51 protein-coding genes, 1 other RNA gene and 2 pseudogenes (2 of these 54 running past the window's edge) are annotated in these 56,967 nt (G+C 72.4%); 29 read left to right on the top strand and 25 right to left on the bottom strand.

The window, feature by feature from the left end:
* On the bottom strand, window positions 1-632 hold the 5' portion of the coding sequence (locus HF526_RS03645) for a dienelactone hydrolase family protein (protein WP_169379779.1). It extends 73 nt beyond the left edge of the window; 632 of the gene's 705 nt are visible here — the first part of the coding sequence; it begins with the start codon at window positions 630-632; its stop codon lies beyond the left edge, outside the window.
* A gap of 89 nt (window positions 633-721) precedes the next feature.
* Here HF526_RS03645 and HF526_RS03640 point away from each other — a divergent pair, with 89 nt between their 5' ends.
* Genes HF526_RS03640 through HF526_RS03630 form a run of 3 tightly spaced genes read left to right on the top strand, consistent with a single transcriptional unit; the run spans window position 722 to window position 4,828 of the window.
* Window positions 722-2,110 (top strand): FAD-binding oxidoreductase, encoded by a 1,389-nt coding sequence (locus HF526_RS03640; RefSeq protein WP_169379778.1) that lies wholly within the window; start codon window positions 722-724, stop codon window positions 2,108-2,110.
* Window positions 2,107-3,351: an SAM-dependent methyltransferase gene (locus tag HF526_RS03635; protein ID WP_169379777.1), complete on the top strand. Its 1,245-nt coding sequence runs from the start codon at window positions 2,107-2,109 to the stop codon at window positions 3,349-3,351. Before HF526_RS03640 ends, HF526_RS03635 begins: the two co-directional genes overlap by 4 nt.
* Before the next feature lie 58 nt (window positions 3,352-3,409).
* Window positions 3,410-4,828: a wax ester/triacylglycerol synthase family O-acyltransferase gene (locus tag HF526_RS03630; RefSeq protein WP_169379776.1), complete on the top strand. Its 1,419-nt coding sequence runs from the start codon at window positions 3,410-3,412 to the stop codon at window positions 4,826-4,828.
* An 11-nt stretch (window positions 4,829-4,839) separates the two neighbouring features.
* On the opposite strand, the gene HF526_RS03625 is transcribed toward HF526_RS03630, so the two are convergent.
* Together HF526_RS03625 and HF526_RS03620 are read right to left on the bottom strand one after the other, a co-directional pair.
* Entirely contained in the window at window positions 4,840-5,457 is a 618-nt protein-coding gene (locus tag HF526_RS03625; RefSeq protein ID WP_169379775.1) for a maleylpyruvate isomerase family mycothiol-dependent enzyme, read from the bottom strand.
* A gap of 97 nt (window positions 5,458-5,554) precedes the next feature.
* Window positions 5,555-7,147: a thiamine pyrophosphate-binding protein gene (locus tag HF526_RS03620; RefSeq protein ID WP_169379774.1), complete on the bottom strand. Its 1,593-nt coding sequence runs from the start codon at window positions 7,145-7,147 to the stop codon at window positions 5,555-5,557.
* A 19-nt stretch (window positions 7,148-7,166) separates the two neighbouring features.
* Between HF526_RS03620 and HF526_RS03615 the strand changes: the two genes are divergently transcribed.
* From HF526_RS03615 to HF526_RS03605, 3 genes are all read left to right on the top strand, one after another.
* Window positions 7,167-7,688 (top strand): pyridoxamine 5'-phosphate oxidase family protein, encoded by a 522-nt coding sequence (locus HF526_RS03615; RefSeq protein WP_169379773.1) that lies wholly within the window; start codon window positions 7,167-7,169, stop codon window positions 7,686-7,688.
* A gap of 23 nt (window positions 7,689-7,711) precedes the next feature.
* Complete coding sequence (locus HF526_RS03610; protein ID WP_169379857.1) at window positions 7,712-8,890, top strand: FAD binding domain-containing protein; 1,179 nt, start codon at window positions 7,712-7,714, stop codon at window positions 8,888-8,890.
* A 71-nt stretch (window positions 8,891-8,961) separates the two neighbouring features.
* Window positions 8,962-9,891, top strand: coding sequence for a GNAT family N-acetyltransferase (locus tag HF526_RS03605; protein WP_211176723.1), 930 nt, complete (start codon window positions 8,962-8,964; stop codon window positions 9,889-9,891).
* 105 nt (window positions 9,892-9,996) lie between these two features.
* Here the strand turns inward: HF526_RS03605 and HF526_RS03600 are convergent, their stop codons facing one another.
* Window positions 9,997-10,662, bottom strand: a complete 666-nt coding sequence (locus HF526_RS03600; protein WP_169379772.1) for a fructosamine kinase family protein — start codon at window positions 10,660-10,662, stop codon at window positions 9,997-9,999.
* Window positions 10,659-11,072 carry a low molecular weight protein-tyrosine-phosphatase gene (locus HF526_RS03595; RefSeq protein ID WP_169379855.1) on the bottom strand — a complete coding sequence of 138 codons (414 nt, stop codon included), beginning with the start codon at window positions 11,070-11,072 and terminating at the stop codon, window positions 10,659-10,661. Before HF526_RS03595 ends, HF526_RS03600 begins: the two co-directional genes overlap by 4 nt.
* Before the next feature lie 69 nt (window positions 11,073-11,141).
* Here HF526_RS03595 and cobC point away from each other — a divergent pair, with 69 nt between their 5' ends.
* From cobC to HF526_RS03570, 5 genes and pseudogenes are all read left to right on the top strand, one after another.
* Window positions 11,142-12,242 (top strand): Rv2231c family histidinol phosphate aminotransferase CobC, encoded by a 1,101-nt coding sequence (cobC, locus tag HF526_RS03590; RefSeq protein ID WP_211176722.1) that lies wholly within the window; start codon window positions 11,142-11,144, stop codon window positions 12,240-12,242.
* Entirely contained in the window at window positions 12,239-13,417 is a 1,179-nt protein-coding gene (locus HF526_RS03585; protein ID WP_169379770.1) for a Nif3-like dinuclear metal center hexameric protein, read from the top strand. Before cobC ends, HF526_RS03585 begins: the two co-directional genes overlap by 4 nt.
* On the top strand, window positions 13,414-14,151 hold the full coding sequence (locus tag HF526_RS03580) for a zinc ribbon domain-containing protein (protein WP_169379769.1): 738 nt from the start codon (window positions 13,414-13,416) through the stop codon (window positions 14,149-14,151). The genes HF526_RS03585 and HF526_RS03580 overlap by 4 nt, the downstream gene beginning before the upstream one ends.
* A 10-nt stretch (window positions 14,152-14,161) precedes the next feature.
* A pseudogene (locus tag HF526_RS03575) lies at window positions 14,162-15,246 on the top strand (bifunctional RNase H/acid phosphatase).
* 46 nt (window positions 15,247-15,292) lie between these two features.
* Window positions 15,293-16,252 (top strand): ribonuclease Z, encoded by a 960-nt coding sequence (locus HF526_RS03570; RefSeq protein ID WP_169379768.1) that lies wholly within the window; start codon window positions 15,293-15,295, stop codon window positions 16,250-16,252.
* Window positions 16,253-16,274: 22 nt separating this feature from the next.
* Here the strand turns inward: HF526_RS03570 and HF526_RS03565 are convergent, their stop codons facing one another.
* The 3 genes from HF526_RS03565 to HF526_RS03555 form a co-directional block, all read right to left on the bottom strand.
* Window positions 16,275-16,766, bottom strand: coding sequence for a L,D-transpeptidase (locus tag HF526_RS03565; protein WP_211176721.1), 492 nt, complete (start codon window positions 16,764-16,766; stop codon window positions 16,275-16,277).
* Between the two features lie 163 nt (window positions 16,767-16,929).
* Entirely contained in the window at window positions 16,930-18,189 is a 1,260-nt protein-coding gene (locus tag HF526_RS03560) for an ArsB/NhaD family transporter (protein ID WP_169379852.1), read from the bottom strand.
* A gap of 16 nt (window positions 18,190-18,205) precedes the next feature.
* Complete coding sequence (locus HF526_RS03555) at window positions 18,206-18,967, bottom strand: TSUP family transporter (RefSeq protein WP_169379767.1); 762 nt, start codon at window positions 18,965-18,967, stop codon at window positions 18,206-18,208.
* Window positions 18,968-19,041: 74 nt separating this feature from the next.
* On the opposite strand from HF526_RS03555, the gene rnpB reads away from it, so the two are divergent.
* Window positions 19,042-19,450, top strand: an RNA gene (rnpB, locus tag HF526_RS03550) — RNase P RNA component class A.
* A gap of 52 nt (window positions 19,451-19,502) precedes the next feature.
* On the opposite strand, the gene HF526_RS03545 is transcribed toward rnpB, so the two are convergent.
* The gene (locus tag HF526_RS03545; RefSeq protein ID WP_169379766.1) at window positions 19,503-20,978 is read right to left on the bottom strand and encodes a penicillin-binding transpeptidase domain-containing protein; all 1,476 of its coding nucleotides are present in this window, start codon (window positions 20,976-20,978) and stop codon (window positions 19,503-19,505) included.
* 712 nt (window positions 20,979-21,690) lie between these two features.
* On the opposite strand from HF526_RS03545, the gene pstS reads away from it, so the two are divergent.
* From pstS to HF526_RS03520, 5 genes are all read left to right on the top strand, one after another.
* Window positions 21,691-22,752, top strand: a complete 1,062-nt coding sequence (gene pstS / locus HF526_RS03540) for a phosphate ABC transporter substrate-binding protein PstS (RefSeq protein WP_211176719.1) — start codon at window positions 21,691-21,693, stop codon at window positions 22,750-22,752.
* A gap of 65 nt (window positions 22,753-22,817) precedes the next feature.
* The gene (pstC, locus tag HF526_RS03535) at window positions 22,818-23,864 is read left to right on the top strand and encodes a phosphate ABC transporter permease subunit PstC (protein WP_211176718.1); all 1,047 of its coding nucleotides are present in this window, start codon (window positions 22,818-22,820) and stop codon (window positions 23,862-23,864) included.
* Window positions 23,861-24,910 carry a phosphate ABC transporter permease PstA gene (gene pstA / locus HF526_RS03530; RefSeq protein ID WP_169379763.1) on the top strand — a complete coding sequence of 350 codons (1,050 nt, stop codon included), beginning with the start codon at window positions 23,861-23,863 and terminating at the stop codon, window positions 24,908-24,910. The genes pstC and pstA overlap by 4 nt, the downstream gene beginning before the upstream one ends.
* A 16-nt stretch (window positions 24,911-24,926) precedes the next feature.
* Window positions 24,927-25,703 (top strand): phosphate ABC transporter ATP-binding protein PstB, encoded by a 777-nt coding sequence (pstB, locus tag HF526_RS03525; RefSeq protein WP_169379762.1) that lies wholly within the window; start codon window positions 24,927-24,929, stop codon window positions 25,701-25,703.
* Window positions 25,703-26,098: a winged helix-turn-helix domain-containing protein gene (locus tag HF526_RS03520; protein ID WP_169379761.1), complete on the top strand. Its 396-nt coding sequence runs from the start codon at window positions 25,703-25,705 to the stop codon at window positions 26,096-26,098. Before pstB ends, HF526_RS03520 begins: the two co-directional genes overlap by 1 nt.
* A gap of 67 nt (window positions 26,099-26,165) precedes the next feature.
* Here HF526_RS03520 and HF526_RS03515 read toward each other — a convergent pair whose 3' ends face one another.
* Window positions 26,166-26,816 (bottom strand): phosphatase PAP2 family protein, encoded by a 651-nt coding sequence (locus HF526_RS03515; RefSeq protein WP_338051269.1) that lies wholly within the window; start codon window positions 26,814-26,816, stop codon window positions 26,166-26,168.
* A gap of 686 nt (window positions 26,817-27,502) precedes the next feature.
* Here HF526_RS03515 and lgt point away from each other — a divergent pair.
* The gene (gene lgt / locus HF526_RS03510; RefSeq protein ID WP_169379759.1) at window positions 27,503-28,333 is read left to right on the top strand and encodes a prolipoprotein diacylglyceryl transferase; all 831 of its coding nucleotides are present in this window, start codon (window positions 27,503-27,505) and stop codon (window positions 28,331-28,333) included.
* Window positions 28,334-28,491: 158 nt separating this feature from the next.
* A complete protein-coding gene (locus HF526_RS03505; protein WP_169379758.1) occupies window positions 28,492-28,842 on the top strand; it encodes an STAS domain-containing protein in 351 nt (116 codons plus the stop codon).
* On the opposite strand, the gene HF526_RS03500 is transcribed toward HF526_RS03505, so the two are convergent.
* The gene (locus HF526_RS03500) at window positions 28,839-30,938 is read right to left on the bottom strand and encodes a SpoIIE family protein phosphatase (protein ID WP_169379757.1); all 2,100 of its coding nucleotides are present in this window, start codon (window positions 30,936-30,938) and stop codon (window positions 28,839-28,841) included. The two genes, HF526_RS03505 and HF526_RS03500, sit on opposite strands and share 4 nt — an antisense overlap.
* 197 nt (window positions 30,939-31,135) lie before the next feature.
* Here HF526_RS03500 and HF526_RS03495 point away from each other — a divergent pair, with 197 nt between their 5' ends.
* The 3 genes from HF526_RS03495 (at window position 31,136) to HF526_RS03485 (ending at window position 36,668) form a co-directional block, all read left to right on the top strand.
* Window positions 31,136-35,518, top strand: coding sequence for a HAMP domain-containing protein (locus tag HF526_RS03495; protein WP_420821583.1), 4,383 nt, complete (start codon window positions 31,136-31,138; stop codon window positions 35,516-35,518).
* Window positions 35,515-36,072, top strand: coding sequence for a response regulator (locus HF526_RS03490; RefSeq protein ID WP_169379755.1), 558 nt, complete (start codon window positions 35,515-35,517; stop codon window positions 36,070-36,072). Before HF526_RS03495 ends, HF526_RS03490 begins: the two co-directional genes overlap by 4 nt.
* 107 nt (window positions 36,073-36,179) lie before the next feature.
* Window positions 36,180-36,668, top strand: a complete 489-nt coding sequence (locus HF526_RS03485; RefSeq protein WP_169379754.1) for a VOC family protein — start codon at window positions 36,180-36,182, stop codon at window positions 36,666-36,668.
* Here the strand turns inward: HF526_RS03485 and HF526_RS03480 are convergent.
* Window positions 36,632-36,922, bottom strand: coding sequence for a hypothetical protein (locus HF526_RS03480; RefSeq protein WP_169379753.1), 291 nt, complete (start codon window positions 36,920-36,922; stop codon window positions 36,632-36,634). The two genes, HF526_RS03485 and HF526_RS03480, sit on opposite strands and share 37 nt — an antisense overlap.
* Window positions 36,923-36,987: 65 nt before the next feature.
* Between HF526_RS03480 and HF526_RS03475 the strand changes: the two genes are divergently transcribed.
* Window positions 36,988-37,845: an SDR family oxidoreductase gene (locus HF526_RS03475; RefSeq protein ID WP_169379752.1), complete on the top strand. Its 858-nt coding sequence runs from the start codon at window positions 36,988-36,990 to the stop codon at window positions 37,843-37,845.
* 6 nt (window positions 37,846-37,851) lie between these two features.
* Here the strand turns inward: HF526_RS03475 and HF526_RS03470 are convergent, their stop codons facing one another.
* The 4 genes from HF526_RS03470 to HF526_RS35045 all read right to left on the bottom strand — a co-directional run bounded on the left by HF526_RS03470 (window position 37,852) and on the right by HF526_RS35045 (window position 40,206).
* A complete protein-coding gene (locus tag HF526_RS03470) occupies window positions 37,852-39,120 on the bottom strand; it encodes a hypothetical protein (RefSeq protein WP_169379751.1) in 1,269 nt (422 codons plus the stop codon).
* 93 nt (window positions 39,121-39,213) lie between these two features.
* Window positions 39,214-39,687 carry a phosphate-starvation-inducible PsiE family protein gene (locus HF526_RS03465; RefSeq protein WP_338051268.1) on the bottom strand — a complete coding sequence of 158 codons (474 nt, stop codon included), beginning with the start codon at window positions 39,685-39,687 and terminating at the stop codon, window positions 39,214-39,216.
* Window positions 39,688-39,776: 89 nt separating this feature from the next.
* The gene (locus HF526_RS03460; RefSeq protein ID WP_169379749.1) at window positions 39,777-39,992 is read right to left on the bottom strand and encodes a hypothetical protein; all 216 of its coding nucleotides are present in this window, start codon (window positions 39,990-39,992) and stop codon (window positions 39,777-39,779) included.
* Window positions 39,993-40,128: 136 nt separating this feature from the next.
* Window positions 40,129-40,206: a 2OG-Fe(II) oxygenase gene (locus HF526_RS35045; RefSeq protein WP_338051279.1), complete on the bottom strand. Its 78-nt coding sequence runs from the start codon at window positions 40,204-40,206 to the stop codon at window positions 40,129-40,131.
* 100 nt (window positions 40,207-40,306) lie between these two features.
* On the opposite strand from HF526_RS35045, the pseudogene HF526_RS37270 reads away from it, so the two are divergent.
* Window positions 40,307-40,576, top strand: a pseudogene (locus HF526_RS37270) (PEP-utilizing enzyme); the annotation flags it as partial.
* 45 nt (window positions 40,577-40,621) lie between these two features.
* Here the strand turns inward: HF526_RS37270 and HF526_RS03445 are convergent.
* Window positions 40,622-42,142: an aldehyde dehydrogenase family protein gene (locus HF526_RS03445; protein WP_169379748.1), complete on the bottom strand. Its 1,521-nt coding sequence runs from the start codon at window positions 42,140-42,142 to the stop codon at window positions 40,622-40,624.
* Between the two features lie 459 nt (window positions 42,143-42,601).
* Between HF526_RS03445 and HF526_RS35040 the strand changes: the two genes are divergently transcribed.
* From HF526_RS35040 to HF526_RS03420, 5 genes are all read left to right on the top strand, one after another.
* Window positions 42,602-43,327, top strand: a complete 726-nt coding sequence (locus tag HF526_RS35040) for a trypsin-like peptidase domain-containing protein (protein WP_169379747.1) — start codon at window positions 42,602-42,604, stop codon at window positions 43,325-43,327.
* A gap of 131 nt (window positions 43,328-43,458) precedes the next feature.
* On the top strand, window positions 43,459-44,421 hold the full coding sequence (locus tag HF526_RS03435) for an undecaprenyl-diphosphate phosphatase (RefSeq protein ID WP_169379746.1): 963 nt from the start codon (window positions 43,459-43,461) through the stop codon (window positions 44,419-44,421).
* A gap of 1,338 nt (window positions 44,422-45,759) precedes the next feature.
* Complete coding sequence (locus tag HF526_RS03430) at window positions 45,760-46,236, top strand: MarR family transcriptional regulator (RefSeq protein WP_169379745.1); 477 nt, start codon at window positions 45,760-45,762, stop codon at window positions 46,234-46,236.
* 176 nt (window positions 46,237-46,412) lie between these two features.
* Window positions 46,413-48,047 carry a peptide chain release factor 3 gene (locus HF526_RS03425; RefSeq protein ID WP_338051266.1) on the top strand — a complete coding sequence of 545 codons (1,635 nt, stop codon included), beginning with the start codon at window positions 46,413-46,415 and terminating at the stop codon, window positions 48,045-48,047.
* A gap of 118 nt (window positions 48,048-48,165) precedes the next feature.
* Window positions 48,166-49,659 carry a SulP family inorganic anion transporter gene (locus HF526_RS03420; protein ID WP_169379744.1) on the top strand — a complete coding sequence of 498 codons (1,494 nt, stop codon included), beginning with the start codon at window positions 48,166-48,168 and terminating at the stop codon, window positions 49,657-49,659.
* A 46-nt stretch (window positions 49,660-49,705) separates the two neighbouring features.
* Here the strand turns inward: HF526_RS03420 and HF526_RS03415 are convergent, their stop codons facing one another.
* The 8 genes from HF526_RS03415 to HF526_RS03380 all read right to left on the bottom strand — a co-directional run.
* The gene (locus HF526_RS03415) at window positions 49,706-51,241 is read right to left on the bottom strand and encodes a GDSL-type esterase/lipase family protein (RefSeq protein WP_239028235.1); all 1,536 of its coding nucleotides are present in this window, start codon (window positions 51,239-51,241) and stop codon (window positions 49,706-49,708) included.
* Between the two features lie 169 nt (window positions 51,242-51,410).
* The gene (locus HF526_RS03410) at window positions 51,411-52,856 is read right to left on the bottom strand and encodes an MFS transporter (protein WP_211176716.1); all 1,446 of its coding nucleotides are present in this window, start codon (window positions 52,854-52,856) and stop codon (window positions 51,411-51,413) included.
* Window positions 52,857-53,055: 199 nt separating this feature from the next.
* A complete protein-coding gene (ligD, locus tag HF526_RS03405) occupies window positions 53,056-53,934 on the bottom strand; it encodes a non-homologous end-joining DNA ligase (RefSeq protein ID WP_169379742.1) in 879 nt (292 codons plus the stop codon).
* Entirely contained in the window at window positions 53,931-54,938 is a 1,008-nt protein-coding gene (gene ligD, locus HF526_RS03400; RefSeq protein ID WP_476705393.1) for a non-homologous end-joining DNA ligase, read from the bottom strand. Before ligD (HF526_RS03400) ends, ligD (HF526_RS03405) begins: the two co-directional genes overlap by 4 nt.
* A complete protein-coding gene (locus tag HF526_RS03395) occupies window positions 54,935-55,240 on the bottom strand; it encodes a DUF3099 domain-containing protein (protein ID WP_338051265.1) in 306 nt (101 codons plus the stop codon). Before HF526_RS03395 ends, ligD (HF526_RS03400) begins: the two co-directional genes overlap by 4 nt.
* 37 nt (window positions 55,241-55,277) lie before the next feature.
* Window positions 55,278-55,703, bottom strand: a complete 426-nt coding sequence (locus HF526_RS03390) for a VOC family protein (protein ID WP_169379741.1) — start codon at window positions 55,701-55,703, stop codon at window positions 55,278-55,280.
* Window positions 55,700-56,809, bottom strand: a complete 1,110-nt coding sequence (locus HF526_RS03385) for an amidohydrolase family protein (RefSeq protein WP_169379740.1) — start codon at window positions 56,807-56,809, stop codon at window positions 55,700-55,702. Before HF526_RS03385 ends, HF526_RS03390 begins: the two co-directional genes overlap by 4 nt.
* On the bottom strand, window positions 56,806-56,967 hold the final stretch of the coding sequence (locus tag HF526_RS03380; protein ID WP_169379739.1) for an amidohydrolase family protein. The gene runs 909 nt beyond the window's last position; the window shows 162 of its 1,071 coding nt (coding positions 910-1,071); its start codon lies beyond the right edge, outside the window; the stop codon is at window positions 56,806-56,808. Before HF526_RS03380 ends, HF526_RS03385 begins: the two co-directional genes overlap by 4 nt.

The following is a 56,967-nucleotide window of genomic DNA, read 5'->3' as shown; positions in this document are numbered from 1 at the left end:
CCCATGTGGTTCTCGTCGTTGAAGAACGCGTGCCCGGCCGGGTAGATGTGGAACTCCGGCGTCACGCCCGACTCGCGCTCGATCCGCTCGGCCAGCGCCCGCACGGCCTGCGGGTCGGCCATCTGGTCGGTCTCGCCGAAGTGGCCCAGCAGCGGCGCGGTGAGGTTCGCGAAGCTCGGGTAGTCCTCCTTGAGCACGCCGTAGAACGGCACCGCAGCGCCGATCTTGTCACCCTGTTGCGCGGCGAGCACGAGGACGAAACCGCCGCCCATGCAGAATCCGACCGCGCCGACCTTCGACGAGGTCACCGCATCGTGCGCGAGCAGGAAGTCGACCGCGCCGGCCAGGTCGGTGGCCGCGTCGTTGACGGGCAGCTTGGCCATCAGCTCGCCGGCCTCGTCGGAGTCGTGCGTGGTGCGCCCCCCGTACAGGTCGGGGGCCAGCGCGACGAAACCCTCGGCGGCGAAGCGGTTGGTGACGTCGGCGACATGGTCGGTCAGGCCCCACCACTCCTGGATGACGACCAGGCCCGGTCCGCTGCCCGACTCGGGCAGGGCGAGGTAGCCGTGCGCGGTGCTGCCGTTGCTGGGGAATGTGACGTTCTGCAGGGGGTTCCCCTGCGCGGATTCCATTGGGGACACACCTGGATCAGACCATGAGTGAGAATGATCCGCTCGTCGGGCCCTGGGCAGCCAGGCCGCGGAGGTTTAGCGTCGGAGGAATGAGCACAATGGTTGCACCCGTCTCGCCGGCCCAGCATGCGGACGTGGTGGCGGACCTGGTGCGACGCTATCGTTCGGTTCCGCCCGGAACGCCCGTGCGCCTCGGGAAGCGAACGTCCAATTTGTTCCGTTTCGGTGCCGGGTCGGCCGACGCCTGCCGCCTGGACACCACCGGGCTCACCGGCGTGATCGCCGTCGACCCGGTCGCGCGCACCGCCGAGGTCCAGGGCATGACGACCTATGAGGACCTCGTCGACGCGACCCTCGCGCACGGGCTGATGCCGCTGGTCGTCCCGCAGCTCAAGACCATCACCCTGGGCGGCGCGGTGGCCGGGCTGGGCATCGAGTCGACGTCGTTCCGGCACGGCCTGCCGCACGAGTCGGTGCTGGAGATGGACATCCTGACCGGCTCGGGTGAGCTGGTCACCGCGACGCCGGACGGGGAGCACGCCGACCTGTTCGCCGCGTTCCCGAACTCCTACGGGACGCTGGGCTACGCGTTGCGGCTGGTCATCGAGCTGCAGCCGGTGGCACCGTACGTGAAGCTGACCCACCGCCGGTTCCCCGACGCGGCCACGGCGACCGCGGAGATCGAGCGGCTGTGCGCGCCGGGGGCCGGCCCGGACTTCCTGGACGGCACCGTCTTCGACCCGCGCGAGCAGTACCTGACCATCGGCGAGTTCGTCGACGCCCCGATGCCCGGCGCGCAGGTCTCGGACTACACCGGGCAGCAGATCTTCTACCGGTCCCTGCGGCTGCGCCCCGTCGACCATCTGCGCGTCCGCGACTACATCTGGCGCTGGGACACCGACTGGTTCTGGTGCTCGCGCGCGTTCGGTGTGCAGAACCCGCTGCTGCGCCCGCTCTGGCCGCGCCGCTACCGGCGCTCCGACGTCTACCGGCGCCTGGTCGCGCTCGACCGGCGCTTCGGCGGGAGCGACCGCATCCGGGCGCTGACCGGTGCGCCGTCCGAGGAACCGGTGGTCCAGGACGTGGAGATCCCGGTCGACCGGCTGCCGGACTTCCTCGAGGTGTTCCACCGCGACGTCGGGATCTCCCCGGTGTGGCTGTGCCCGCTGCGGCTGCGCAGCGATCGGGGCTGGCCGCTGTACCCGATGCGGCCGGGGGAGCTGTACGTCAACGTCGGGTTCTGGTCCTCGGTCCCGCGCCGGCCCGGACAGCCCCCGGACGCGCACAACCGGCTGATCGAGGAGCTCGTCGCCGCGCTCGGCGGACACAAGTCCCTGTACTCGACGGTGCACTACGACGAGGCTGAGTTCTGGGAGCACTACAACGGGGCCGCCTATGCGGCGGTGAAGGGCCGATACGACCCGGCTGGCCGGCTGCCGGGCCTGTTTTCCAAGGTTGGCGAAGCGGGGGAACGATGAGTGGGATTCGTGTTGCGGACATCTTCTCGGGCGTCATCGGGGCGGACGCACCGGTCCGCCTGATCGGCTACGACGGCAGCAAGGCCGGGCCCGACGGGGCCGAGGTCGCGCTGCGGATCGAATCGCCGCGGGCGCTCGCCCGGCTGGCGTCGGCGCCCGGCTCGCTGGGCCTGGCCCGGGCCTACGTGACCGGCGACATCGAGGTGGAGGGCGAGCTGTACACGGCGCTGTCCGCACTCGCCGACGTCACGCTGCACTCGATCCCGCGCCGGGAGCAGCTGCGGCTGGCCCGCCAGCTGCTGCCGGTCTGGTTGACCCACCGCGTGCCGCCGCCCGACCTGGAGGCCCGCCCGCGCGGCCGGCTGCACTCCCGGCGCCGTGACAGCCAGGCGATCTCGCACCACTACGACGTGTCGAACCGGTTCTACGAGTGGGTGCTCGGGCCGTCGATGGCGTACACCTGTGCGTGCTTCCCGACCCCGGACGCCACGCTCGAACAGGCCCAGACCGCCAAGCACGAGCTCGTCGCGCAGAAGCTCGCGCTGGCGCCCGGGATGCGGCTGCTCGACGTGGGCTGCGGCTGGGGCGGCATGGTCATGCACGCCGCGGCCGAGCACGGCGTGCGCGCGCTGGGCGTGACGCTGTCGCGCAAGCAGGCGGAATGGGCGCAGGCCGAGATCGAACGCCGGGGCCTGGGTGATCTCGCGGAGGTCCGGTACCTCGACTACCGCGACGTCACCGAGACGGGCTTCGACGCCGTCAGCTCGATCGGGCTGACCGAGCACATCGGCAAGGCGCAGCTGCCGTCGTACTTCCGGTTCCTGCACAGCCGGCTGCGCCCCGAGGGCCGGCTGCTCAACCACTGCATCACCCAGCCGCACAAGCCGGCCCACCTCCGGACCGACCCGTTCATCGCCCGCTACGTCTTCCCCGACGGCCAGCTGGAGCCGATCGGGCACCTGGTGTCGGTGATGAACGAGGCGGGCTTCGAGATCCGGCACGAGGAGAACCTGCGCGAGCACTACGCCCGCACCCTGGCCGCCTGGGGGGACAACCTGGAGGCGAACTGGGACGCCGCGGTGGCCGAGGTCGGGCTGGGTCGGGCCCGGGTCTGGCGGTTGTACATGGCGGCCAGCCGGCTGGGCTTCGAGCGCAACAACATCCAGCTGCACCAGGTGCTCGGGGTCACACTCGGCGAGCACGGCCATTCGGGTTTCCCGCTGCGTGGCTGGCGGGCCTGAACGGCGGACGAGGCTATAGCGTTGACGGGCATCCACAGGTCGAACCGGAGGACGTCACGTGCCCGACCGCCTGTCTCCGCTGGACGCGTCATTTCTGTTCATGGAGCAGCGCACCACGGCGATGCACGTGGGCGGGGTGATGACCTTCGCCCCGCCCGCGGACGGCCCGTTCGACGTCGAGGCGTTCATCAAGCTGATCGGGCACCGGCTGGCCCTGGTCCCGCGGTACCGGCAGAAACTGCGAGAGGTGCCGGGGCGGCTGGGGCTGCCGGTCTGGGTCGACGACCCGGACTTCGACCTCAGCTTTCACGTGCGCCGCTCCGCGCTGCCCGCCCCCGGCGCCGACACCGCGCTGCGGGAACTGGTCGGCCGGCTGCTCAGCCGCCAGCTGGACAGGTCCCGGCCGCTGTGGGAGGTCTACATCATCGAGGGGCTGGCCGGCGACCGGTTCGCGGTGGTCACCAAGACCCACCACGCCATGGTCGACGGGCTGGCCTCGATGGACATCGGGACCCTGCTGCTGGACCTGACTCCGCAGCCCCGGGAGACCCCCGCCGACGACTGGCGGCCCCGCCGCGAGCCGTCCGGCCTGGAGCTCGCGGCGTCGGCGGTGCTGGAGAACCTGCGCCGCCCGCGCGGCGCGTTCGACGCGCTGGCCCGGGCCGGGTCGGACGTCCGGCAGGCGGCGACCGACGTCGCCCGCACCGTCGGCGGGATCCTGGAGGCCACCCGCAGCGCCGCCCGGGGCGGGCCGGTGCAGCCGCTGAACACCGCGATCGGTGAGCAGCGCCGCTACGGGATGGCATGCACGGCGTTGTCCGATCACCGGGCCGTGCGCAAGGCGCACTGCGGCACGGTCAACGACGTCGTGCTCGCCGTCGTCACCGGGGCGCTGCGGTACTGGCTGATCACCCGCGGGGAACCGCTGGTCGAGGGCACGACGGTGCGCGCGATGGTCCCGGTGAGCGTGCGTGCCCGCCGCGGCGGCAACGGCGGCGACGGCGCCGGGCAGCACGGCCCGGCCGGCAATCAGATCTCGGCCTACTTCGTCGACCTGCCCGTCGGCGAGCCCGACCCCGTGCTGCGGCTGCGGCGGATCGCGGCCGTCATGGAGGCACAGAAACGCGGCGGCCGGGCGGCGGGGCCGACCGCGCTGGTCGGGCTGGCCGGGCTGGCTCCGCCGACCGTGCAGAGCGTCGGGGCGCGGCTGACCAGTCAGCTGTCCAGTCGGTTGTTCAACGTGCTGGTCACGCACGTGCCCGGTCCGCCGCGGCCGCTGTACGCGATGGGCGCCCGGATGGTCGATCTCTATCCGGTGGTGCCGTTGGCCATGGGCCAGGCGGTGGCCATCGGGATCACGTCCTACGACGGCCGGGTCTGCTACGGGCTCAACGCCGACCGGGACGCGGTGCCCGACGTGGACGTGCTGGCGGATGCGATGAACGGGTCGCTGACCGAGCTGCTCGAGCGGCTGTAGAACCGCCCGGATCAGGGGCGGCGGCGCAGGACCGCGACCCCGTCGCCGGTCAGCTCGTCGAGGGCGGCCTGCCGGCCGCACATGGTCAGCAGCAGCGGAACCAGCGGCCCGCAGACCTCGGGGCCCGAGCCCGTCGACCAGGCGTGGTCGTTCGCGCGCAGGGCCAGGCCCCGGATCCGCCTGCGGACGCCCACCAGCGGCTGCGCGGTCCGCGCGAAGTCGGCGGCGCCGAGCAGCCCCCGCTCGGAGTGGTCGATCTCGATGCCGGTGGGGTAGGCGATGTCCTCGCCGTGCACCACCGTCTCCAGCAGCATCGACGCGACCGGTCCCGGGGGCTTGTTCCGCCGATCGGCGCCGGCGCGCAGCCGCTCGAGCAGCGTTGCGGTGCTCATCAGGCCGAGCCGCTCGATGTCGGCCACCACCATCCGGTTGAAGCGGAAGCCGTTGCCGGCCAAGCCGAACAGGAACGTCGCGGTGGTCATCTCCGCGGTCGCCACGATGTGGGCCAGAACGGCCCGGTTGGACCAGCCCGCGCACAGCGACGGGCCGGCCCACTGCTCACCGGGGAGCCCGGACAGGGCCTCGACCAGCCGGACGCGTTCGGTGGCGATGAGCGGCCAGGTGTCCACGGCGGTCCCCCCGTCTCGGGACGGAGGAGTCCAGCACGGCCGGCGGGCCGCAGGGTCGGGCCGGAGGGCCCGCCCGGGGCCGCCGGAAGGCCCCTGGTCAGCCGCGGGAGACCTCGATGATGTGCCGGTAGCCGGCCGGATCGATCCGCGCGTCCAGCAGGAACGGCCCGTCGCCGGCGCGGGCCAGCGCGGCCCGGACGCCACCGGCGTCGTCCGCCACCGCGGCCGGCACCCCCATCGCGGCCGCGACCGCCGCGAAGTCGACCGGGGTGAACCGGACCGCGCCGGCGTCGCCCTGACCGGCCCGCTGCTTGAGCTCGATGAGGCTCAGCGCGGTGTCGTCGAACACCACGACGGTGACCGGCAGCGCGAGCCGGGCCAGGGTCTCCAGCTCCATCAGCGTCATCCCCAGCCCGCCGTCGCCGACCAGGCACACCACCTGCTCGCCGGGCCGGGCGAGCGCCGCGCCGATCGCCGCCGGCAGCGCGTAGCCCATGGTCGCGAGCCCGTTGGAGATCAGGATTCCGTGCGGGCGGGTGACCGGCCAGAACGGCATCGTGGCGAGCATGTGCGCGCCGGCGTCGACGGTGAGCTGCACGTCCCCGGTGCTGTCGTGCACTGCGCGGACCAGGTCGATCGGGTGCAGCCCGGCACCGTCCCGGGACCCGGCGGCCAAGTCGGCCAGCCGGGCCCGGCGGTGCCGCTGCCCGGCGTCGCCGGGCCAGCCGGGGGCGCAGGCGCCGAGCACGGCGGCCAGCGTCTCCGCGGGTGGGCCGTCGACGACCGTCGCCGAGCCGAAGTACGCCGGGTCGACCTCGGTCGCGGTCAGCAACACCGTCGGGGCGTCGTAAACCCATCCGGCGGGCACCGGCTCGACCGGGTCCAGCCCGACACCGACGATCAGGTCGGCGCGCTCGAGCAGCGGCCGCTCCAGCGCCGCGTTGGTGAACAGCCCGGCCGACTCCGGCGCCTGGGCATCGAGCACGCCGGTGGCCTGGTAGGTCGTCAGCACCGGGATCCCGCTCCCGGCCAGCACCCGGCGCAGCGCCGCCGAATGGGCCACCGCCTCCACGCCGAGCACCACGACGGGCCGGCGCCGGCCCGCGGCCAGCGTGGTCGCCGCCTGCAGCGCCGCCCGGTCGGGGGCCGCGGGCGGTGCCGGTGGTGGGGGCACGTCGCCGGGGACGCCCGGGTCGTAGTCAAGGTGCACCGCGCCGGACGGCGGGCCGGCGGCCAGTGCGGCCGCGGCGGCGACGGTGGCGGCCGGGTCGTGATGGCCGAGGGTGCCGTTCCACAAGGTCACCGGGGCGGCGACGGCGAGCTGGTCGAGGCGCTGGTGGGCGATTCGGGCGCGTTGCCCTCCGGGCACGCAGTCGCTGACGAGCAGCAGCGGGGAGCGGTCCAGGGTGGCCTGCGCGAGGCCGTTCGTCGCGCTGGTCAGGCCGGGTCCGCGGGTCACCAGCGCGGTGCCCGCGGTGCCGGTGAGCAGGCCGTACGCCCCGGCCATCACACAGGCCGCGGTCTCGCCGTGGGCGAGGGTGAAGCCGATGCCGCGCTCGGCGGCGGCGCCGATCATCTCCAGGTTGGGTCCGCCACCGGGCATCCCGAACAGGCGTCGCACTCCCGCCGCGTGCAGGCCGTCGGCGAGCCCGACGGCGGGCGAGACGGATGTGTGTGATCCCGGTGACATGTTGTCTACGCTAGCTGCCATGGCGATCAGCGTTGCCCGCTTCCTCGACGTGGCCGAGGGACTCCAGCCCGGGCAGTTCACCGTCGGCGACCACGCGACGATCACGTCGTTGTCCGATCTGGACCCGACCTACAGGCAGCTGCTCGACGACCCGGTGACCGCGATCGTGTCGGTGACCGGCGGCGACGGGCGCTCCAACCTCACCCCGGTGTGGTTCGACTACGAGGGCGACCTCGTGCTGCTCAACCTGGCCACCCACCGCAAGAAGGTGGGCTGGCTGCGCAAGAACCCGCAGGCGACGTTCGCCCTGATGAGCCCGGCGAACGCCTACCACTGGCTCTCGATCAAGTGCACGGTCGCGCGTGAGGTGTCCGAGGACGACCCGGTCGAGGGCCCGCGGGTCACCGCGCAGCTCGACAAGATCTGGACCAAGTACACGGGCAACGAGCCGCCGTACGCTCTGCGCGACCCGTCCATCGACGAGCGCCGCGTGCTCTTCGAGCTCACCGTCGACCGGATCGCCACCTTCGGTCGTCCCTGAGCGGGCCCGTGACCACCTCATCCATGCCGACCGTCGCCGTGGTCGGCGGTTCCCTCGGTGGCCTGACGGCCGCCCTGGTGCTCGCCGACATCGGCTGCGACGTGACCGTTCACGAGCGCTCGCCGTCCACCCTGGAGGCCCGCGGGGCCGGGATCTGCGTGCTGAACGAGACCGTGCGCTGGTTCGCCGAGAAGACCGGCACCAGCCCCGACGAGCTGTGCAGCTCCACCGGGTTCATCCGGTTCCTCGACCCGCGCGGCGGGCTGGTGCACGAGCGTGCGCACTCCTACCGCTTCTCCTCGTGGAACACGATCTACCGGGCGCTGCTGAGCGAGTTCCCGCCCGAGCGCTACCTGCTCGACCACGAGGTCACCGGGTTCACCGACCACGGCGACGGCGTCGAACTGCGGCTGCGCTCGGGAGAGCGGCGCCGTGTCGACCTGCTGGTGTCGGCCGACGGGATCAACTCCGCGGCCCGGCAGACGCTGCTGCCCGACGTGGCGCCGCGCTACTCCGGCTACGTCGCCTGGCGCGGCACGCTGCCGGAGGCCGAACTGACGGCGCGAACCTTCGAGGCGCTGTCCGACGCGATCACCTACCAGGTGCTGCCCGACAGCCACGTCCTCGTCTACCCGATCCCCGGCCCCGAGGGATCGCTGGAGCCGGGGAAGCGGCTGATGAACTTCGTCTGGTACCGCAACGTCGCGGCCGGCACCGACTTCGAGGACCTGATGACCGACCGCGAAGGCCGGTTCCGGCAGGTCTCGCTGCCCCCGGGGGCGTCCCGGCCCGGGTTCGTCGACCGGCTCCGCGCCGACGCGACCGAGCGGCTCGCCCCGGTGATCGCGGAGGTGGTGACCGGGGTGGCCGAGCCGTTCGTGCAGGCCGTGTTCGACATCGAGGTGCCGCGGATGGTGCTCGGGCGGGTGTGCCTGATCGGGGACGCGGCCTTCGCCGTGCGCCCGCACGCCGCCGCCGGCACCGCCAAGGCCGCGGCCGACGGGTGGGAACTGGCCCGCCAGCTCGTCGCGCACGACGGGGCGATGGAGCCCGCGCTCGCCGAGTGGGAGCGCCGGCAGCTGGGCCTGGGCCGGGAGTTGCTGGAGCGCAACCGGGAGATCGGCGACGCGTCGCAGCGGCACGGCACGTTCACCCCGGGGGACCCGGCGCTGATCTTCGGGCTGCGCGGCCCGGGATGCTGAACCCGCAGACCCGATCGGCTGCCCGGGCCCCCTGAGAGCCGGGCCCGGGAGGTACCCGGCATCCTGCGCGCGTGAACATCGACGTTCGCCCGCTCCCCGCGACCGACCTCGACGCCGCCGACCGGATCGTCCGCGACGCGTTCGGGACCTTCCTCGGCACGGACCTGTTCGGCGACACCGACCTCGTCCGCACCCGGTTCCGGGCCGACCAGGTCGTCGCCCTCGGCGCTTACACCGGAGGCGAGCTGGTCGGTTCCAACCTGGTCACCCGGTGGGGCAGCGTCGCCTACTTCGGCCCGCTGTCGGTCACCCCGTGGCTGTGGGGCAGCGGCATCGGCACGCAGCTGATCGAGGCGGCCCTGAGTGTGTTCGGCGCGTGGGGGGCCACCCACCAGGGCGTCTTCACGTTCGCGCACAGCCCCAGGCACCACGGGCTGTACCAGAAGTTCGGGTTCTGGCCCCGGTTCCTCACCGCGATCATGTCGCGCACCGTGGCCGGTGTGCCGCCCCGGCCGGCCCGCTGGAACCGGCTCTCCGAGGTCGGTGACCGGGTGGCCGCGGCGGCGGCCTGCGCGGAGCTGACCGGCGCGATCCTGCCCGGCCTCGACGTGCACGGCGAGATCGACGCGGTGCTCGACCAGAAACTCGGTGACGTCGTGCTGCTCGGGGCCTGCTCGGCGGCGCCCGACGCGTTCGCGGTGTGCCACGCCGGTGCGGGCACCGAGGCCGGATCCGGGGTCTGCTACGTCAAGTTCGCCGCTGTCCGGCCCGGCCCCGGGGCGGGCCGGCACTTCGCAGCGCTGATCGACGCGTGCACCGCCTACGCGGCCGGGTTCGGCGCGCAGCGGCTCGTCCTCGGCGTCAACACCGCACGGCACGAGGCCTACCGGCACCTCGTCGAATCCGGGTTCCGCACGGACGTGCCCGGGGTGACGATGCACCGCCCCAACGAGCCGGGCTACGACCGCGGCGACGTCTACCTGATCGACGACTGGCGCTGACCGCCGCCGCAGGGGCCGATGTCCGGCGGGGAGCCGCCGAGAGTGGCGTCAGCGTCTTTCGATCATGGTTTCGGGTGCGATAACGCCGTTCTCGAGGAGGAGCGGTCAGCGCGCCTTGAGGGCGTGGTGGGCGGCGGTGAGCGCTTGGGCGGCGTAGGCGCGGCCGAACAGGACGGTGTGGACCAGCAGGGGCACGTTGCCCGACCACAGGTCGCCGTGCAGCCGCGCGGGCGGCTCAGCCGGCCCGGCCAGCTGCGGCAACCGGTCGCACACCACCTCGATCTGCGACGCCTCCGCGGACGTGAGCGTGCCGGCGTCCCGGGCCCGCCGCAGGTAGGGCAGCACCCGCTCGGCGGCGTACCACTGCGCCCACGCCGGGCCGGTGACGTTGCGCATCGGGGCCAGGCCGATCCAGGCGTCCACCGGGCCGTCCGGCGGCGGGGCGCCGAACGCCGGCGCGCCGCTCGCGTGCAGCGTGGCCAGCCGCCGGCCCAGCTCGGCGGCGGCGTGCCGGGAGGGCCCGCCGGGCTGCAGGAACCCGGTGACCAGCCATTCCTCGTCGACCGCGAGCACCTCGGGGACCGGCGGCCCGCCGGGAACGGCGAGCCAGCGCAGCCCCGCCGCCTCGGCCGGGGCGGCCCGGGCACCGTGGCCGGGCTTGACCACCACGGTCCGCCCGTCGTCGAGGTCCACCCGGGTGGCCCCGCCCAGGGACACCGACCGCCGCACCCCGGTGCCGAGCAGCCGGGCGGCCGCGGCGCCGGGGGTCACACCCGGGCCCGGACCCAGTCCAGCAGGCCGGGCACCGCCGCCTCGATCATCTTCAGGACCTCGTCGAAACCGTCCGGGCCGCCGTAGTACGGATCCGGGACCTCGGCGCCGTCCGGGGCCGCCGGATCGAACGAACGCAGCAACCGCACCCGGTCCGGCTCGGGGACCGACCGCTGCAGGATCCGCCGGTGCCCGCTGTCCAGCGCGACGAGCAGGTCGGCGGACAGCACCGCGGCGTCGACCTGCCGCGCGACGTGCGCATCGGGGTACCCGTGCGCGCGGAGCACGGCGGCCGCGCGCTCGTCGGCCGGCTCGCCGACGTGCCATCCGCCGGTGCCGGCGCTGGTCACCGTGACCTGGTCGCCGAGGCCCGCCTGGGCGAGCTCCGCGGCGAACACCTTCTCGGCCATGGGCGAGCGGCAGATGTTCCCGGTACAGACGAAACTGACATGCACACGATCACCGTAGGGTGCACAGCCATGGCAGGAGTCCTGCAGAGCGACGACGAGGGGTACGACACATCCCCTCTGCGTTATCACGGTGATGTGGACGCGATGCCCGGTCTACTCGATTTCGCCGTCAACGTGCAGGGCAGCGCGCCGCCGCCGTGGCTGCGCGACCGGTTGGCCGCGACGCTGGACGGGCTGGCCCGCTACCCGAGCGCGGCGCACGACGCCGCCGCCCGCGCCGCGGTCGCCCGCAGGCATGCGCGCAGCCCCGACGAGGTGCTCGTGCTCGCCGGCAGCGCGGAGGGGTTCGCGCTGCTCCCGGCGCTGCGCCCGCGGCGCCCGGTCGTGGTGCACCCGGGGTTCACCGAGCCCGAGGCCGCGCTGCGCGGGGCGGGCCTGGACGTGACCCGGGTGCACACCGACGAGGCCACGGGGCACCGGCTCGACCCCGGCGCGGTGCCCGGGGACGCCGACCTCGTGGTCATCGGCAACCCGACCAACCCGACGGGCGTGCTGCACCCGGCCGCGGCGATCCGGGCGCTGGCCCGGCCGGGGCGGGTGCTGGTCGTCGACGAGGCCTTCGCCGACGCACTGCCGGGCGAGCCGGAGTCGCTGGCCGGGGAGTGCGCGCTCCCCGGGCTGCTCGTGCTGCGCAGCCTGACCAAGACCTGGGCGCTGGCCGGCCTGCGGGCCGGTTACGCCCTGGGCGCGCCCGACCTGATCGCCCGGCTGGCCGCACCCCGCCCGCAGTGGCCGGTCGGGACGATCGCGCTGGAAGCGGTGCTGGCGTGCAGCGAGCCCGCCGCCGTGGCCGAGGCGGAGCGGGCCGCGCACGCGCTGATCGCCGCCCGGGCGGCGCAGGCCGCAGCGCTCGCCGCCGTCGTGGGCGTCACCGTGCTGCCCGGGCAGGCGCCCTACCTGCTGCTGCGACTGCCCGACGGGCACGGCGCGCGGGTCCGGGGCGAGCTGCGCGCGGCCGGGATCGCGGTGCGCCGCGGTGACACGTTCCCCGGGCTCGGGCCCGATCACCTGCGCGTCGCCGTGCGGCCGCCCGAGCAGGTCGCCCGGCTCGTCGACGCCTTGAGCACCGCCCTGAGTCCCGTTCTGCACGAGATCGAGGTCCCCGCATGACCGCCCGCCTGGCCGATGTCACCGCTGTCCTGGAGGCCGCCTACCCGCCCGCCCTGGCCCAGGACTGGGACGCCGTGGGGCTGGTCTGCGGCGACCCGGACGACCGGGTCTCCTCGGTGCTGTTCGCCGTCGACCCCGTCCACGAGACCGTCGACGAGGCGATCGGTTCCGGCGCGCAGCTGCTGGTCACCCACCACCCGCTGCTGCTGCGCGGGGTGCACGGGGTCGGTGCTGACACCCCGAAGGGGGCCCTGGTGCACCGGCTGATCCGGGCCGGCACCGGCCTGTACACCGCGCACACCAACGCCGACTCCGCCGACCCGGGCGTCTCCGACGCGCTGGCCGCCGCGATCGGTCTGGAGGTCGAGGCGCCGCTGCAACCGGCGGCCGTCGACGAGCTGGACAAGATCGTCGTCTTCGTCCCGGTCGGCCCGGCCATCACGGCCGTGCACGAGGCACTGTCCGCCGCCGGGGCCGGGCAGATCGGGGACTACAGCCACTGCTCGTTCGCCACCGCCGGTACCGGCCAGTTCCTCCCGCTGGAGGGCGCGAACCCGGCCATCGGGCGGGTCGGGAAGCTGGAGCGGGTGGCCGAGACCCGGCTGGAGATGGTGCTGCCGCGGCACAGACGGGCCGCCGTCGTCGCCGCACTGCGCGCCGCCCACCCCTACGAGGAACCGGCGTTCGACGTGCTCGAGCTGGCGGCGCCGCCGTCGTCGGCCGGGCTCGGCCGCATCGGCACGCTGCCGGCCGCCGAACCGCTGTCGGCGTTCACCGGACGGGTGAACCGGGGGCTGCCGCCGACGGCGTGGGGGGTGCGGGCCGCGGGGGACCCGGACCGGCCGATCCGCCGCGTCGCGGTCTGCGGCGGCGCCGGTGACTCCGCGCTCGGCGCCGCGATCGCCGCAGGTGTGGACGCCTACGTGACCGCCGACCTGCGCCACCACCCGGCGTCGGAGCACCTGCTGGCGGGCTCGCTGCCCGGCCGGCCGACGCCCGCGCTGGTCGACGTCGCGCACTGGGCGTCGGAGTGGCCGTGGTGCGCACAGGCGGCCGACGTGGTGCGCGCAGCGTTGGGGGGTAGCGTCGAGGTTCGCGTTTCCCGGCTGCGGACCGACCCCTGGACGATCGCGGCACCGGGTACACCAGGCACGATGGGAAGGACCCCCTCATGAAGGCCGATCCGGCCGTACAGCGGCGGCTGCTCGACCTCGCCGCCGTCGACGCCGAGCTGACCCGCCTGGCCCACCGGCGCCGCACGCTGCCCGAGCACGCGGAGCTCACCGAGGCCGAGGCCGCCGTGCGGGCCGGCAAGGACAAACTCGTCGAGACCGAGACGGCCGCAGGCGACCTGGACCGCGACATCCGCCGCCTCGAGCGCGACGTCGAGGGCGTCCGGGCCCGCACCGAGCGCGACCAGCAGCTGCTGGCCGGTGCCGGGGTCGGGGCCAAGCAGGCCGCCGACCTGCAGCGTGAGCTGGAGACCCTGGCACGCCGGCAGAGCGTGCTGGAGGACGAGCAACTCGAGGTCATGGAGCGGCGCGAGGCGCTGGGCATCGACCTCGAGCACGCCCGCGGGGTGCTCGCCGAGGCCGAGAAGAAGCTCTCCGAGATCACCGAGCGCCGCGACACCGCACTGCTCGACATCGACTCCGGTGAGGCCGGCCGGCGGCGGGCCCGCGCGGAGGTCGTCGAGACGCTGCCCGCCGACGTGCTCGCCGTCTACGACCGCCGCCGCGAGCAGGGCAAGGCGGGCGCGGCCGCGCTGCGCGAGCGTCGCTGCGGCGCGTGCCGCCTCGAGCTGGACCGCACCGCGCTCGGGGCGTTGCGGTCCGCGCCCGCCGACGAGGTGGTGCACTGCGAGGAGTGCGGCGTGATCCTGGTACGTACCAAGGAATCCGGTCTGTGAAGGACGCTCGATGAAGGTCATCGTGGAGGCCGACGGCGGGTCCCGGGGCAATCCCGGCGCGGCCGGTTACGGCGCGGTGGTGCTCGACGCCGCCAGCGAGGAGGTGCTCCTCGAGCGGCACGGCGCCCTGGGCATCACCACCAACAACGTGGCCGAGTACCGGGGCCTGATCGCCGGGCTGGAGGCCGCCCGCGAGCTCGGCGCGACCGACGTCGAGGTGCGGATGGACTCCAAGCTGGTCGTCGAGCAGATGTCAGGCCGCTGGCAGGTCAAGCACCCGGCGCTGCGGCCGCTCGCCGCCGAGGCCGGCCGGCTGGTCAACGAGCTGGGTGGGGTGAGGTTCGGCTGGATCCCGCGGACACGCAACAGCAAGGCCGACGCCCTGGCGAACAAGGCGATGGACGCCCAGGACGGCCGATGATCGGGGCGGCTGAGGGCCAGGGCGCGGCGACGACCGCGTGGACGGGCCAGATGGGCAAGCCCACCCGGCTGCTGCTGCTGCGCCACGGCCAGACCGAGCTGTCGGTGCACCGCCGCTACTCCGGGCACGGCGACCCCGAGCTGACCGAGCTCGGTCATGCGCAGGCTGCGGGCGCCGCGGCCCGGCTGGCCGCGGTCGACGGCATCGCGGCCGTCCTGAGCTCGCCGTTGCGCCGGGCCCGCCAGACGGCCGCGGCCGTGGCCGAGGCGACCGACGCGCCGCTGGCGGTGCGGGACGCGCTGATCGAGACCGACTTCGGCGCCTGGGAGGGCCTCACGTTCACCGAGGCCCGCGACCGCGACCCGCAGCTGCACGCGGCGTGGCTCGGCTCGCAGGACGTCGCGCCCCCGGGCGGGGAGAGTTTCGCCGAGGTCGGGAAGCGGGTGTCCGCGGAGCGGGCGAAGATCGTCGCCGAGTACCCGGAGTCGACGGTCGTGGTGGTCAGCCACGTGACCCCGATCAAGATGCTGCTGTGCGAGGCGCTGGCCGCCGGGCCGGGGATCCTCTACCGGCTGCACCTGGACCTGGCGAGCCTGTGCATCGTCGACTTCTATCCCGACGGCGGCACCTCGGTCCGGCTGGTCAACGACACCTCCCACCTTCCGGTGGCCTGATCGCGCCGTCCGGCGCGGCCCCGGGCGGACGCGTAGCGTCGGCGGGGTGTCGGTCCGGGAACTGATCGTGCTCGGCACCGCCAGCCAGGTGCCCACCCGGCAACGCAACCCGAACGGCTATCTGCTGCGCTGGGACACCGAGGGTCTGCTCTTCGACCCCGGCGAGGGCACCCAGCGGCAGATGGTGCTGGCCGGGGTGTCCAGCAGTGCGATCACCCGCATCTGCCTGACGCACTTCCACGGCGATCACTGCCTCGGTGTGCCGGGCATCGTCCAGCGGCTGTCACTGGACCAGGTCGCGCACCCGGTGCACGCCCACTACCCGGCGTCGGGGCGGCACTACTTCGAGCGGTTGCGCCACGCCAGCTCGTTCCGCGATGTCGCCGACCTGCGTGAGGAACCGATCGAGCGCGACGGCGTGTTCGCCGTGGGCGTGGCCGCGACGCTGGAGGCGCGCCGGCTGGACCACGTGATCGAGTCCTTCGGCTATCGGCTCGTCGAGCCCGACGGGCGGCGCATGCTGCCGGAGGCACTGGCCCGCTTCGGCGTCGCCGGTCCCGACATCAGCCGTCTGCAACGGGCCGGCGTGCTGGAGATGAACGGGCGGACGGTGCGGCTGGAGCAGGTGAGCGAGCCGCGGCCCGGTCAGCGGTTCGCCTTCATCATGGACACCCGGCTGTGCGACGCGGCGTACGCGCTGGCCGAGCGGGCCGACCTGCTCGTGATCGAGTCCACCTTCCTCGACGAGGACGCGGCACTGGCCCGCGACTACGGCCACCTCACGGCCAGGCAGGCGGCGTCGGTCGCAGCGGACTGCGGCGTGCGCAGGCTGGTGCTCACCCACTTCTCCCAGCGCTACCCCGACCCGGCCCCGTTCCACCAGGAAGCCGTCGCGGTGTTCGACGGCGAGATCGTCGTGGCCCGGGACCTGACCCGCATCCCCGTTCCCCGGCGGGTGACCGGCTCGGACATCGCTCCGGCCGCCGGCGCCCCCGTCCCGGGCTGACCGCCGCGGGCCACCGGCGCCATCAGTGCACCTGGACCTGGTCACCGACCTGCAGGTAGTCGAAGAAGGCCTTCGCGTCGTTCATCGAGAGGTGTACGCAGCCCGCGGAGAACTTCTGCAGGCTGCCCTCGTGGAAGGCGACCCCGCCGTCGGCGAAGAACACCGAGTAGGGCATCGGGGCGTTGTTGAACTCGCGGCTGTGGTGGTTCTCGTCCTTCCACTGCACGGTGAACGTCCCCACCGGGGTCGGCTCGCCGGGAGCCCCGGGCATGATCGCGACCGGGCCGCGCACGACGTGCCCGTCCTTGATCAGCCAGGCGTGCCGCCCGGCGAGGTCGACGCACGCCTCGGCCGTCACCGTGCACGGCGTCCCGGGCACCAGTGCCCGGTCGGCCGCGTTGCCCGTGGGCGCGTTCCCGGTCGTCGCGGGGGCGGGACCGGTGGCGGCCATGGCCGCCGGGCCGATCAGCAACGTCCCCATACCGACCGCCGCAGCCGTCGTCACCACACTCATCGATCGGCGTACACCGGGCCGTGGTGCCTTGCTGTGCTTGCCCATGCCTACCCTTCGCTTCTTGCCGTACCCCAATGGATGACGCCGGAAGGCGGCGGGAGGTTGCACCGTTCGGCTCACAGGTTTCTCCCAGCAACCGACAGGGGTGGCCGACGGGCGGGGATCAGCGGGCGAGCAGGGACAGCCACAGCGCGACCACCGAGGCGGCCAGCGCGAGGGGCACGGTGAGGACCCCGAGACGGAGCAGGTCGCGCAGCGCCGGGGGATGGCCACGGTCGGTGAGGACCTGGCGCCACAGCAGGGTGGCCAGCGACCCGATGTAGCTCAGGTTCGGCCCGATGTTCACTCCCAGCAGCAGGGCGAGCACGAGCCCGGGGTTCGGGGCCGGGCCCAGCGCGTCGAGCAGCACCAGGGTGGCCGGCAGGTTGTTGACCAGGTTGGCCAGCAGCGCGGCGATCCCGGCGACGGCCAGCAGCGCGAGCAGGCCCGGTTCCCCCGGGCCGGCGGGCAGGATCGAGCGCAGCGCGGTGGTCAGGCCGTTGGCGCTGACCGCGGCGACGACCACGCCCAGTGCCAGGACGAACAGGCAGAACAGCGGAGCGGTTGCCGTCACCAGGCCCAGCGGCGTGATCTCGCGGCGGGCCAGCGCGCGCAGGCTGAGCACCGCGGCCCCGGCCGCGGCGATCCACACCGGTTCCACCCCGACCAGCGAGGACGCCCCGAATCCGGCCAGGGTCAGCCCCAGCACCGCGAGCGCGAGCCGCGGGGTGCGCTCGACGGCCTCCTGCTCGGCCGTCGGCCGCCCGGTTGCCCGGTGGGCCGGCGTGCGCAGATCGTCGGCGAAGAACCTGCGCAGAATCAGGTACTCGACGGCCAGCGTGGCGAGCCAGGGGAGCGCCATCAGCGCGGCGAAGCCGAGGAAGGACAGGCCGGAGGCGCCGAACGCGAGCAGGTTCGTCAAATTGGAGACGGGCAGGATGCTGGACGCCGAGTTGGACAGGTGGACGCACGCGTAGGCCTGCGGGCGCGCGGGCAGCCGTAGCCGGGTGGCCGTCGCCACGACCACCGGTGTGAGCAGCACGACGGTCGCGTCCAGGCTGAGCACGGCGGTGGTTCCGGCCGCGGCGACGAACACCAGACCGAACAGCCGGGCCGGGTTGCCCGCCGAGGCACCGGCGAGCCGCGCACCGAGCCAGCGGAAAACCCCCTCGGCGTCGGCGAGGTGACCGAGCAGCAGGATGGCCGCGAGGAATCCGACGGTCGGACCCAGGTCCCGGATCTCGGCGACGGCCCTGCTCATCGGGAGCAGGCCGAGGACGACCGCGAGCACGGCGGCCGGAACCGCCGCTACCGCCTCCGGCAGCCGCCACGGGCGCAGCGTCGCCACGGTGAGAACGACGACCAGCAGCCCGACAGCCGCCATCCCGGCCGGCACGGCGTCAGCCCACGATCAGCCAGGTGCCGACGCCGACGCCGAGCGCGACGACGCACCAGCGCAGCACGTTCTCCGGCAGCCGCTGAGCGATCTTGGCGCCGAGGAACCCGCCGACGAGCGTCGTCGGCGCGAGCACCGCGACCGCCGGCCAGTCGACGGGCGCGCCGACCGCGAACACCAGCACCGTCACCGAGGCGATGACCAGTGACAGCAGGCCCTTGAGGGCGTTGAGCCGGACCAGCCGGTCGTTGGCGAACAGCGACAGCGTCGCGATGAGGATGACCCCCAGCGCGCCACCGAAGTAACCGCCGTAGATCGCGGCCACGAACACCGCGGGCAGCAACACCCGCTGCCGGTCCGGGGCTCCCACGTCGGGCTGGCCGATCCAGCGCTTGATCCGCGGCTGCAACGCCAGCAGAGCACTGGCCATCAGCACGAGAGCGGGCACCACGGCGTTGAACACCGAACCGGGCAGCGTGAGCAGCAGCGCGCAGCCGATCCCGGCGCCGAGCACGGCGACGAGGGAGGTGAGCAGGATCCGGCGGCGCTGCTCCCGGAGGTCGCGGCGGGCGCCGGTCACCATCCCGACGTAGCCGGGCCACTGCGCGACCGAGTTGGTGACGTTGGCGGCCAGCGGTGGGAAGCCGACCGCGAGCAGCGCGGGGAACACCAGCAGCGACCCGCCGCCGGCGACGGCGTTGATCGCGCCCGCGAACAGGCCCGCGACGAGCAGGAAAACCAACGCACCCGGTGACGCATCAATCACGAGGGGGCACGCTATCCCGCCGGGCGGCCCGCGGCCTACCGAGCGCGGCGGCCGCGTACAATGGACGGAGCGGACGAGCTGGCCGGGCGGCCGCGTCGGCGGTTCACGCAACCGCCGCCGAGGAAAGTCCGGACTCCGCAGGGCAGGGTGGTTGTTAACGGCAACCCGGGGCGACCCGCGGGACAGTGCCACAGAGAACAGACCGCCTCGCGCCTCGGCGCGAGGTAAGGGTGAAACGGTGGTGTAAGAGACCACCAGCACCCCGGGTGACCGGGGTGGCTCGGTAAACCCCACCCGGAGCAAGGCCAGGAGGCTCCCGTCCTCGCGGACGGGAGCTGCGCAGATGTTCGAGGGCTGCCCGCCCGAGTCTGCGGGTAGGCCGCACAGAGCCCGCCGGCGACGGCGGGTCGAGATGGATGGCCGCCGAACGGAGCGCCGTGAGGCGCCCGGGAACAGGATCCGGCTTACAGGCCAGCTCGTCCGCCCTCATTCTGTGAACGATTCCGTGAACGCCCCGGGGTGCGGGGTCGCGGCGTCAACCGCTCGGCCGCAGCGCGGCGGCGATGACGTCGCGGGCGATGGGGGAGGCGACGGAAGCGCCCGTGGCGGCGTCGCCGAGATGGCCACCGTTCTCCACGATGACGGCGATGGCCACGACCGGGTGGTCGGCCGGGGCGAAGGCGACGTACCAGGTGTGCGGTGGGGTGGTCTTGGAGTCGACGCCGTGTTCGGCCGTGCCGGTCTTCGAGGCGATGGTGACCCCCGGGATCGCACCGTGGCCCGTGGTGAGCTGCTCGGATCCGACCATCAGGTCGCGGATCGTGGCCGCCACGCTGGAGGGGATGGCCTGATCGAGTTCCCTGGGCGTCGTCTTGTCGATGACCGACAGGTCCGGGGCGTCGATCTCCTTGATCAGGTAGGGCGCCATGCGGGTGCCGCCGTTGGCGATCGTGGCGACGATCTCGGCGTTCTGCAGCGGGGTCAGCCGCACGTCGCGCTGCCCGATTCCGGACTGGGCCAGCGCCGCGGCGTCCGGGAGCGCACCGACCTGAGACACCGCCACCGGTTCCGGGAGCTGCAGGTCAGCCTTCCCGATGCCGTACGCCTCGGCCTGGGCGCGCAGCCGGTCGGCCCCGATCTGGTCGGTGAGGGTGGCGAACGCGGTGTTGCACGACCGTGCCAGCGCCTCCGCCACGCTCACCGTGGTGGTCGAGCCCGGCCCGCAGTGCTCACCGTCGTAGTTCTCCAGGGTCGTGCTGGTACCCGGCAGCGTGATCTGTGAGGCCGCGGTCAGCTCGGTGTCCGGGGTGGTCCCCTCCTGGAGTGCAGCCGACAGATCCACGAGCTTGAACGTCGAGCCCGGCGGATAGGTCTGCGAGATCGCTCGGTTGGTCAGCGTCGGTGGATCGCCGGCGTTGTCGCTGATCCACGCCTGCCGCTGGGTGGCTGGATCGTGCGAGGCGAGCGGGCTCGGATCGTAGGACGGAGTCGAAACCATGGTCAGGATCGCCCCGGTGGACGGCTGGATCGCCACCACCGAGCCCGCGTAGCCTCTGCCGGCCATGTCCTGGTAGGCGACCTGCTGCATCCGGGGGTCGATCGTGGTCACGACATTGCCCGGCGTCGGGTCCCGCCCGGTGACCAGGTCGGACAGACGATGGAAGAACAGCCGCGGGTCCGACCCGTCGAGCACCGGGCCGGCGGCTCTCTCCAGACCGGTGGCGCCGTATGTCGGTGAGAAGTAGCCGGTGACCGGTGCGTACATCGGACCGTTCGGGTACTGCCGCAGGTACCGCAGCGAGTCTCTGGTCGGCGAACTCGACGCCAGCAATCGACCCGCCGCGCTGATCTGCCCCCGCGGGTGCGAGTACTCGGCAATCAACACCCGGGGGTTGCGCGGGTCGTTTCTGTAGTCGGAGGCCTTGATCACCTGGACGTAGGTGAGATTGGCGAACAATACGGCGATCATGATGATCGCAACGATTGCGACTCTTCGGATCGGAACGTTCACCGGCGACGTGCTCCGGCCAGCGATCCCCGACCGGGACGACCGAGAGCCCGGTCGCTGACGGGCGCAGCTGGGTGGGAGAGCGTGCGGCGTGCTGCCATGGTTCCTTCCTCGACCTCTCACGGGCCTGCGGCGTGGCGTTCTTCGCGGTGCTGCTGTGCAGCCTGGCGGCCGGCCCGCCGGCGCATCGCCGCAGCGGTTCACCTGGACAGACGCTAAGGCCCCATCAGCCCCACGATTCCCATAGCCCCCACCAGCTCCACTGCTCCCTCGAGTCTGCCCCGTCCTTGTCACGAACGGCACGTTCGCTCACTAGGTTCGAACGAAAGTGCCGTTCGTGGGGATGGGGCGCGCGGGCGAGCGGGGGCTGGGGATGCCGCCGGTCGGGCTCGGGGGATCCGGCGCTCGCCGGGAGGGGCCTGCTCTCTCCGGCGGAGCGGGCGCCGTTGGCTCCCGATCAACCACAAGAGATCGGTACGCCATTTTAGGGAAGTGTGACCGGAAGGGCCGAATATCGCCCCTTTCGATGCCTTATGGCGATTACTCCACGTGACAGTTCATTCTCCGTTCACCTCAATAGGGGCGTGCGTCTACTGGTCGCCGATACGTTTCCCCGGCGGCCGTTCCGTGGTCGTGACCGACCTGGCTCCCCACATCCGGAGGACAAGTGAAGCTCTCGCGGCATGGTGTCGCGCTCAGTCTGGCGACGGCTGGGATGGTGCTGCTAGCGGCCTGTGGAACAGACAACGGCGGTGGCACCGGGACGAGTGCGGCGGCCGGTTCCACTGCGGACATCTCTTGCTCGACCGGGTCGCTGACCCTCGCCGGGTCCACGGCCCAGCAGAACGCGATGTCGGAGTGGACCAAGAACTATCTGTCCACATGCTCCGGCTCGAACATCAACTACGGGGGCGGCGGCTCGGGGGCCGGCGTGCAGCAGTTCCAGCAGGGGACGATCGACTTCGCGGGTTCGGACTTCCCGCTGGCCGAGGGTAGCGAGCAGCAGGCGGCCGACGCCCGATGCAAGAGCGGCCCGGCGATCAACCTCCCGATGGTGCCCGGCCCGATCGCGGTGGGCTACAACGTGCCCGGCGTGCCGACCCTGAACCTGTCCGCCGCGACGATCGCGCAGATCTTCGACGGCAAGGTCACGAACTGGGACAGCCCGGTGATCGCCAAGGACAATCCCGGCGTCACCCTGCCCAACCTGCCCATCCAGACCTTCCACCGGTCCGACGGCTCCGGGACCAGCTACAACTTCAGCAACTACCTGGCCAATGAAGCGAAGGCCGACTGGACCTACGGGGCGAACAAGAACTGGCCGGCACCCGGCGGTCAGGGCTCCAAGGGCACCCAGGGCATCGCCCAGGGCGTGAAGACCACCCCGGGCGGCATCGGTTACATGGAACTGTCCTTCGCCACGCAGAGCAACATTCCCTACGCGAAGGTGGGCAACGCCGCGGGCAAGTTCGTCGAGCTCACGACGGCCAACGTCGCCAACTTCCTGTCCAAGGCCAAGGTCGTCGGCTCCGGCAACGACCTGAAGCTGCAGTTCGACTACACGAACACCGATGCCAACGCCTACCCGAACCTGCTGGTGACCTACGAGATCGTCTGCTCGAAGGGCAACGCACCGGACAAGCTGCCCCTGATCAAGAACTTCCTGTCCTACGCGGCCAGCACCGCCGGGCAGCAGCCGCTGGCCAACCAGGGCTACGTCCCGCTGCCGGACGACCTGCGGACGAAGGTCCAGCAGGCGATCAGCTCTCTCGCCTAGATGAGCGCTACGGGCGGGAGCGCCATCCGGCTCTCCCGCCCGGACCGCGGATGTCAGGCAGCGACATGGAGGAGTTCGAGACAGCGGTGGCCGATGTGACCTCTAGACATTCGCGCGGCGAGAATCCCGGCACGCGGCCTGCCGCGTCGTCCGCGGGTTCGGTCGCGCCCACCGCTGGGCCACCGGGTGAGTTGAGTCGTCGGCGACCTCGCCGGGGCGACACCGGATTCCGGCTGCTGGCCACCGGGGCCGGCGTGCTCCTGCTGGGCATCATGGCCGCGATCGCCGTCTTCCTCCTCCTGGAGGCGATTCCGGCGATCAGTGCGGACCGGTCGAACTTCCTCACGACCCTGGGTTGGAGTCCGGACGACTCCCCGTCGTCGTTCGGCATCGCCGCGCTGGCCTTCGGCAGCGTGTTGAGCTCGCTGCTGGCCTTGCTGATCGGGGTGCCGGTCGCCGTCGGTGTCGCTCTCGTCACCAGCCACTACGCACCCCGCTGGTTGGGTGGCCCGCTGGGATACGTCATCGATCTGCTGGCGGCGGTTCCGAGTGTGATCTTCGGCCTCTGGGGCCTGATCTACCTGGTCCCCGCGATGATCCCGCTGGCGCAATTCCTGAACCGCTACCTGGGCTTCATTCCGCTCTTCGCATCCGACGGCACGTTCGGGAAATCCGTTCTCGTGGCGTCCGTGGTGCTGGCCGTGATGATCCTGCCGATCGTCGCGGCGGTCTCCCGGGAGGTCTTCGGTCAGACCCCGCGCGACCACATCGAGGCGGCCTATGCGATCGGTGCCACGAAGTGGGAGATGGTCCGGACGGCGATCCTGCCGTACGGGCGTTCCGGCATGGTGAGTGCGACCGTTCTGGGGTTCGGCCGGGCGATCGGGGAAACCATCGCCGTCGCGCTGGTCCTCTCGGCGAACTATCAGATCAGCTTCCGCATCCTCGAACCGGGCGGAAACACGATCGCCGCGAACATCGCCAACACCTACGGCGAAGCCGGCGCGACCGGCCGGGGGGCGCTCATCGCCTCCGGTCTGATCTTGTTCGCCATCACGTTGATCGTGAACTTCGCCGCCCGCGCGATCGTCAAGCGAGGAGTTGCCCGGTGACCGCTTTGGACGTACCTGCGTTCGAGCCCCCGCTGCGCCGGCCCCGGCTCCCGCGGTGGTCGTTCTTCGCGGTCTTCGCCGGAGTGATCGTGGTGTCCGGCGCTGTGTTCGCGGTGACCCCGCTGCAGGGCCGGGTGCAGTTCGGACTGTTCGTCGCGGTGCTCTACGTGGTGGCGCAGACCGCAGTGTCCGCGGTGGTGGAAGGGAAGCGGCGCGCCACGGACCGCATGGTCACGTTGGTGCTGGTCGCTTGCGCCGTGGTGGCGGTTCTGCCGCTCGTCGCCGTGCTCGGATTCACGATCGTGCGGGGGCTCGAACGCCTCGACCCGTTCTTCCTCACGCACACGATGCGCGGGGTCGCCGAGCAGGACCCGGTCGGGGGCATCTACCACGCGATCATCGGAACCCTGGAACAGGTCGGCATCGCAACGCTCATCTCGGTGCCGTTCGGCCTGCTCGTGGCGATCTACCTCGTCGAATACGCCGCCGGCCGCTTCGGCCGCGCGGTGAGCTTCTTCGTCGACGTCATGACCGGGCTGCCCTCGATCGTCGCCGGCCTGTTCATCTACGCCCTGTGGATCCTGGTGCTGGGCCAGAGCTTCTCCGGGTTCGCCGGCTCCCTCGCGCTGATCATCTTGATGCTCCCGACGATCGTCCGCACCTCCGAGGAGATGTTGAAGATCGTCCCGGGGGCACTGCGGGAGGGCAGCTACGCGCTGGGCGTCGAAAAATGGATCACCGTCCTGCGAATCGTCCTTCCGACGGCGCTGCCCGGCATCATCACCGGTGTGATGCTGGGCATCGCCCGGGTCACCGGTGAGACGGCGCCGCTGTTGCTCACCGTGTTCGGCAACCCGGCCCTCAACGTCAACCCGTTCTCCGGGCCCCAGGAGGCCCTGCCGCTGTTCGTGTTCGGCGAAGCCGGCCTCCCCAACGACACTGCGGTCGCCCGGGCCTGGGCCGGTGCCCTGACCCTGATCCTCATCGTCCTGCTCCTCAACATCGCCGCCCGGCTCATCGCCCGCCTTGCGCGGGTCCGCGGTTAGAAAGGCAGAACCGGCCATGGCCAAACGCGTTGACATGAAGGATGTCGACATCTTCTACGGCAAGTTCCACGCCGTGGACTGTGTGAGCCTGTCGGTGCCGCCGCGCAGCGTGACGGCGTTCATCGGCCCGTCCGGCTGTGGCAAGTCGACGGTGCTGCGCACGCTCAACCGGATGCACGAGGTGATCCCCGGGGCCCGGGTCGAGGGCGAGGTGCTGCTCGACGGCGAGGACATCTACGGTCCCTCGGTCGACCCGGTCGGGGTGCGCCGCACGATCGGCATGGTGTTCCAGCGGCCCAACCCGTTCCCGACGATGTCCATTCGGGACAACGTGGTGGCCGGGCTGAAGCTGCAGGGCCGCAAGGGCAAGAAGGAACTCGACGAGACCGCGGAGCGGGCGCTGCGGGCGGCGAACCTGTGGACCGAGGTCAAGGACCGGTTGAACAAGCCGGGTGGCGGGTTGTCCGGTGGGCAGCAGCAGCGGTTGTGCATCGCCCGTGCGGTCGCGGTGCAGCCCGACGTGCTGTTGATGGACGAGCCGTGTTCGGCGCTGGACCCGATCTCCACGCTCGCGATCGAGGATCTGATCTCGGAGCTGAAGAAGGACTACACGATCGTCATCGTCACCCACAACATGCAGCAGGCGGCGCGGGTGAGCGACCAGACGGCGTTCTTCAACCTGCGCGCGACCGGTGAGCCGGGCCGGCTGGTGGAGATCGACGACACCGAGCGGATGTTCTCCAACCCGACCCAGCAGGCCACCGAGGACTACATCTCGGGGCGCTTTGGCTGATGGTCACACCCGGATTCGCTTCCGCCGGCGGCGGCCCGCGCACCTTCCAGCCCGTCCAGCCGCAGACGGCGGGCCGGCTACGCGTGCTCCGCATCGGCGATGTCGAGCTCCAGATCGACGGCCACCAACTCCGGGTCCGCGGACAGGTCGTCCCCCTACCGCACAAGGAATTCCTCATCCTGCGCCTGCTCATGGACAACGCCGGCCGCGTCGTCACCCGCCGGGAGATCCTCGACGAGGGGTGGGGCGGGACGCAGTACGACGGCACGAAGGCCCTGGAAGTGCACATCATGCGCCTGCGGGCACGCATCGAGGACGACCCGAGGACGCCCGCCCGGATCCGGACCGTCCGCGGCATCGGCTACGTCTACGACCCACCCGACGATCTCCGGTAGGACGGGCCGAGCCCCGGTGCACCGCCACCGAGATGCGAGCGTTCCGATCGATGTCGCCCGCTGCGGCCTAGCCGTGCGAGCCCCCGATCAGCGAGTCCGCGGGAGTGTCCGCCGGGGCCGTGGTGCTCGTCGCGGTGCAGCCGGCCTCGGCCGCGGCGGCTGTTGCCGGGCCGGGGCCGAGCAGCCGGCCCAGCGGGCCGCGGCGCAGCCGGCGCACGGCCGGGCCTCCCCACGTCCGTGCGGCGCTGCCGACCGCCAGGGCGCAGGCCGCGCCGACGAGCAGTCCGACGACGACGTCGTGCGGATAGTGCGCGCCGACGTAGACCCGGGAGGCTCCCAGGAGCAGCGCGAAGGGCACAGCCGTCCAACCCAGTCGGCGATGGACGACCAGCAGGGCGATGGCCAGGGCCGCTGCCACCACACTGTGATTGCTCGGGAAGGCGTAATCGGTGGGCGGATCACAGGGCAGCACCGTGGCGGTGACGTGCAGGGTGTCGCAGGGCCGCACCTCGCCGACGAAGGCCTTGACCACGGCGCCGGCGCCGAGGGCCAGCAGCACCCCGACGGGGGCGGCCAGCGCCGCGGCCGCGGTCGAGTCGCTGCTGCGGCGGGCGTGCAGTCCGCCGGCGAGCAACAGCAGGGCCAGCAGGACGAAGCCGGCTGTCGTGTAGACCACTGCCACGGGGTGCAGCCACGGCGTGTCCTGCGCGAAGCGCACCACGTCGAGGTACCAACCGGAATCCGGGAATCCGGATGAGGCAATCTGTACGGAAACACCTGGCATTGCCGGTAATCACTCTCCAACCTGAGAGGTCCCCGCTGGGGCGAGGGATGTCGAGCGTGTTGCCCGGTCGGACCCGCGACGTAGCGAGATGATGTCGTGAAGCCTGAGACTAACAAATATGTCCGCCGGGGACGCATCTATACATGTGGCGTCGGCCGCCGAAGCAGACTCGCCTCTCCGGGTTCGAGGTATCGCCGCGGCGGTGCCGAGGTTGGGCCGGGCGTGCGCACCCGGGCCGCGTGCCAGCGGAGTTTCTGCAGCTAGACCAGCTTGTTGGTGATCCCCGGACAACTCGACGCCGATGCTGCACCGCTGCTCGCCGACGACGGCACGGGCCGCTGTGAAGCTGTTCCGGCACGGGGCCGCCGCCGATCGGGTCATTGTCGGGCTGATGAGGTCGCCGCCGCCGATCCGGGTAAAAATTTGCCGTGGCCTAACCGGGAACTGGGTCTCGTCTGCACTTGTGACGCGTATTCTGCTTACGCTCACCTGTCGAAGGAATGAGTCCGGTCGCGGCTGGGTCATGCGCATTCGGTGTCAGGCGTCGGAGTATATTCGGGTCCGGGTGCCGCGCGATGAGCCCGGACCCGACCAGGGCCTGTGCGAGAAGACGGGAAGCGATGACGCTGGCGTACCTGCCCAGCCCCGCTCAGGGGGTCTGGCATCTGGGACCGATTCCGATCCGGGCGTACGCGCTGTGCATCATCGCGGGGATCGCGGTGGCGGTGTGGTGGACCCAGCGGCGCTGGGTGGCCCGTGGCGGCGTGGCCGACGATGTGCTGGACGTGGCGGTGTGGGCGGTGCCGTTCGGCGTGGTCGGCGGCCGGCTCTACCACGTGATCACCGATCCGGAGTTCTACTTCGCCCCGGGCAAGGACCCGGTTCGGGCTCTGTACATCTGGGACGGGGGCCTGGGCATCTGGGGCGCGGTCGCGCTCGGTGCGGTGGGAGCGTGGATCGGGTGTCGGCGCCGTGGCATCAGGCTGGCGGATTTCGCCGATGCGATGGCCCCGGGCCTGGTGGTCGCGCAGGCGATCGGGCGGTGGGGGAACTATTTCAACCAGGAGCTCTACGGCGGGCCCAGCACGCTGCCGTGGGCGCTGGAGATCGATCCTGCGCACCGTCCCCCCGACACCCCGGACATCGCGACCTATCAGCCGACGTTCCTGTACGAGTCGCTGTGGGACATCGGGGTGGCGGTGCTGCTGGTGTGGGCCGGGCGCCGGTTCGGGCTGCGCAACGGGCGGTTGTTCGCGCTGTATGTCGCCGCCTACACCGCCGGTCGGGCCTGGATCGAGGCGCTGCGGATCGATCACGCCAACCACTTCCTCGGGCTGCGGCTCAACGACTGGACCAGCCTCGTCGTGTTCGTCGCCGCGACGGCGTTCCTGCTGCTGCGCCGCCCCGCGCGCGCCGAGAACACCACCGCCGGAACCTCGGTGCCCTCCTGACCGGCAGGCGGGGTCAGCCCGCTGCCGGGCTGTCCGGCCGGGCGGCCGTGCGAGCGACGTCCCGCTCGATGACGTCGTCGAGCACGTGGGCAGTGTGGGGTTGCCGCCGGGTCGGACAGCGGTACGGTCGTCGGTAGCGACGAACATCGGAGCGGGTCATGCCCCACCTACCCGTTGGCGGCGCCACTCCGCGGATCACCGTCGATCTGCTTGAACTGAGTCCCAGCGCGGCCGTGTTCACCACGACCGGCGGGCTCGACCTGGCCACCGAGAAGGTGTTTCGGGACGCCCTCGAGGACGCCGTCGGCCGCGCCGACACGATCGTGGTCGACCTCTGCGGGGTCACCTTCATGGGCTCCGTGGCGGTGCCCATCATCGTCAACGTCCTCAAGGGCCTGAGTACCAAGCAGGCGTTCAAGCTGGTCACCGGACGCACCGCCGACATGGTGCTGCGAATGCTCGGAATGAATGCTGTTCTCGACTGCTTCCCCTGCCGCTCGTCCCTCTAGCCGCCGCCGCTGTGCTGCCCCGGACCGGCGCGCACCGCGAGGAGGGCGATGTCATCGTGGCGCTCGTCCACGGAGAAGACCTCGATGGCGGCGCGCACCGACGCGACGAGTCGGGCGGCGGTTCGTCCGGCCGCTCCGGACGCCGCCGTGAGCAGCCGCTCGGCGCCGAACTCGTCGTGTCCGTTGCGGCGCTCGGTGACGCCGTCGGTGTAGGCCAGCAACATGTCGCCGGGGTCGAGGTGGTGCCGGGTGCAGGTCAGCTGTACCCGCTCGACCAGGCCGACGGCGGTCCCGTGCCGGCCGATCAGCTCGGTGGCGCCGCCGGCACGGACCACGACCGGCTGCAGGTGGCCGGCCAGGACGAGGTCGACGTCCAGGCCACCGCCGTCGTGCGGACCCACCCGGCTGATCAGCGCGGCGGCGAGGGTACAGAACTGCGACGGGTCCCCGGCCTCCATCATGACGTCGTTGAGCAGCTCGATCGCACGGGTCAACGGACGGCCGTCCCTCACCAGCACCCGGAGCACGTCGCGGACGAGGCCGGTGCGCGCGGCGGCTCGGGCGCCCTTGCCACAGACGTCCCCGATCGAGGCCAACCATCGATCCGGTGCCGTGGGCACCACGTCGTAGAAGTCACCGCCCACGTCGCTGCCGGAGCTGACGGGCAGGTATGCGGCGGCGAACTCGACACCGTCGGGTGTCGGCAGTGCCCGGGGCAGCAGGGCTTGCTGGAACGCCTGCGAGGTCTGGACGTGCAGCGCGGTGCGTTGCGCGTTGTCGATGGCGAGCGCGGCGCGGCGGGCGATGTCGGTGATGAGCGCGATGTCCTCGGGGCTGTGCGGGCGATCGGTGGGCCGGCCGACGGTGAGCACCCCGACGCCGCGCCCGGCAGCGGTCAGGGCGACCGCGATCCCGTCGGTCGGCACGCTGAACCAGGCCGGGGCGACGCTGCCCCGCAACAGCGCCGTCAGCTGAGCGCGCAACGCAGCGGGTAGCGCCGCCCCCGGATCGAGGGCATCCCGCAGCTCGGGGATGGCGTCCTCGTCGGCGTGGGTCAGCGCGGCGAGCTGGAGGTGGCCGGCTGCGTCCGGCAGGTGGACGGCCGACCACTGTCCCAGCCTCGGCACGACGACCTGCGGGACGAGCGCGACACTGAGGCCGACGTCGAGCGACTGCCCGAGGAGCTCGCTCGTGTCGGCCAGATAGGTCATCCAGGCCCGGCGGCGCCGGTCGGCGGCGCGCAGCCAGTCCGCCTCGATGGCGAGGGCGATCCGGTGCGCGGCGAGCTCGGCGATGTCCAGTGCCGCAGCGGCGCCGGGTCGGGGTACGACCTGCAAGCGGCCGCGCAGCGGCGCGGTGAGCGGCAGGGCCACGTGCAGCACCCGCGCCGGCGGCACATCCGTCGCCGGGTCGAGACCCTGTCGGCACAGCTGGCGGGTCCCGCTGCCGTCGCCGGTGTCGACCTCGACCGCCACCCCGTCGACGTCGAGGACCTCGTGCAGCCGGCGGACGAGTTCCGCGATGAGCTCCGGCGCGTCGAGGGAGGCGCCGACGGTCGCGGGCAGGTGCAGCAACCGGCGCATGCCGTCGCCGTTCGGCCAGAACCGGCCGAGGTCGGGCGGAGCGGGAGCGGCAGGGGTCTGCGGGCGGGGCACCGCCGATGTGTCCTGTGGTGGATCGGCCGCCTCGTTGCGGTTCAGGGTGAACCAGATCTGGTGGGTGCCGTCGGCATCGTGCCGGGTTCCCCACGACGCGGCCAGTCGCTGCACCATGGCCAGGCCCCGGCCGTGGCTGGCTTTGCGACCGTAGCGCTGCCGGGGCTGTGCGAGGTGGAGCTCCAGTGGTCCGGCCCCGCGGTCGCTCACCGCGATCCACACGTCGTCGGCGGTGATCTCCAGCTCGAGCTCGAACTCGGTGCCGGCGTGCAGGACCGCGTTGTCGAACAGTTCGCCGGCCAGGAGCAGCGCCGTGTCGAACAACTCGTCGTCCTCGCCGATCCCGGCAGCGTCGAGAGCCTGGCGCAGCAGCCGGCGGGCGTGGCGCGGTGAATCGGCGGCAGGGGGGAATCGTGTCCGCCGTCCGGGATGGGTCCGCACGCGTTCAAGTCTGCCGTGTCGGGGTAGTCCATGGCGCCGCGGGCGCAGCCCGAATAGGGTCTACCAGCGGCGCCTCGGTGTCCGTGGCCGTCGACCGGCTCGGCCGAGGGTGGACGTGAAAGGCGGCGGCCATGGCGGATTCCCTGGGTGGTGGCGCAGCCACCGCCGTCCAGTCCGGCGATCATCGTTCCGGACCCGTGACCGAGGATGTCGAGCCGTTGCTCCGTGAGCTCGCCGAGGCGCTCCGTGAGGTGCGCCTCGGCCGGTTCGACGTGCGGTTGCCCCGGCGCGGCGGACCCTTCGGCGAGGTGGCCGATCAGTTCAACGAGCTGGTCGGGCTGCAGGAGCGGCGCAACCGGGACCTGCTGCGGATCAGCCGGGTGGTCGGTCGCGAGGGTCGCATGCTCGAGCGGCTGGACGAGGAGTCCTACGACGGCCTGTGGGCGGAGACCGCACACGCCGTCAACGGCTTGATCGATGATCTCGCCCGGCCGACCAGCGAGATCGCGCGCGTCATCGAGGCGGTGGCCCAGGGCGACCTGTCCCAGCACATGGCGTTGGAGATCGAGGGCAGGCCGCTGCGCGGCGAGTTCCTGCGCATCGGTCGCACCGTGAACACCATGGTCGGCCAGCTCTCGTCCTTCGCGGACGAGGTCACCCGGGTGGCCCGTGAGGTCGGTACCGAGGGTGCGCTCGGCGGACAGGCCGACGTGCGCGGGGTGGCGGGCACCTGGCGGGCGCTCACCGACTCGGTGAACACCATGGCCAGCAACCTCACCAACCAGGTTCGGTCGATCTCGTCGGCCGCGACCGCGATCGCGCAGGGTGACCTGTCGCGGCGGATCACGGTGAGCGCACGGGGCGAGGTCGCCGAGCTGGCCGACACGATCAACTCGCTGACCGACACGCTGCGGCTGTTCGCCGACGAGGTGACCCGGATGGCCCGGGAGGTGGGCACCGAGGGCCGGCTCGGCGGCCAGGCCGAGGTGGCGGGGGTGGCCGGCACCTGGAAGGACCTCACCGACGCGGTGAACCTGATGGCGGCGAACCTCACCGACCAGGTCCGCGGTATCGCCCAGGTGGCCACGGCGGTGGCCCGCGGCGACCTGTCGCAGAAGATCACCGTCGCCGCCCGCGGTGAGATCCTGGAACTCAAGAACACGGTCAACACGATGGTCGACCAGCTGTCGAGCTTCGCCGACGAGGTGACCCGGGTGGCCCGTGAGGTGGGCACCGAGGGCAAGCTGGGTGGCCAGGCCGCGGTGCCCAACGTCAGCGGCACCTGGCGCGACCTCACCGAGAACGTCAACCAGCTCGCCGGCAACCTCACCGCTCAGGTGCGCAACATCGCCCAGGTGACCACGGCCGTGGCGCTGGGCGACCTGTCGCAGAAGATCACCGTCGATGCCCGGGGTGAGATCCTGGAACTCAAGAACACGGTCAACACGATGGTCGACCAGCTGTCGAGCTTCGCCGACGAGGTGACCCGGGTGGCCCGTGAGGTGGGCACCGAGGGCAAGCTGGGTGGCCAGGCCGAGGTGCCCAACGTCTCCGGCACCTGGCGCGGGCTGACCGACAGCGTCAACTACATGGCGTCGAACCTGACCGGGCAGGTGCGCAACATCGCCCAGGTCGCGACCGCGGTGGCCAACGGTGATCTGTCGCAGAAGATCGCGGTGGACGCGCGGGGCGAGATCCTGGAGCTGAAGAGCACGGTCAACACGATGGTCGACCAGCTGTCGAGCTTCGCCGACGAGGTGACCCGGGTGGCCCGTGAGGTGGGCACCGAGGGCAAGCTCGGTGGCCAGGCCCAGGTCAAGGGCGTGGCCGGCACCTGGCGCGATCTCACCGACAACGTCAACTACATGGCGTCGAACCTGACCGGGCAGGTGCGCAACATCGCCCAGGTCACGACCGCGGTGGCCAGGGGCGATCTGTCGCAGAAGATCACCGTCGATGCCCGGGGCGAGATCCTGGAGCTGAAGAGCACGGTCAACACGATGGTCGACCAGCTGTCGAGCTTCGCCGACGAGGTGACCCGGGTGGCCCGCGAGGTGGGCACCGAGGGCAAGCTCGGTGGCCAGGCCCAGGTCAAGGGCGTGGCCGGCACCTGGCGCGATCTCACCGAGAGCGTGAACCAGCTGGCCGGCAACCTCACCGCTCAGGTGCGCAACATCGCCCAGGTCACGACCGCGGTGGCCAGGGGCGATCTGTCGCAGAAGATCACCGTCGATGCCCGGGGCGAGATCCTGGAGCTGAAGAGCACGGTCAACACGATGGTGGGCCAGCTGTCGTCGTTCGCCGACGAGGTGACCCGGGTGGCCCGTGAGGTGGGTACCGAGGGCAAGCTCGGCGGCCAGGCCCAGGTGCGAGGGGTGTCCGGTACCTGGCGTGACCTCACCGAGAGCGTCAACCAGCTCGCCTCCACGCTGACCACCCAGCTGCGGGCGATCTCGGCGGTCTCGACCTCGGTGGCCAGCGGTGACCTCACCCAGCAGATCCGGGTTGCGGCGCTGGGCGAGGTGGCCGAGCTGAAGGACAACATCAACCAGATGATCGTCACCCTGCGGGAGACGACGAAGGAAAACGCCGAACAGGGCTGGCTGGAGTCCAACCTGGCGCGCATCGGCGGCCTGCTCCAGGGGCAACGGGACCTGGGCGAGGTCTGTCAGATGATCATGAACGAGGTCACTCCGCTGGTCAAGGCGCAGGTGGGAGCGTTCTTCCTGGCCGAGGGAAACCCGGATGACGCCGCGTCGATGCTGTTGCGGGTGTGTGGCGGCTACGCGCTGAGCCAGGGCGCGATGCCGCCGTCGTTCCGCTCGGGCGAGGGGCTCGTCGGCCAGGCCGCGGCGACCAAGCAGGTCGTGCTGGTCGAGGACATCCCGGCGGGGTACCTGCCGATCCGGTCCGGCCTCGGCGTGACCTCGCCGCGGGCGGTGGTCGTGCTGCCCGTGTTCTTCGAGGGTGAGGCGCTCGGCGTCATCGAGTTCGGTTCGATCACCCCGTTCTCCGATCTGCACCTCACGTTCCTCGGACGCCTCGTCGGCACCATCGGTGTGGCGATCAAGACCATCCAGGCGAACCGCTGGACCGAGGAGCTGCTGGCGCAGTCGCAGGGACTCGCGAAGGAGCTGCAGACCCAGTCAGCCGAGCTGCAGCGCACCAACGCCGAGCTGGAGGAGAAGGCCGAGCTGCTGTCCGAGCAGAACCGCAACATCGAGATCAAGAACATGGAGATCGACGCCGCCCGCCGCGGTGTCGAGGAGAAGGCCCAGCAGCTCGCCCGGGCCAGCCGGTACAAGTCGGACTTCCTGGCCAACATGAGCCACGAGCTGCGGACCCCGCTCAACTCGCTGCTCCTGCTGTCCCGGCTGCTGGCCGAGAACCCGGAGCGCAACCTGACCGCCAAGCAGATGGAGTTCGCCAGCACGATCCACGACGCGGGCGCCGACCTGCTGCTGCTCATCGACGACATCCTCGACCTGTCCAAGATCGAGGCCGGCCGGGTGGACGTCGAACCCCAGGTGCTCGACCTCGCGCAGATCCGCGACTACGTGGTGCAGGCCTTCGGTCCACAAGCCGAGGAGAAGGGCTTGGAACTGCAGGTCGAGCTCTCGTCGGGGCTGCCCTCGACGATCACCACGGATCCCCAGCGGCTGCAGCAGATCCTGCGCAATCTGCTGTCGAACGCCGTGAAGTTCACTGCTGCCGGCACCGTCGCCCTCCGGATCGAGCCCGCCGCCGCGGGCACGGTCTACGGTGTGCCCACGCTGGACGCGGCGCACGAGGTGGTCGCGTTCGCGGTGCACGACACCGGGATCGGGATCGTGCACGAGAAGCTCGGAATGATCTTCGATGCATTCCAGCAGGCGGACGGTACGACGAGTCGCAAGTACGGCGGTACCGGACTCGGGCTGTCGATCAGCAAGGAGTTGGCGCGGATGCTCGGCGGTGCGATCACGGTGGAGTCGCAACCCGGCGTCGGGTCGGTGTTCACGCTGCTGCTCCCCGGCGAGATGCCGATCTCCACGGCAGCGGCGTCACGGCAAACTCGCCTGGCCGTCGCGAAACGGCTTCCGGGCCCGCGGGCCGACGCCGTGCCGGAACCGCCGATGCTGCGTGCCGTGGACGGTGGGCCGGACGGCGAGCGGTCCACACCGGTGCTCGACGGGGTCACCGTCCTGATCGTCGACGACGACGTGCGCAACGTCTTCGCCCTGACCAGCGCCCTCGAACTGCACGGGATGAGGGTGCTCTACGCCGACAACGGAGCCGACGGCATCCGGCTGCTCACCCAGCACCCGGACGTGGACATCGTCCTGATGGACGCCATGATGCCCGACCTGGACGGCAACGAGACCACACGGCTGATCCGGAAACTGCCGCACGGGGCGGACCTGCCCGTGGTGTTCCTGACGGCGAAGGCCATGCCCGGCGACCGCGAGTCCAGCCTCGCCGCAGGCGCCAGCGACTACATCACCAAGCCCGTCGACCAGGACCGGCTGCTCGCCGTGATGGGATCCTGGATCGAGCGGTCCCGCTCTGCGCGGCCGGCCCACCACGAGCCCGCTCCGTGAGCCGGTCCCGCACCCCCAAGGTGCTCGCCGTGGACGACCGTCCCGAGAACCTGCTCGCCCTGGAGGCGATCCTCCAGGGCCTGCCCATCGAGATCGTCGGCGTGAGCAGTGGGGAGGACGCCCTCAAACAACTGCTCGTCGACGAGTTCGCGGTCATCCTGCTCGACGCGCAGATGCCCGGCATGGACGGCTTCGAGACCGCCGGGCACATCAAGAACCGCGAGCGCACCCGGCGCATCCCGATCGTGTTCCTCACCGCCGTCGACTACGACGCCCACCTGGCCTTCCGCGGGTATCAGGCGGGTGCGGTCGACTACATCAGCAAGCCCTTCGACCCGTGGGTGCTCCGCTCGAAGGTGGCGGTCTTCGTCGATCTGTGGGCGGCGAACGCGGAACTGGCCGAGCGGGCTGCGGAATGCGAGGTGCTGCGCGACACGGTGGACGACACGCTGGCCCTGCTCGACGGGCCGGACGCCCACGGCGATGAGGTCGCTGCCGTGGTGGACCGGGCCCGATCCAGGCTCGAGGCGGTGCGCCGGCACCGCAGCGCCTGACCGGGGCCCGGTGGTGGCGCCGGACCCGGCAGGCCGTCGGCGCGCGGGTCGGCCAGAATGACGAGCCGGAGCCGACGGCCCCGAGACCGACGACGTGAGGAGCTCGGATGACGGGATCCACGACGACCCGGCCGGCGTTCCACCTGGCCGTCCCCGTGGACGATCTCGCGAAGGCGCGCGAGTTCTACGGGCAGGTGTTGCGCCTGCCCGAGGGGCGATCCGCGTCGACCTGGGTCGACTGGAACCTGCACGGCCATCAGCTGGTGACCCACGTGGTCCCCGCGTCGCCGGGTGGCGCCGGGTCGAACCCGGTCGACGGCCACGACGTTCCGGTGCCGCACTTCGGGCTGGTGCTGTCGATCGAGCAGTTCCACGAGCTCGCCGACCGGCTGCGGGCGGCCGGGACGAGCTTCGTGATCGAGCCCTACCTGCGCTTCGCCGGTGAGCCGGGCGAACAGTGGACGATGTTCCTGCACGACCCGGCGGGCAACGCGCTGGAGTTCAAGGCGTTCCGGGACGAGGCGCAGCTGTTCGCCACATGGTCGGCGGAGTCGGCCGATCAGCCCCGGGACGCCGACGTCCGGGCCAGGCGGTAACCCACCAGGAGCGCGACGGCGGCCACGATCGCGGCCACGAGGCTCGGCCGGTCCCGCAGCGCACCGTCGACCGCCGGTGCCTTCTCCGCCACCCCGCGGACGTCGCGTGCCGTCCGCCGGGCCTGGGCGACGGTCTCGCGGCCCCGCGCCCGGATGCGGGCGGGCACGTCGAGGCGGGCCGCGGTGCGCGCGCCGGTACACGCCACGACCGGGTGGCGGCCCGCCGCCCGGCGGGCGGGCGGGTGTCGGGGCACGGCCGAACGGGTAGGGGCACCACGGAACCGAACACCGCCGTCGTCGACCGGAGGTCGTGACACCGATGCCGCAGGACCCGAACCCGGCCGCCCAGCAGCAGGATCCACCCGGTGACACCGCTGCGATGAGGCCCGGCCCGCGTGACGAGATGGCCGGCTACGTGGGCCGGGGGCTCTTGGAGGGCAAGGTCGCGCTGGTCACCGGTGGTGACTCGGGCATCGGGCGGGCGGTGTGCGTGGCGTTCGCCAAGGAGGGCGCCGACGTCGCGCTGGCCTATCTGTCCGAGGACGACGACGCCGAGCACACCGCGGGCCTGGTCCGGGCCGCGGGCCGGCGCTGCGTCACGATCCGCGGGGACCTGGCGGACGCGGAGCACTGCCGGCAGGTGGTGGACCGCAGCGTCGCCGAGCTCGGCCGGCTCGACGTGGTGGTCAACAACGTGGCGACCCAGGAGGACGAGGACGACCCGGAGAAGATCACCGACGACCGCTGGCTGCGCACGTTCGACGTCAACGTGCACAGTTTCTTCCGGGTCACCAAGGCCGCGCTGCCGCACCTGGGGCCGGGCAGCTCGGTGATCAACACCGGGTCGGTGAACGGGTTGCGCGGCAACAAGTCGCTGATCGACTACTCGGCGAGCAAGGGCGCCGTGACCGCGCTGACCTACGCGCTGGCCCAGGCGCTGGTCGATCGGGGGATCCGGGTCAACTGCGTGGCCCCCGGCCCGGTCTGGACGCCGCTGATCCCGGCGACGATGCCGCCGGAGAAGGTCGAGTCGTTCGGCGCGCAGACCCCGATGGGCCGCGCTGCGCAGCCGGACGAGATCGCCCCGTCGTACGTGTTCTTCGCGGCGCAGCAGCTCTCCTCGTACTACACGGGTGAGGTGCTGGCCCCGCTCGGTGGGGAGACGCTGCCGGGCTGACCCGTTTCAGCTGGCGGAGACCGCCATGTCCACCAGCACCAGGCCGCCGGTGTCCGAGGGCGGCCGGGGCTCGCCCGGCGCGGACGCCGGTGTCGCCGCCGGTCCGGTGCTCTGCCCGGCGCCGGGGTCGGCCGGGGTCTGGCCCGGATCGGGCCCATGGGTCTCGCCACCGGTCGCTGCCGGGTGAGTGGCCGCTGCCGGGTGAGTGGTCGCTGTCGGTGGAGCAGTCGGGGTCGTCGGCGCGCCGCCGCTCTGGGTGCCGTTCTGCGCCGTGGTGCTCTGCGGCGCGCTGTCCCGCGGGGTGTGGTTCGGCTGGGTGTGCCCGGCCGGGGGCCCGCCCTCGGCCGGCGGCGCGGTGCTGTGGTCCGGGCTCCCCTCGGAACGCGGCGGTGCCGAAGGGGGCGGCGTGTGGTTCTCCGATGGCGGCGACGACGGCCGTGTCGCGGTCGGCGGGGTGGTCGACCCCGACTGGCTGCTCGTGGTGGTCCCGGGCTGCCCGCGGTCGGCTCCGGAAGCGGTCGCGGCCTGCGCCGTGGATGTACCGGGGGCGGCGACGGCCGCGTCCGCGCCGGAGGCGGGGCTCGGGCGGCGTGCGGATCCGGCCGGACCGGGGGCGACCGCGCGGGTGGCCGGGTCGCCCGGGGCCACGGTGTCGGCCAGTTGCGCGGCGAGCAGCGCCTGCTCCCGGACGAGCTCGTCGCGGCCCTCGGCGGCGCGGACCGCCGCCAGGCGCGCGTGGATGCCGGCGACCTCCCGAGCGGCGTCGCCGGCGCGGCCCTGGTGCAGGGCCTCACGGGCCCTGACCAGCCCGTTCGTCACGTCGGTCGCGGCCTCGACGGACCGTGCCCGCTCGGCGTAGAAGACCTTCGACACGCTCCACAACGTGTCCCCGGGGCGGGCTTGCCGCGCTCCGATCGCCAGGCCGGACAGGACGATGAGCACCAGCGCGGCCGCTGCCGCTGCGCGGAGCGCGTAGCCCGCCCCCGCCCGGCGTTCGGTGGCCTGAACCGGGAGGGCCACCACGACCGCCGGCTCCGGGCCACTCGGCTGCGGGGATTCCTCGGGGCGCACCCCGGCGACCCACGTCGCCAGGATCGCGATGAGTTGCTCGTCCGGATCCACGCCGTCCGCCGGCGCGCTCGGGGATCGCCTCTCGCCGGCTGCCAGCGCGTCGATCAACGCGTCGTCGGCACGGAGGGCGCCGAGGTCGATCGGGTCGTCGGCTCCGTCGTCCCCGCAGGGGTGGGCGTCGTCGGCCCGGTGATGCTCCCGCACGCCGACCTCCCTCCGGGTACACGCGTCTGAGAGGGGAGTCGTTCCGGACGGACGGAACATTATCGGGCGTCGCCCGATAGGGTGAGTGCGGCGTCATCCACCCGCGGAGGTCGACGGCGGGACGAGGCCCGGCTTCGGTTGGCTGCCCCCCGAGCGCCGCCATACCAGGGTGGTGATCGCCATGACGAGGATCAGCGCCATCAGGATGAGCAGTTCGATTCCCTCGGGGTTCCAGTGGAACGACTGCTCGGCTTCAGCGGTCAGGACGAGGACCCGGCGGATCCCGGCGACCAGGCCCACCACGAGGAACGGCTCGGGATCCAGCGCACCCCGGTGCCGGAGCGCGATGGCGACGGTGTGCAGGAGTTCGGCCACGATGAAGAGCAGGAGTGTCTCGTCGAGCACCGCGAGCAGCAGCGCCGGTCCGTTGTGGTGGCCGGCCAGCACGAACGCGATCTCGCGCGCGGTGTCGGCGACGAGGACGAGTGCCACCACCACGAGCAGCACTGCGGCTATCACATGGAGTGCGTCTTCGGCGATCTCGACGGCGTGGGCGATGCCCGCCACGGGGCCTGGCCGGCGCGGCATGACGATGAACGACCGGCGAGGCATCCGCGCCGGGGAGCGGACTCCTCGCTACTGCACCGGCGCCGGGCTCACCGGTCCCGGAGCTCGGGCCGCGGCGGTGCGTCCAGCCCCAACTCCTCGGTCTCCTCGTCGTCCGGGAACTCGGCCTCTGCGTCCCGCCACGGCTCACGGGTCGGGCCCCGCCCGCGCAGTTCGTTCTCGATCTCGCGCTCGAGGACCTCGTCCTTCAGAAAACCGTGCTTGGCGCTGCCTCGCTCGACCACCGCGTCCTCCGTGAACTTCATCGGTTGATGGAGCATCGCGGATACCCACGACCGCCGTCCGGTACACCTGCGGCCGGCGCGGCGGGGCCGGGCCGCACCGTCCGGGACGTGGCCCGGCCAGTCCGGAGTCGCGTAGCGTGATGCCGGGCCGCCCGGGTCAGCGCGCGTTGTGGAAGATGACGCCCAGCACGTGCCGGACGCCGGTATGCACCGCACTGACGCCGTGGCGCGTCACGACCCGCCGGTGGCCGCGCGCACCCGGGACCGGCGGTGCCGCACCGGGAAGACCACCGCCTGGCCGAGTCCGGGGCGGGCGACCATCGCCGCCCGAGGCTGTGCCCGGTCACGTACAGCACTTTCATCGGGTTGAGGCACGGGTCGCACTCGACCGGCCGGCGCGCACCGGGAGCCCGGCGGGATCCTCGTCGTCCCGTCGACCGGGCCGGTCGGACCCGCTGTTCCTCACCGCGGGCGGCCCGGTGGTGGAGATGCGCGGGTCCGACCCGCACGGCGCGGTCGTCGCCCGGGAGGTCGGCATCCCCGCCGTGGCCGGGGTCCCGGACGCGAGGCTGCGCATCGGGAACGGGCAGCGGATCACCGTCGGCGGCGGGGCGGGGACGGTCCCGACGGACCGAGGACAGCGGGTCTGTTCAGAACAGGCCCAGCGGCGACTGGGCGTAGCTGACCAGCAGGTTCTTCGTCCGGCTGTACTGGTCGAGCATCCTCGTGCGGTGTTCCCGGCCGGAGCCGGAGGCCGTGGCGGCATCGACCGCGGGGCCGGCCGGGTACCGATGGTGGCAGTTCGTCCAGACCCGGCCGGCCCGGATCGCCCGGCCCATCCGGTGGGCGCGATCGGCGTCGCGGGTCCACATGCCGGCGCCCCGGCCGTAGCGGGTGTCGGCGGTGACGGCCACGGCCTCGGCCTCGTCGGTGAACGGGGTCACGCCGAGCACCGGCCCGGCGATCTCCTCCTGGAACACCCGCATCCGGTCGTGGCCGGTGAGCACGGTCGGCCGGAAGTAGTGGCCGCCGGCGAACTCGCCGTGCATCCGGGCCCGGGCGCCCCCGATCAGGACCTCGGCGCCCTCACTGCGGCCGAGCTGCACGGCGGACTCGATCCTGTCCAGCTGGGCCGCGGACACCTGTGCGCCGAGCATCGTGGCCTCGTCGAGCGGGTCGCCCTGCACGATCCGCGCGGCTCGGTCGAGGCAGCGGGTCAGGAACTCGTCGTAGATGTCGTGCTGTACCAGGGCGCGCGAGGGACAGGTGCACACCTGGCCGCCGTTCAGGGCGCAGAGCAGCAGGCCCGTGACGGCCGTGTCCAGGAACTCGTCGTCGGCCGCCATGACGTCGGAGAAGAAGATGTCGGGGGACGTGCCGCCCAGCTCCAAGGTGACCGGCACCAGGTCCCGGGTGGCATGAGCCATGATCAGCCGGCGGGTGCGGGTCCGCCCCGTGAAGGCGACCTTCGCGATCCGCGGGTTCGTCGTCAGCGCCGCGCCGACCTCGCTGCCCGGCCCGTTCACGATGTTGATCACTCCGGGCGGCACGACGTCGGCGACGACCTCCGCCAGCACGAGCAGCGACCACGGGGTCGGCGAGGCCGGCTTGAGCACGCTGCAGTTGCCGGCGGCCAGCACCGGGGCCAGCGTCCAGGCCGCCGTCACCAGGGGAAGGTCCGACGGCACGAGCTGCCCGACCACGCCGAGCGGCTCCCGGATGTGATAGGCGACGAGGTCCCTGCCGACCTCGGTGATCGCTCCTTCCTCGGCCCGGATGGCGGCGGCGAAGGAGCGGAACCGGTCGGCGACGAGCGGGATGTCGGCGAACAGCGCTTCGCGGACCGGCTTGCCGTTGTCCCAGCTCTCGGTGACGGCGAGCCGCTCGGTCTCGGCCTCGATGGCGTCGGCGATCGCGGTGAGCACCCGGGCGCGACCGGAGTGCGAGGTGGTTGCCCATGCCCTGCTGGCTCCGTGCGCGGCATCCAGGGCCAGCTCGACGTCCTGCGTCGTCGAGTCGGGGACCTCGCAGATGGGGGCCCCGGTGGCGGGCGAGAGGTTCACGCGGTAGCGGCCCTGCGCCGGCGCCACCCAGTTCCCGCCGATGAAGTTCTCGTACCGGGACGTGACGGCGGCGATGCTGCCGGGGCGGCCCGGGGGGACGAAGCGCATCGGGGCCTCCTTCGGCGCGGGAACCGCCCGGTCCCGCTGAGGCTCCTCGTGCGGCCGCGCCCGCAGCAGGGCCATTCGGACTCCGGTCCGACCGGGGCCGGACTCGGCCGGACCGCTTGCGGCGCTGCGGGATCGGGTAGCCGCCGGACGTCCTGTGGCATCGGGACATCCGCCTCTGCCGCCCGGGCCCGGAGCGCCCCAGCCTGGTGCCCGGGCGTCGGTGTCCGGCCGAATCGGTCGGGATCGAAGCCGCTCCCGACCGGTTCGTCGAAGCACCCAATGGCGGGGGGGCGACGGATGGCGAACGACAGCGCCTCGGCAGGCGGCGGATCCGGCACGGACACAGCCGCCCCGCCCGGCCCGGAGCATCGCAGCTGGACCGGTCCGCGGGCGGTGCCCGGCGTCGTCATCCCGCCGACGGGCGCCGGCGCGCCGGCACGCGTATCGGGTGCCAGGCTCGTGCGGTACACCGCGCTGGTGGCGGCCCTCGTGCTCATGTCCGTGATCGGCGGGGTCTCCGGCGCGGTCGGCATGCACCGGCTCGACCAGGCCGCGACGGGTTGGACGAGCCCGGCGGGGCCCATGAACGTCCCGGCCGTGGTCGCCGCCGTGCAGCCCGCGGTGATGCGGATCGAGGTCACCGTCTCGGCGGGCCGGATGGCCGGCTCCGGGATCGTGCTCACCCCCACCGGCGACCTCGTCACCAACGCTCACGTCATGCAGGACGCCACCGCCGCCCGCCTCACCGGGCTGAACGGCACCTACACCGCCCGGGTGGTGGCGAAGTCGCCCGCGGACGACCTGGCCTGGCTGCACATCGACGATGCGTCCGGACTCCCGGTGGCCCGGCTGGGTGACTCCGGGGCCGTCCGGGTGGGCGAGGACGTCGTGGCGATCGGGAACGGACTGGATCTCGCCGGGGCGCCCTCGGTCACCCGCGGCATCGTCTCCGCCCTCGGCCGCTCCACCGACTCCCTCGACGGGCTGATCCAGACCGATGCCGCGATCAGTTCGGGCAATTCCGGCGGCGCGCTGGTCGACCCGACCGGTGCGGTCATCGGCATCACGAGCGAGGCGGCGGTCGGGAATCCGTCGACCACCACAGAGAACATCGGTTTCGTGATCCCGTCCGCCCGGGTCGTCTCCGTGCTGCGTGGCCTGGGGCTGGCCGTTCCCGGTGGCTGACCCCGCCGGTCCGGCGCGACCCCGGGTAAGAGCCTGGCAAAATCTTGAGGCGATCTCGGCAATGAGCGTTACACCTGATACCTCCCGTGCGGTTAGACCGGGGCGCAGTCGACGGATGAGGGGGAGTCCAGGTGAGCGGGCTGAGCTGGCTGGAAGCGATCGTGATCGGCGGGTTGCAGGGCGTGGCCGAGCTGTTCCCGGTCTCGAGCCTGGGACACAGCGTGCTGCTCCCGGCGGTGATCGGCGGCTCCTGGGCCCAGGACCTCGACGTCAGCGCCCCCGAATCGCCCTACCTGGCCTTCATCGTCGGGCTGCACGTGGCCACCGCCCTGGCGCTGATCATCTACTTCTGGCGGGACTGGGTCCGCATCATCCGCGGCCTGATCACCTCCATCACCCGCCGCGAGGTGCGCACCCCCGACCAGCGACTGGCCTGGCTGCTGGTCCTCGCCACCATCCCGGTCGGCCTCGCCGGGCTGGCCCTGGAACACACCTTCCGGACCTACCTGGCCAAACCCATCCCCACCGCGGTGTTCCTGGTCCTCAACGGCGTGCTGCTGCTGGCCGGCGAGCAACTGCGCCGCCGCGCCGACGCCCGCGACGCCGCCCGGGGCACCAGCGTCATGCCGGCCGTCGGTGCCACCGCGACCGGCGCCGGCCGGCGCGCCACCACCGCCCCGCAGACGGCCGGGGAGATCTCCGACCGGCGGCTGGCCACCCTGCCCGTCGGCCGGGCCGTGCTCATCGGCGCCGCCCAGATCGCCGCCCTGGCCCCGGGCATCAGCCGCTCCGGCTCCACCATGGTCACCGGCCTGGTCAAGGGCCTGTCCCACGAGGACGCCGCCCGCTTCTCCTTCCTGCTCGCCACCCCGGTCATCCTCGCCGCCGGCGTGCTCAAACTCGGCGACCTGGCCGGCCCCCTCGGCGCCGGCATCCGCCCCCAGATCCTCGTCGGCAGCCTCATGTCCGGCATCGGCGCCTACCTGTCCGTCCGGTTCCTCACCGCCTACTTCGAAACCCGCTCGCTGCGCCCGTTCGGCATCTACTGCATCGTGGCCGGCGCCCTCTGCCTGGCCTGGTTCACCCTGCGCTGAGCACGCCCCCGCGCGGGTGACGTCACGCCGCGATACCGCTGCCGGGCCCGCGGACGTGCTGCGCCGCTCCGGCGGTCCCGGCGGCGAGGCGTCCTGCGGACGTGTGCCGGGGCCCCGCGCGGACCGGCCACAAGGCGACCCGGACACGGCCGGATCGCCCCTTGCAGTGGGAATGTCGGCGCCCCGCTACCCGCGCCGGAACCGATGAACACCTCGAATTCGGTCGACGAAATCCGGCCGTGTGGGCGGCGGTGTGCGGGCGGCCACGCCCGGGGTTTGGGCTGTAAAAAAGTTCTCGGCCTCCAGTGTGATTGCTCGGGCTTTGGAGAGGGAATGTCGGGTCCGGTCGCCGTCCTTGGCCGACCGTCCGAGAAACCGTTCGATTGTGGTCAACGAGAGACAAAGGCAGTGGGGCGCGTGGATGATTGGAGGTGGGAATCGTGACGTCGACGACGCCCCAGGTGGGATCGTTCGGAACGACATCGGCCGACGATCCGGCCGCGAATGACGGCGCGGCCACCGTCCGCGACCCCGGTGTATTCGGTGAGATCGGCAGTCGTTTTCGTTCGGTTCCGCTGACGGTCGCTCGGGTGGCCCGGTGGTGTCCTGCCCCAGGTAGAGCGTCGATGCGGCGATCTCGGACCGGCGCGAACAGTGCGCGGGGATGTCGGGGTGAGGTCGCATCCGAGGTGTTCCGCCGCACTGGCCAGGACATTCACGAGCGGCGCAGAAGATCCTGGCTGGGTGTGGCCGGTGTCGTGTGCGGACTGACCACTCCGGGGAACGTGAGTGCAACCGAGGCACCGGGGGTGAACGTGAGTGGACGCTGTGTGTATCCGGTCCGGGAGTGCGTGTGCGGCGAGTAATCGGCACCGGTCGTCGTCGCACAGCTCGGAGGCGCGCCCGGCGCCCGGGTGGTCGCGCGGGATGGTCGCCGACGCGGCTCCGGGCCGGCCCGCCGGGGGTGGCTGAACTGATTCCTCCGGCCATTTCTCGGGGTGGCTTCCAGAGGCCTGCAGGGCGCTTTTCTGCAGGCTTTTGAACTCATCTGTCGGTGGCTTGTCAGGTGTCACGAAGAAGATTTCCGAGCGCGCCGAAAATCGGCGCAAGCGGGGGCCTGTGACCTCGGATCATGGTTGCTCGGCGGCGTCGATCTGGCCCCCAAAGAAGGATGGAGCCCGGAAAGATGGCTATTATGCCTCCATGGCAGGCGGTCCCTCGGCTCGGCGGCGAGCGCGGGCAGAACAAGCCGATTCCGCTCGCGCGGAAAGGATCGGTAGCGAACGACCAAGTTCGCAATCCCTGGCCGAGCTGCTGGGCGACCGGCAGGTCGGGGGCGTGCCGATCGATCTCCAGGCGATGTCGACGGTGGCGAACATCCAGCGGATCGCCATGCGTATCCGCCACCACCTGGAACAGGGCGTGCTCAAGGAGAGCGAGCTGACCTGGACCGGCTTCGCGGTGCTGTGGGTGCTGTGGGTGCGTGGCGAGATGCAGACCCGGCACCTCGCCGAGGAGGTCGGCGTCAACCGCAGCACGCTCAGTGGCGTGCTGGCCACCCTGGAGCGGCGCGGCCTGCTCACCCGCCGCGGGCACGAGACCGAGGGCCGGTTGGTGATCGTCGAGCTGACGCCGAAGGGTGAACTGCTCATCGAGAACCTCTTCCCCCGGTTCCACGCCGAGGAGACCTTCATCGTCTCCTCGCTCAGCTCCGACGCGATGCGCCGCCTGGGCAACTCGCTGCGCACGATCCAGGAGCTGCTCGACTCCCAGGAGGGCCGGCAGCGCCGCGCCACGGCCCTGCGCGAGCGCTAGTCCGCCACCTCCCCGCCGGCCGCCCGATTCGGCCCGGCCGAGGTCATCACCGGACGTGAGTATCGCGACCCGGTCAGGCGACGGCGCGGCTCCGCTGCGCGGGCGAGTTACCCTCGGATGAGGCGGTGCGGAGCGTGCCGGTGTCAGTTGTGCAGTGAAGGGATGGCTGAAAGCCGGTGAGCGCCACGTCGGCCGATGATGGTTCGCGCAGTGCCCTGGGACGGGCGGTCGCGGGGGAGGCGGCTCGGCGGCGGACGTTCGCCGTCATCAGTCACCCCGACGCCGGTAAGTCGACGCTCACCGAAGCGCTGGCCCTGCACGCCGAGGTGATCGACGAGGCGGGCGCGGTGCACGGCAAGGCCGGCCGCCGCGGCGTGACCTCGGACTGGATGGAGATGGAGCGCAAGCGCGGCATCTCCATCACCTCGGCGGTGCTGAAGTTCGCCTACCGCGACGCGGTCATCAACCTGCTGGACACTCCCGGCCACGGCGACTTCTCCGAGGACACCTACCGGGTGCTCGCCGCCGTCGACGCCGCGGTGATGCTGCTCGACGCGGCCAAGGGCCTCGAGCCGCAGACGCTCAAGCTGTTCGACGTGTGCCGCAGTCGGCGCATCCCGGTGCTCACCTTCGTCAACAAGTGGGACCGGCCCGGCCGTGAGGCCCTCGAACTGCTCGACGAGGTGGAGCAGGCGATCGGGCTGCGCCCGATGCCGATCACCTGGCCGGTCGGGGTGGCCGGTGAGCTGCGCGGGCTGATCGAGTGCGCGACGGGAGAGTTCACCCGGTTCCGCCGGACCGCGGGCGGCGCCACCCGGGCCGAGGCCGAGGTGGTCCCGGCCGAGCGCGCCGAGGTCGAGGACGCGCCGCACTGGGGCACCGCCCAGGAGGAGCTCGCGCTGCTCGACGAGATCGGCGCGAAGTACGACGAGGAGGCGTTCCTCGCGGGCACGGCGACGCCGGTGCTGTTCGGTGCCGCGCTGCCCAACGTCGGCGTCGCGCGGCTGCTCGACGCGCTGGTCGAGCTGGCCCCGTCGCCGGGGCCGCGGGCCGACGTCGAGGGCCGTCCGCACCCGGTCGACGCTGCCTTCTCCGGCATGGTGTTCAAGGTGCAGGCCGGGATGGACCCCTCGCACCGGGACCGGATGGCCTTCATGCGGGTCTGCTCCGGGCGGTTCGAGCGCGGCATGGTGCTCACCCACGGCGTGACCGGGCGGCCGTTCGCGACGAAGTACGCCCAGTCGGTGTTCGGGCAGCAGCGGTCCACGATCGAGGAGGCCTTCCCGGGCGACATCGTCGGGCTGGTCAACGCCGGGGCACTGCGGCCCGGCGACACCCTCTACGCCGACGCCCCGGTCGAGTACCCGCCGATCCCCAGCTTCGCCCCGGAGCACTTCGCGGTGGTGCGCTGCGCCGAGGCGGGCAAGCACAAGCAGTTCCGGCGCGGGATCGACCAGCTCGACAGCGAGGGCGTGGTCCAGGTGCTGAGCTCGGACCTGCGCGGGGACCAGGCCCCGGTGCTGGCCGCGGTCGGCCCGTTGCAGTTCGAGGTGGCCACCCACCGGCTGGAGTCCGAGTTCCGGGCCCCGGTGACGCTGGAGCCGCTGGGCTACTCGGTGACCCGGCGCACCGACGCCGAGGGCGCGGAGGTGCTGGCGCGGCAGAGCGAGGTCGAGGTGCTCACCCGCCGGGCCGACGGCGACCTGCTCGCGGTGTTCGCGAACAAGTGGCGGCTGGAGACGATCCGGCGGCGCTACCCCGAGCTCGTGCTGGAGCCGCTGCTCGCCGGTTCGGTGAACGATCCGGCCTGATCGCCGGGACGTCGATCTCCTCTCATTCGTCTCGCCATGGGCGGATCGTCGCGTAGTGTGCGGCGGGCCGGAGCCCCGATGAGCGTGGCTCGCCCTTCCCTCATCTGCGAAAGAAGCGATGTCGCTGCCTGCTGCGCTGTCCCGCCGACCGTCTCGTCCCTCCTGGGCGTCCCCGCGCGTGCTGCGCACCGAGACCCTCTCCGGGCTGATGGTCGCGCTCGCGCTCATCCCGGAGGCGATCTCGTTCTCGATCATCGCCGGGGTCGATCCGCGGGTCGGGCTGTTCGCGTCGTTCACGATGGCGGTGACCATCGCGTTCACCGGCGGGCGCCCGGCGATGATCTCGGCGGCCACCGGCGCCGTCGCGCTCGTCGTCGCGCCACTGGTGCGCGAGCACGGGTTGCCCTACCTGCTGGCCGCGGTGATCCTCGGCGGGGTGCTGCAGGTGCTGCTGGCCGCCGTCGGGGTGGCCCGGCTGATGCGGTTCCTGCCCCGCAGCGTGATGGTCGGGTTCGTCAACGCGCTGGCCATCCTGATCTTCTCCGCGCAGCTGCCGTACTTGGTGAACGTGCCGTGGACGGTCTACGCACTGCTCGCCGCCGGGCTCGCGGTCATGGTGGGGCTGCCGCGGCTCACCACGGTGGTCCCGGCGCCGCTGGTGGCGGTCGTCGTGCTGACCGCGTTCACCGTCGCCGCGGGCCTGGTCGTGCCGAACGTGGGGGACCAGGGGGCGCTGCCGGACAGCCTGCCCGTGTTCGGCCTGCCTGGGGTCCCGCTGGACCTGACGACGTTGCAGATCGTGGCGCCCTACGCACTGGCCGTCGCGCTCGTCGGGCTGATCGAGTCGCTGATGACCGCAAAGCTCGTCGACGAGGTCACTGACACCCGCTCGGACAAGACCCGGGAGTCCTGGGGCCAGGGCGTGGCCAACATCGTCACCGGCTTCTTCGGCGGGATGGGCGGCTGCGCCATGATCGGCCAGACCATGATCAACGTGAAGGCCGGCGGGGCACGCACCCGGCTGTCGACGTTCCTGGCCGGCGTCTTCCTGCTGGTGCTGGTGGTGGCCCTGGGGGACATCGTGGCGCTCATCCCGATGGCCGCGCTGGCCGGGGTGATGATCATGGTCTCGGTCGGCACGTTCGACTGGCACAGCATCCGCCCGGCCACGCTGCGCCGGATGCCGCGGAGCGAGACCACTGTGATGCTCTCCACGGTGGCGGTCACCGTGCTCACACACAACCTGGCCTACGGCGTCGGGGTCGGGGTGCTGGTCGCGATGGTGCTGTTCGCCCGCCGCGTCGCGCACCTGGTCGAGGTCACCGGAGTGCTCGACCCGGACGGCACCAGGAAGATCTACCGGGTCAGTGGGCAGCTGTTCTTCGCCTCCAGCAACGACCTGGTGTCGGCCTTCGACTACGCCGGCGACCCCGCCGACGTGGTCATCGACCTGTCCGCGGCGCACGTCTGGGACGCCTCCACCGTGGCCGCGCTCGAGGCCATCACCACCCGGTACGCCGCCCGCGGCACCACGGTGACCATCGTCGGGATGAACGAGAACAGCCGGCAACGCCACGACGCGCTGGCCGGCCATCTCTCCGGCAGCCACTGACAACGGCGCTTCCGCTCCTGTGCGGTGGCGCGTCGTGGCCGCCGCGCTACCGCGGGGCCGGGGTGATCAGCCGGGCGACTGCGGCGGCCATCCGGATCGAGCCGATGCCGGTCGGGTGGAACGGGTGGGGGTCGGCCAGGCCCTGCAGGTCCGGACCGAGCCCGTCGTGGCCCGCGCTGCAGAGCGTCGCGAGGGCCGGGCGAGCCACGGCGAAGCCGTACTTCTCGGCGCCGCCCGCCAGGATCGCGTTGAGCTGGGCGTTCCGGTCCGCCAGCAGCCTGATCTTCGCCGGGTTCAGCCCGGCGGCACCGGCCGGGCCCCGGGAATCCGGGCAGTCGGCGCCGGGAGCGAACACGTCGTACGACGTCATGATCACCACCTGGGGGTGGCCCGGCAGCTCGGCGAGGTCCTGCAGCAGGTTGCCGTACTCGCGGTCGAAGGCCGCCAGCCGGTAGTCGAACTCGCCCTGGGTGAGGTTGTCCGCACAGTCCGCCGCGCCGTAGCAGTAGGTCAGGAAATCACCCCAGCCCAGGTCGTTCGGACCGATTCCGACGACCACGAAGCGCAGGCCCTCGACCTGCTTGAGCAGCCCGATCTGCGCGGGCACGCTGGTGGCGCCGCGCTGCTGCGGCGCGCGCAGACCCTGCGCGATGGTGGCTCCGGAGCAGGCGAGGTTGAGCACCTGCGCAGGCAGCAGCCGGCCGAGCTCACCGGCCATCGAGTCGGTGCTGCGCTCGCAGGCCTGGTCGTCCGCGGTGGCGCCGGCAGGTGCCGGTCCACCGACGCGCGCCAGCCGGGAGTCCCCGATGACGGCGCCGGAGTAGCCGAAGACACGCGGCCCGACCGGGGACGGGGACAGGTGATAGGCCCCGACCAGCTCGGACAGCGAGCGCACGTTCTGCAGCCCGCGCGCCGCCCCGGTGTAGACGAGCGCCCCCGCGGCGCCCCAGGCCAGCACCGACGCCGTCACCGCGAGCACCGTCATCCGGCCGATCGTGCCGACGCAGCGGGGGAAGACCTCGGCGACGGTGACGTGCTCGTGCCCGGCCCGGCTCTGCCGGCGCAGCAGGACCAGGATCCGGGCGCAGCCGGCCACCGCGCAGAACGCGAGCGTGAGCACGATCAGCCCGGCGGCGCCCCACGCGTACCAGCGCAGGAACCCGTTGCCCAGCGTCGTGACCGCGTCGGCGCGGGCCTGCCGGGTGGTGCCGGGGTGCAGCACCTCGGCCGCCGCCTCGTTGCGCTGCACCGGCCCCAGCGTGAGCTGCGGGCGCAGCGGCCCGTAGACCTGCAGTCGCGGGATGTCCAGCTCGGTGTTGCCGATCTGCACCAACTGCGCGGGGCCGGACAGCGACAGGTCGGGCGTGCGGGCGCCCACCGAGATGTGCTGGCCGAGGGTGACCAGCTCCTGGTTCGGGGTGAGTGCGATGGTCGCCGGGATCCCGGCCAGCAGACACGTCGCGATCAGCAGCAGCGTCGGCCACGAGCGCAGCTCGCCCAGCAGGTCGCGCAGCCGGCGGCGCAGTCCGCGGCGGGGTCGCGGCGCGGGCTGCGGGAAGTCGGGGTGGTCCTCGGCGGTCATCAGCATCGGGGTGCAGTCCCTCCGCGGTGCGCTCCACAGGCCCGGTCAGGGCCACCTCTGCAGGATGTGCGGCCGGGCGGGCGTGGGTCATCAGGCGATCGGTGGGGGATCGGGGCGGCCCGGGTGACGTGGGTTACCCCGGCCACCGGTCGGGCTGCGGCGCTGCGGGTCAGCGCAGCAGCATCTCCAGGCCCGGGTACGGCTGCAGGGTGGACTCGCGCGGACCGCGGCCGGCGCCCTGCTCGGCGAGGATCGGCAGGTCGCGGGCGTACCGGTCCGCGGCCGCGCGCAGCGCCGGGCTCAGGTTGTCGGCGAGCCGGTCGGCGACGGCTGCGAGCCGGCCGCGGGCCCCGCTGACCCGTGTCGTCACCGTCGCGATCCGATCGCGGACCCCGGCCCGTCCGGCGGCCACCACGACGGCCAGGCCCGCGGCGGCCGTCGCGAGGACCGAGACGGTGCTCAGCGCGAGCGGCAACCCGGCGTGCGCGGCGAGGAAGCCGATGACCGGTGGGCCGCCGAGCAGCCCGCTGTAGCCGACGGTCGAGGCCAGCGCGACCCCGGACGCGCCGCCGGACCCGCCCGCCCGGGCGATCGCGATCGGGAAGATGTTCGCCAGCCCCAGTCCGACCAGCACGAACCCGCCCACGGCCACCGTCGCGGTCGAGGAGAGCACGGCGAACAGCATCCCGATCGCGGCCAGCAACGCCCCGCCGCTGAGCAGTCGCGTCTCGCCGAACAGGCCGAGCAGCCGGCCGCCGCCGAGCCGCCCGCAGGCCATCGCCAGGGAGAACCCGGCGTATCCGGCGGCGGCGAGGGCGGGGGAGGCGTGCAGGGTGTCGCGCAGATGCAACGCGCCCCAGTCGGTGAGGGCGCCCTCGCCGTACGCGGTGCAGCCCGCGATCAGGCCCAGCAGAACGATGAGCCCGCGCGGGAACGGGCCCCGGTGCGGACCGTCCGGAGTCGTGCGGGCGGCCCGCGGCCGGGCCGGGTCGGCGGCCGCCAAGGTCGGCCCGATCGATGCGCTGACCAGCAGCCCGGCGCCCGCGACGACGAGCAGGTGCGCAGCGACGGGGCCGAGCGATGAGGCCACGCCGCCGATCGCGGCGCCGGCCAGGCCGCCGAAGCTGAACCCGGCGTGCAGCGACGGCATCACGGGGCGGGCGCGGCGCCGCTCGGCCAGCACGCCGAGGCTGTTCGCGGCGACGTTGACGGTGCCGGTCACCGCGCCGAACACCAGTAGTGCCGCGGCCAGGGCCGGCACCGACGTGGCCAGTCCGGGCAGTGCGATGGCTGCGCAGAGCAGGAGCGCGCCGATCGCGGCGACCATCCCGGAGCCGAGCCGGGCACACAGCGCGCCGGTCAGTTGCATGCTTGCCAGTGCGCCGAGGGAGACGCACAGCAGTGCGACGCCCAGCGTCGATGCGGTGGCACCGACCTGGGTGGTGACGTCCGGGATCCGGGCGGCCCAGCTGCCGAACACGAACCCGTCGAGAGCGAACAGGGCGGTGACGGCGAGGCGAAGCCGGCGCCATGACGGCGGTTCGGCCGGGGGGCGAAGCCGGTGTGCGATTCCGCTGAGGGTGGGGGCACGGGGAGCGAGGACGGGAACGGGCACGGCGGTTCCTCCGGTGGCGAGCGGGGGCACCAGATGGGTGCGGGATCGATTCAGATCGGTGCTGCGCCGTCGGATGACGGCGGGCTGGGGGACGGCACACGACCACGGGCACCGCATCCCATGCTCCCGACCGTGCGGCTCCGGCGCAGCCCGCGGCGGCGGTGAGGTCCCTCACCGTCGCCCGGTGGTCGGGGCGCGCTCAGCCGAGCCGGTCGAGGCGCCCGCGCGCCGCCGCTGCGGACCGGGCGTGGGAGCCGATGTCGGCCCACGGGTCGCCGGTGCGCGCCAACCGGCGGCCGATGCTGGCGACGGTGTGCCCGTCCGGGGCGACGCGGGACAGTTCCCGGAACCGCAGCGGCGTCGCCACCGGGGCGCCGGGGCGGGCCCGGGGCGAGTAGGGCGCGATCGCCGTCTGCCCGTAGGCGTTGCGACCGACATCGAGGTAGATGCGGTCGCCCCGGTCGGCGATCCGGTGCGCGGTGGTCAACCCGGCCGGGTCGGCGGCCTCCAGCCGGGCCGCGACGGCCCGGGCCAGTCCCCGGACCTCGTCGAAGTCCGCGGTCGCGTCCAGCGGCGTCACCACGTGGTAGCCGCTGCTGCCGGTGGCCATCAGGAACGGGACCAGGCCGATCTCGTCGAGCAGGTCCCGGGTGGCGCGGACGGCGCGGCGCAGCACCGTCAGGTCACGGTGCTCGGGCGGGTCGAGGTCGATCACCATCAGATCGGGCCGGTCCAGGGCGCCGACCCGGGACAGCGCCCGGTGCACCTCCAGGGCCGACTGGTTCGCCAGGTAGCGCAGGTCGTCGGCGTCGGTGACCACGATGTGCTCGACCTGCCCGCGGTCGTTGTCCGCCGGTACCTCGACGGTGTGCACCGGCGCCCCGGCCGGCGCCTGCTTCTGGAAGAACCCCGAGGCCGCCAGCCCGTTGGGGAACCGGACCAGCGACAGCGGCCGGCCCTCCAGATGCGGCAGCATCACGTCCGCGACCCGCTCGTAGTACCGGGCCAGATCGGCCTTGGTCACCCCCGGCTCGGGGTAGAGCACCTTGTCCGGGTGCGTGATCGTCGTCCGGGTCATCCCTCGCGCACCACCTCAGTCGCGGGCTTGTCGTCGCGCAACCCCAGGTAACGGGGGTGGCGCAGCCGACCGTCGCGGGTCCACTCGGTGAACCCGATCTGCGCGACGAGCTCCGGCGCCAGCCAGTGCGCCCCGCGTTCGCGCACCGGCCGGTCGAACGGCGAGTCGGCGCGGTCCAGCCCCGCGAAGCGTTCCCGCAGCGCGTGCAGCGTCGCCTCGGTGAAGCCGGTGCCGACCTTCCCGGCGTAGCGCAGCCGGGTGTCGCCGGCCGTCGGGTGGTACCCGACGAGCAGCGCGCCGAACTCCTTGCGGGCCCCGCCCGGGTCGGTCCAGCCGCCGATGACGAGTTCCTGGTCGCGGACGCACTTGAACTTCAGCCAGTCCTTGGTGCGTCCCGGCCGGTACGGCGAGTCCGCCCGCTTCGCGATCACCCCCTCCCAGCCGTGCGCGCACGCGTAGTCCAGGTAGCGCTCGCCGTCGCCGTTGCGGTGGGTGGTGAACCGGACCGGGTCGTCCCAGTGCAACGCCCGGCGCAGCACCCGCTTGCGCCCGCGCAGCGGTACCTCGGTGAGGTCGGCACCGTCGAAGGCGAGCAGGTCGAACAGGTACAGGTAGACCGTGACGCCGGTCTCCCGGGCGCGCTGCGGGTCGGTCAGCCCGAGCCGGGCCTGGAGCCGCTCGAAGCTGGTGCGGCCGTCGTCGAACGCCACGACCTCGCCGTCGGCGACGAGATCGGGCAGGTCCTGCCCGTCGAGCGCCTCGGCCAGTTCGGGGTAGGTGCCGGTCATGTCCTTGCGGTTGCGCGAGTACAACTCGGTGCGGCCGTCGCGGCGCACCACGATCGCGCGCACGCCGTCGAACTTCCGTTCGTAGATCCAGCCGGGATCGGAGAAGTGCTCGTCGGTGAGCGTGGCCAGCATCGGCGGCCGGAACTGCGGTGGTCCCGCGGGGCGCACCTGCGCGCGCTCGTCCGGGTGCAGCGCATCCAGCGCCGGGTGCGTCACGTGTCCGTGATGCCCTTCCCAGGGGGCTCTGAAACCTCGCCCGGGTCCGTGCGCCGGCGGCGGCTCCGGCGGTGCACCGGGTCGTTGGCCAGCACGACCGCGACCCAGGGCAGCGGACCGGTCAGGATGATCAGCGCCAGGCCGACTCCCCAGGCCTTGAGGTAGAGCAGACCGCCGACGAGCAACCCGACCAGGTGCACGACCATCAGCGCGGCGTAGACGCGCTCACGGTGGCGCCGCTCCTCGGCCGGCGACATCGGCACGTCGGTGATCACCGGCGGTGGCCGGCGGCGGAACCTCACGGCGGGCCCCGCCCGTCGTGTCGCGGCGCCGCTGCGCTCACCCGGTAGCCGGTTTCACCCACCACAGCTCGCCCTGGATGCCGTCCGGATCGGTGAAGGACACGAACTCGGCGTACCCGGCGTCGCGCGCCGGGGAGTGTTCCACCCCCAGCGCGTCGAGGTGCTCGCTCCAGCGGTCGAGGTCGGTGCGCTCGGTGACGGCGAGCGCGATGTGGTCCAGGCCGGTGCGGTCCGGATCGAAGCGGTCGCCAGAGCGCTCGTGCGGCTCGTGGATCCCGAACACCAGGCCCGACCCGGGGTGCCGGATCAGGATCCGCGGGTGCCGCTGCTCGCCCTCGGGCTCGTCGACGCGGCGCAGCCGCTCGAAACCGAAGGTCCGCTCCCACCACGCGGCGGTGGCCTCCATGTCCACGACCGTCATCGCGAGATGGGCCACGCCGGTGAATCCCGGGGGAGTCGTCACGTGGTGAAACGGTAGTGGCGGCGGGCGTTGTCGTACATGATCCTGCGGTGCAGGTCGGACGGCACCCGGGTCTGGAACGCCCGGTGCGGGTCGTCGAAGTCCCAGTGCGGGTAGTCGGTGGAGAACATCAGCACGTCCTGGCCGACGTCGCGGATCAGCGGGATCAGATCGGCCGGGTCCTCCGGCTCCTCCATGGGCTGGGTGGTGATCCGGATCCGGTGCCGCAGGTAGTGCGACGGCGGGTGCACCAGGTCGGGCACCTCCGCCCCCAGGCGCCGGTGCAGCCCGTCGAGCCGCGCCATCAGGCCGGGCACCCAGGCGAACCCGCCCTCCATGAGCACGACCTGCAGGTCGGGGAAGCGGTCGAAGACGCCTTCGAAGATCAGGCTCGTGACCTGGGCCTGGAACGCGACGGCCAGCGACGTGTGGTCCTCGATGTAGTACGACGGCCAGCCCGCCGAGGTGATCGGGCCCGGTGTGGTCGACGCGGCGTGCAACCCGACCGGCAGCCCCGTCTCCGCGGCCGCTTCGAAGATCGGCCAGTACGCCCGGCGGCCCAGCGGGTCGCGGGTGCGCGGGTAGAGCAGCACCTGCACGAAGCCGGGGTCCGCGGCGGCCCGGTGGATCTCCGCGGCGGCCAGCTCCGGCGACTCGAACGACACCGTGATCGACGCCCGCAGCCGCCGGTCCCGGGAGAGCCAGTGCTCGACCTGCCAGTCGTTGACCGCCGCCGCGAGCGCCGCGGCGTAGGCGTCGTAGCGCTGCTCGGGGGCCCGGTACAGGCAGTTGAGCACGGCGAACTCGATGTCGTAGGCGTCGAGCAGTTGCGCGCGCATGAAGTCCAGATCGGAACCGGGCAGCGCGCCGCCCGGCGGCCACGCGTCGTGCCGGCTGGCGAACGGCGCGGCCTTGGGATACGCGTAGCCGGTGGTGAACGGGCTGAACGTCCGGGAGCCGACCAGCTCCAGGTGCCGACGCCAGCGGGCGGACAGGTACGGGATCAGCGCGGCATCGGACGGGACGGCGTTGTGCACGTCGCAGTCGATCAACGTGGTGCGTGCCCGGTGCGACCGGCCTGCGGCCGGCGATTCCGTCGTGCCGGTCATCGGGTCACCTCCGGCACGTCCAACCGGTAGAGCTCGGCCGCGTTGGCCCGCAGCACCCGCTCCCGCTCGGCGGGGGAGAGGTGGTCGAGCAGCGCCTCGTGCGGGTCGCGGTCGTGCCAGTGCGGATGGTCACTGGCGTAGAGCAGCAGCTCGACCGA

It is taken from the genome of Pseudonocardia acidicola, from assembly GCF_012911935.1.
Lineage (GTDB): Bacteria > Actinomycetota > Actinomycetes > Mycobacteriales > Pseudonocardiaceae > Pseudonocardia > Pseudonocardia acidicola.
This window is presented reverse-complemented; position numbering and strand designations above follow the sequence as displayed.

Bases quoted from the DNA above. Each gene is read 5' to 3' on its own strand.
- HF526_RS03640 (WP_169379778.1), top strand. From the start codon at position 722: ATGAGCACAATGGTTGCACCCGTCTCGCCGGCCCAGCATGCGGACGTG.
- HF526_RS03635 (WP_169379777.1), top strand. From the start codon at position 2,107: ATGAGTGGGATTCGTGTTGCGGACATCTTCTCGGGCGTCATCGGGGCG.
- HF526_RS03620 (WP_169379774.1), bottom strand. From the start codon at position 7,147: ATGTCACCGGGATCACACACATCCGTCTCGCCCGCCGTCGGGCTCGCC.
- HF526_RS03615 (WP_169379773.1), top strand. From the start codon at position 7,167: ATGGCGATCAGCGTTGCCCGCTTCCTCGACGTGGCCGAGGGACTCCAG.
- HF526_RS03610 (WP_169379857.1), top strand. From the start codon at position 7,712: ATGCCGACCGTCGCCGTGGTCGGCGGTTCCCTCGGTGGCCTGACGGCC.
- HF526_RS03595 (WP_169379855.1), bottom strand. From the start codon at position 11,072: ATGGCCGAGAAGGTGTTCGCCGCGGAGCTCGCCCAGGCGGGCCTCGGC.
- cobC (WP_211176722.1), top strand. From the start codon at position 11,142: ATGGCAGGAGTCCTGCAGAGCGACGACGAGGGGTACGACACATCCCCT.
- HF526_RS03585 (WP_169379770.1), top strand. From the start codon at position 12,239: ATGACCGCCCGCCTGGCCGATGTCACCGCTGTCCTGGAGGCCGCCTAC.
- HF526_RS03580 (WP_169379769.1), top strand. From the start codon at position 13,414: ATGAAGGCCGATCCGGCCGTACAGCGGCGGCTGCTCGACCTCGCCGCC.
- HF526_RS03565 (WP_211176721.1), bottom strand. From the start codon at position 16,766: ATGAGTGTGGTGACGACGGCTGCGGCGGTCGGTATGGGGACGTTGCTG.
- HF526_RS03560 (WP_169379852.1), bottom strand. From the start codon at position 18,189: ATGGCGGCTGTCGGGCTGCTGGTCGTCGTTCTCACCGTGGCGACGCTG.
- pstS (WP_211176719.1), top strand. From the start codon at position 21,691: ATGGTGCTGCTAGCGGCCTGTGGAACAGACAACGGCGGTGGCACCGGG.
- pstC (WP_211176718.1), top strand. From the start codon at position 22,818: ATGGAGGAGTTCGAGACAGCGGTGGCCGATGTGACCTCTAGACATTCG.
- pstB (WP_169379762.1), top strand. From the start codon at position 24,927: ATGGCCAAACGCGTTGACATGAAGGATGTCGACATCTTCTACGGCAAG.
- HF526_RS03520 (WP_169379761.1), top strand. From the start codon at position 25,703: ATGGTCACACCCGGATTCGCTTCCGCCGGCGGCGGCCCGCGCACCTTC.
- lgt (WP_169379759.1), top strand. From the start codon at position 27,503: ATGACGCTGGCGTACCTGCCCAGCCCCGCTCAGGGGGTCTGGCATCTG.
- HF526_RS03505 (WP_169379758.1), top strand. From the start codon at position 28,492: ATGCCCCACCTACCCGTTGGCGGCGCCACTCCGCGGATCACCGTCGAT.
- HF526_RS03485 (WP_169379754.1), top strand. From the start codon at position 36,180: ATGACGGGATCCACGACGACCCGGCCGGCGTTCCACCTGGCCGTCCCC.
- HF526_RS03475 (WP_169379752.1), top strand. From the start codon at position 36,988: ATGCCGCAGGACCCGAACCCGGCCGCCCAGCAGCAGGATCCACCCGGT.
- HF526_RS03460 (WP_169379749.1), bottom strand. From the start codon at position 39,992: ATGAAGTTCACGGAGGACGCGGTGGTCGAGCGAGGCAGCGCCAAGCAC.
- HF526_RS03445 (WP_169379748.1), bottom strand. From the start codon at position 42,142: ATGCGCTTCGTCCCCCCGGGCCGCCCCGGCAGCATCGCCGCCGTCACG.
- HF526_RS03420 (WP_169379744.1), top strand. From the start codon at position 48,166: ATGTCGCTGCCTGCTGCGCTGTCCCGCCGACCGTCTCGTCCCTCCTGG.
- HF526_RS03415 (WP_239028235.1), bottom strand. From the start codon at position 51,241: ATGACCGCCGAGGACCACCCCGACTTCCCGCAGCCCGCGCCGCGACCC.
- ligD (WP_169379742.1), bottom strand. From the start codon at position 53,934: ATGACCCGGACGACGATCACGCACCCGGACAAGGTGCTCTACCCCGAG.
- HF526_RS03385 (WP_169379740.1), bottom strand. From the start codon at position 56,809: ATGACCGGCACGACGGAATCGCCGGCCGCAGGCCGGTCGCACCGGGCA.